At 70.8% G+C, this 55,918-nt stretch carries 55 protein-coding genes and 1 tRNA gene (2 of these 56 cut by a window edge); 23 read left to right on the top strand and 33 right to left on the bottom strand.

Annotation, left to right across the window (positions count from 1 at the left end; translation table 11 throughout):
* The 5 genes from ASG29_RS01180 to ASG29_RS01160 form a co-directional block, all read right to left on the bottom strand.
* A protein-coding gene (locus tag ASG29_RS01180; protein WP_055978990.1) for a DMT family transporter crosses the window boundary here: on the bottom strand, positions 1-111 show its 5' portion. Its footprint begins 723 nt before the window's first position; only the first 111 of its 834 coding nucleotides appear in the window; it begins with the start codon at positions 109-111; its stop codon lies beyond the left edge, outside the window.
* Between the two features lie 96 nt (positions 112-207).
* Entirely contained in the window at positions 208-1,809 is a 1,602-nt protein-coding gene (locus ASG29_RS01175) for a cisplatin damage response ATP-dependent DNA ligase (protein WP_055978987.1), read from the bottom strand.
* A 170-nt stretch (positions 1,810-1,979) separates the two neighbouring features.
* Positions 1,980-2,450 (bottom strand): RidA family protein, encoded by a 471-nt coding sequence (locus ASG29_RS01170; protein ID WP_055978984.1) that lies wholly within the window; start codon positions 2,448-2,450, stop codon positions 1,980-1,982.
* A 1,023-nt stretch (positions 2,451-3,473) separates the two neighbouring features.
* The gene (locus ASG29_RS01165; protein WP_055978981.1) at positions 3,474-4,100 is read right to left on the bottom strand and encodes a hypothetical protein; all 627 of its coding nucleotides are present in this window, start codon (positions 4,098-4,100) and stop codon (positions 3,474-3,476) included.
* The gene (locus ASG29_RS01160; protein ID WP_055978979.1) at positions 4,097-4,375 is read right to left on the bottom strand and encodes a DUF3572 domain-containing protein; all 279 of its coding nucleotides are present in this window, start codon (positions 4,373-4,375) and stop codon (positions 4,097-4,099) included. Before ASG29_RS01160 ends, ASG29_RS01165 begins: the two co-directional genes overlap by 4 nt.
* 39 nt (positions 4,376-4,414) lie before the next feature.
* Between ASG29_RS01160 and ASG29_RS01155 the strand changes: the two genes are divergently transcribed.
* A complete protein-coding gene (locus ASG29_RS01155; RefSeq protein ID WP_055978976.1) occupies positions 4,415-4,777 on the top strand; it encodes a response regulator in 363 nt (120 codons plus the stop codon).
* Positions 4,778-5,128: 351 nt separating this feature from the next.
* On the opposite strand, the gene rpmG is transcribed toward ASG29_RS01155, so the two are convergent.
* Positions 5,129-5,296, bottom strand: coding sequence for a 50S ribosomal protein L33 (gene rpmG, locus ASG29_RS01150; RefSeq protein WP_055978973.1), 168 nt, complete (start codon positions 5,294-5,296; stop codon positions 5,129-5,131).
* Positions 5,297-5,445: 149 nt separating this feature from the next.
* Here rpmG and ASG29_RS01145 point away from each other — a divergent pair, with 149 nt between their 5' ends.
* From ASG29_RS01145 to ASG29_RS01130, 4 genes are all read left to right on the top strand, one after another.
* On the top strand, positions 5,446-5,748 hold the full coding sequence (locus tag ASG29_RS01145; RefSeq protein ID WP_055978970.1) for a hypothetical protein: 303 nt from the start codon (positions 5,446-5,448) through the stop codon (positions 5,746-5,748).
* 16 nt (positions 5,749-5,764) lie between these two features.
* Positions 5,765-6,316 (top strand): TMEM165/GDT1 family protein, encoded by a 552-nt coding sequence (locus ASG29_RS01140; RefSeq protein ID WP_235532722.1) that lies wholly within the window; start codon positions 5,765-5,767, stop codon positions 6,314-6,316.
* A gap of 90 nt (positions 6,317-6,406) precedes the next feature.
* Positions 6,407-6,904, top strand: coding sequence for a Dps family protein (locus tag ASG29_RS01135; RefSeq protein WP_414883929.1), 498 nt, complete (start codon positions 6,407-6,409; stop codon positions 6,902-6,904).
* Positions 6,905-6,936: 32 nt separating this feature from the next.
* Positions 6,937-8,073, top strand: coding sequence for a GNAT family N-acetyltransferase (locus ASG29_RS01130; RefSeq protein ID WP_055978961.1), 1,137 nt, complete (start codon positions 6,937-6,939; stop codon positions 8,071-8,073).
* Here the strand turns inward: ASG29_RS01130 and ASG29_RS01125 are convergent.
* Genes ASG29_RS01125 through ASG29_RS01115 form a run of 3 tightly spaced genes read right to left on the bottom strand, consistent with a single transcriptional unit; the run spans position 8,063 to position 13,122 of the window.
* A complete protein-coding gene (locus ASG29_RS01125) occupies positions 8,063-9,739 on the bottom strand; it encodes a hypothetical protein (RefSeq protein WP_055980653.1) in 1,677 nt (558 codons plus the stop codon). The two genes, ASG29_RS01130 and ASG29_RS01125, sit on opposite strands and share 11 nt — an antisense overlap.
* A gap of 9 nt (positions 9,740-9,748) precedes the next feature.
* Entirely contained in the window at positions 9,749-11,605 is a 1,857-nt protein-coding gene (locus ASG29_RS01120) for a hypothetical protein (protein WP_156457826.1), read from the bottom strand.
* 17 nt (positions 11,606-11,622) lie between these two features.
* Positions 11,623-13,122, bottom strand: coding sequence for an NAD(P)/FAD-dependent oxidoreductase (locus tag ASG29_RS01115; RefSeq protein WP_055978953.1), 1,500 nt, complete (start codon positions 13,120-13,122; stop codon positions 11,623-11,625).
* 212 nt (positions 13,123-13,334) lie between these two features.
* Between ASG29_RS01115 and ASG29_RS01110 the strand changes: the two genes are divergently transcribed.
* From ASG29_RS01110 to ASG29_RS01100, 3 genes are all read left to right on the top strand, one after another.
* Positions 13,335-15,728, top strand: coding sequence for a hypothetical protein (locus tag ASG29_RS01110; RefSeq protein WP_055978950.1), 2,394 nt, complete (start codon positions 13,335-13,337; stop codon positions 15,726-15,728).
* A gap of 154 nt (positions 15,729-15,882) precedes the next feature.
* The gene (locus ASG29_RS01105; RefSeq protein ID WP_055978947.1) at positions 15,883-16,464 is read left to right on the top strand and encodes a TIGR00730 family Rossman fold protein; all 582 of its coding nucleotides are present in this window, start codon (positions 15,883-15,885) and stop codon (positions 16,462-16,464) included.
* A 247-nt stretch (positions 16,465-16,711) separates the two neighbouring features.
* Positions 16,712-17,647 carry a phytoene/squalene synthase family protein gene (locus ASG29_RS01100; protein ID WP_055978944.1) on the top strand — a complete coding sequence of 312 codons (936 nt, stop codon included), beginning with the start codon at positions 16,712-16,714 and terminating at the stop codon, positions 17,645-17,647.
* A 58-nt stretch (positions 17,648-17,705) separates the two neighbouring features.
* Here ASG29_RS01100 and ASG29_RS01095 read toward each other — a convergent pair whose 3' ends face one another.
* The gene (locus tag ASG29_RS01095) at positions 17,706-18,692 is read right to left on the bottom strand and encodes an NAD(P)H-dependent flavin oxidoreductase (protein ID WP_055980650.1); all 987 of its coding nucleotides are present in this window, start codon (positions 18,690-18,692) and stop codon (positions 17,706-17,708) included.
* Positions 18,693-18,760: 68 nt separating this feature from the next.
* On the opposite strand from ASG29_RS01095, the gene ASG29_RS01090 reads away from it, so the two are divergent.
* Positions 18,761-19,177, top strand: coding sequence for a secondary thiamine-phosphate synthase enzyme YjbQ (locus ASG29_RS01090; protein ID WP_055978941.1), 417 nt, complete (start codon positions 18,761-18,763; stop codon positions 19,175-19,177).
* 40 nt (positions 19,178-19,217) lie between these two features.
* On the opposite strand, the gene ASG29_RS01085 is transcribed toward ASG29_RS01090, so the two are convergent.
* Genes ASG29_RS01085 through ASG29_RS01075 form a run of 3 tightly spaced genes read right to left on the bottom strand, consistent with a single transcriptional unit; the run spans position 19,218 to position 21,400 of the window.
* Positions 19,218-19,808, bottom strand: coding sequence for a Fic family protein (locus ASG29_RS01085; protein WP_082515541.1), 591 nt, complete (start codon positions 19,806-19,808; stop codon positions 19,218-19,220).
* Between the two features lie 9 nt (positions 19,809-19,817).
* Complete coding sequence (locus ASG29_RS01080) at positions 19,818-20,096, bottom strand: hypothetical protein (protein ID WP_156457825.1); 279 nt, start codon at positions 20,094-20,096, stop codon at positions 19,818-19,820.
* Positions 20,097-20,116: 20 nt separating this feature from the next.
* Entirely contained in the window at positions 20,117-21,400 is a 1,284-nt protein-coding gene (locus ASG29_RS01075; protein WP_055978933.1) for an aspartate kinase, read from the bottom strand.
* A gap of 54 nt (positions 21,401-21,454) precedes the next feature.
* On the opposite strand from ASG29_RS01075, the gene ubiG reads away from it, so the two are divergent.
* Complete coding sequence (gene ubiG / locus ASG29_RS01070) at positions 21,455-22,213, top strand: bifunctional 2-polyprenyl-6-hydroxyphenol methylase/3-demethylubiquinol 3-O-methyltransferase UbiG (RefSeq protein WP_055978930.1); 759 nt, start codon at positions 21,455-21,457, stop codon at positions 22,211-22,213.
* A 21-nt stretch (positions 22,214-22,234) separates the two neighbouring features.
* Here the strand turns inward: ubiG and ASG29_RS01065 are convergent, their stop codons facing one another.
* A complete protein-coding gene (locus tag ASG29_RS01065; protein ID WP_055978928.1) occupies positions 22,235-22,462 on the bottom strand; it encodes a hypothetical protein in 228 nt (75 codons plus the stop codon).
* Between the two features lie 120 nt (positions 22,463-22,582).
* Between ASG29_RS01065 and ASG29_RS01060 the strand changes: the two genes are divergently transcribed.
* Positions 22,583-24,607, top strand: a complete 2,025-nt coding sequence (locus tag ASG29_RS01060) for an alpha/beta hydrolase family protein (RefSeq protein ID WP_055978927.1) — start codon at positions 22,583-22,585, stop codon at positions 24,605-24,607.
* A gap of 53 nt (positions 24,608-24,660) precedes the next feature.
* On the opposite strand, the gene ASG29_RS01055 is transcribed toward ASG29_RS01060, so the two are convergent.
* Positions 24,661-24,735, bottom strand: a tRNA-Thr gene (locus tag ASG29_RS01055).
* Positions 24,736-24,815: 80 nt separating this feature from the next.
* Here ASG29_RS01055 and ASG29_RS17125 point away from each other — a divergent pair.
* The gene (locus ASG29_RS17125) at positions 24,816-24,959 is read left to right on the top strand and encodes a hypothetical protein (RefSeq protein WP_200932333.1); all 144 of its coding nucleotides are present in this window, start codon (positions 24,816-24,818) and stop codon (positions 24,957-24,959) included.
* On the opposite strand, the gene ASG29_RS01050 is transcribed toward ASG29_RS17125, so the two are convergent.
* Complete coding sequence (locus ASG29_RS01050) at positions 24,956-26,752, bottom strand: aminopeptidase P family protein (protein WP_055978924.1); 1,797 nt, start codon at positions 26,750-26,752, stop codon at positions 24,956-24,958. The two genes, ASG29_RS17125 and ASG29_RS01050, sit on opposite strands and share 4 nt — an antisense overlap.
* A gap of 279 nt (positions 26,753-27,031) precedes the next feature.
* Here ASG29_RS01050 and ASG29_RS01045 point away from each other — a divergent pair, with 279 nt between their 5' ends.
* From ASG29_RS01045 to ppc, 3 genes are all read left to right on the top strand, one after another.
* Positions 27,032-27,598 carry an HNH endonuclease gene (locus ASG29_RS01045; protein ID WP_055980647.1) on the top strand — a complete coding sequence of 189 codons (567 nt, stop codon included), beginning with the start codon at positions 27,032-27,034 and terminating at the stop codon, positions 27,596-27,598.
* A gap of 14 nt (positions 27,599-27,612) precedes the next feature.
* Entirely contained in the window at positions 27,613-28,050 is a 438-nt protein-coding gene (locus tag ASG29_RS01040; protein ID WP_055978921.1) for a hypothetical protein, read from the top strand.
* Positions 28,051-28,306: 256 nt separating this feature from the next.
* Positions 28,307-30,991 (top strand): phosphoenolpyruvate carboxylase, encoded by a 2,685-nt coding sequence (gene ppc / locus ASG29_RS01035; protein ID WP_055978917.1) that lies wholly within the window; start codon positions 28,307-28,309, stop codon positions 30,989-30,991.
* A 2-nt stretch (positions 30,992-30,993) separates the two neighbouring features.
* Here ppc and ASG29_RS01030 read toward each other — a convergent pair whose 3' ends face one another.
* The 5 genes from ASG29_RS01030 to rpiB all read right to left on the bottom strand — a co-directional run bounded on the left by ASG29_RS01030 (position 30,994) and on the right by rpiB (position 34,638).
* Complete coding sequence (locus ASG29_RS01030; protein WP_082515540.1) at positions 30,994-32,109, bottom strand: TrmH family RNA methyltransferase; 1,116 nt, start codon at positions 32,107-32,109, stop codon at positions 30,994-30,996.
* A gap of 115 nt (positions 32,110-32,224) precedes the next feature.
* A complete protein-coding gene (gene nrdR, locus ASG29_RS01025) occupies positions 32,225-32,686 on the bottom strand; it encodes a transcriptional regulator NrdR (protein ID WP_055978914.1) in 462 nt (153 codons plus the stop codon).
* Positions 32,686-32,877 carry a hypothetical protein gene (locus tag ASG29_RS01020; protein WP_055978911.1) on the bottom strand — a complete coding sequence of 64 codons (192 nt, stop codon included), beginning with the start codon at positions 32,875-32,877 and terminating at the stop codon, positions 32,686-32,688. The genes nrdR and ASG29_RS01020 overlap by 1 nt, the downstream gene beginning before the upstream one ends.
* Before the next feature lie 10 nt (positions 32,878-32,887).
* Positions 32,888-34,195, bottom strand: a complete 1,308-nt coding sequence (gene glyA, locus ASG29_RS01015) for a serine hydroxymethyltransferase (RefSeq protein ID WP_055978908.1) — start codon at positions 34,193-34,195, stop codon at positions 32,888-32,890.
* Positions 34,192-34,638 (bottom strand): ribose 5-phosphate isomerase B, encoded by a 447-nt coding sequence (gene rpiB, locus ASG29_RS01010; RefSeq protein WP_055978905.1) that lies wholly within the window; start codon positions 34,636-34,638, stop codon positions 34,192-34,194. The genes glyA and rpiB overlap by 4 nt, the downstream gene beginning before the upstream one ends.
* 100 nt (positions 34,639-34,738) lie before the next feature.
* Between rpiB and ASG29_RS01005 the strand changes: the two genes are divergently transcribed.
* Positions 34,739-35,188 (top strand): hypothetical protein, encoded by a 450-nt coding sequence (locus ASG29_RS01005; RefSeq protein ID WP_055978902.1) that lies wholly within the window; start codon positions 34,739-34,741, stop codon positions 35,186-35,188.
* Here ASG29_RS01005 and ASG29_RS01000 read toward each other — a convergent pair.
* The 9 genes from ASG29_RS01000 to ASG29_RS00960 form a co-directional block, all read right to left on the bottom strand.
* Positions 35,173-36,036: an HpcH/HpaI aldolase/citrate lyase family protein gene (locus ASG29_RS01000; protein ID WP_055978900.1), complete on the bottom strand. Its 864-nt coding sequence runs from the start codon at positions 36,034-36,036 to the stop codon at positions 35,173-35,175. The genes ASG29_RS01005 and ASG29_RS01000 overlap by 16 nt on opposite strands.
* Positions 36,037-36,143: 107 nt before the next feature.
* Positions 36,144-37,655 carry an acetyl-CoA acetyltransferase gene (locus ASG29_RS00995; protein ID WP_055978897.1) on the bottom strand — a complete coding sequence of 504 codons (1,512 nt, stop codon included), beginning with the start codon at positions 37,653-37,655 and terminating at the stop codon, positions 36,144-36,146.
* Entirely contained in the window at positions 37,652-38,455 is an 804-nt protein-coding gene (locus ASG29_RS00990; protein ID WP_055978894.1) for a crotonase/enoyl-CoA hydratase family protein, read from the bottom strand. Before ASG29_RS00990 ends, ASG29_RS00995 begins: the two co-directional genes overlap by 4 nt.
* A 10-nt stretch (positions 38,456-38,465) precedes the next feature.
* A complete protein-coding gene (locus ASG29_RS00985; protein WP_235532720.1) occupies positions 38,466-40,808 on the bottom strand; it encodes a CaiB/BaiF CoA transferase family protein in 2,343 nt (780 codons plus the stop codon).
* Positions 40,805-41,170, bottom strand: coding sequence for a hypothetical protein (locus tag ASG29_RS00980; protein ID WP_156457824.1), 366 nt, complete (start codon positions 41,168-41,170; stop codon positions 40,805-40,807). Before ASG29_RS00980 ends, ASG29_RS00985 begins: the two co-directional genes overlap by 4 nt.
* Positions 41,167-42,180 (bottom strand): phosphotransferase family protein, encoded by a 1,014-nt coding sequence (locus tag ASG29_RS00975; protein ID WP_055978885.1) that lies wholly within the window; start codon positions 42,178-42,180, stop codon positions 41,167-41,169. The genes ASG29_RS00980 and ASG29_RS00975 overlap by 4 nt, the downstream gene beginning before the upstream one ends.
* Positions 42,177-43,286, bottom strand: coding sequence for a hypothetical protein (locus ASG29_RS00970; RefSeq protein ID WP_055978882.1), 1,110 nt, complete (start codon positions 43,284-43,286; stop codon positions 42,177-42,179). Before ASG29_RS00970 ends, ASG29_RS00975 begins: the two co-directional genes overlap by 4 nt.
* A gap of 87 nt (positions 43,287-43,373) precedes the next feature.
* Complete coding sequence (locus ASG29_RS00965) at positions 43,374-45,125, bottom strand: N-acyl-D-amino-acid deacylase family protein (RefSeq protein WP_055978879.1); 1,752 nt, start codon at positions 45,123-45,125, stop codon at positions 43,374-43,376.
* Positions 45,126-45,181: 56 nt separating this feature from the next.
* Entirely contained in the window at positions 45,182-45,769 is a 588-nt protein-coding gene (locus tag ASG29_RS00960) for an NADPH-dependent FMN reductase (RefSeq protein ID WP_055978877.1), read from the bottom strand.
* 70 nt (positions 45,770-45,839) lie between these two features.
* On the opposite strand from ASG29_RS00960, the gene ASG29_RS00955 reads away from it, so the two are divergent.
* Entirely contained in the window at positions 45,840-47,999 is a 2,160-nt protein-coding gene (locus ASG29_RS00955) for a transglycosylase domain-containing protein (RefSeq protein WP_055978874.1), read from the top strand.
* A 34-nt stretch (positions 48,000-48,033) separates the two neighbouring features.
* Here ASG29_RS00955 and ASG29_RS00950 read toward each other — a convergent pair whose 3' ends face one another.
* Positions 48,034-49,392, bottom strand: a complete 1,359-nt coding sequence (locus tag ASG29_RS00950; protein ID WP_055978870.1) for an NAD-dependent succinate-semialdehyde dehydrogenase — start codon at positions 49,390-49,392, stop codon at positions 48,034-48,036.
* Positions 49,393-49,481: 89 nt separating this feature from the next.
* Between ASG29_RS00950 and ASG29_RS00945 the strand changes: the two genes are divergently transcribed.
* From ASG29_RS00945 to ASG29_RS00920, 6 genes are all read left to right on the top strand, one after another.
* A complete protein-coding gene (locus ASG29_RS00945) occupies positions 49,482-49,748 on the top strand; it encodes an exodeoxyribonuclease VII small subunit (protein ID WP_055978867.1) in 267 nt (88 codons plus the stop codon).
* On the top strand, positions 49,745-50,653 hold the full coding sequence (locus tag ASG29_RS00940) for a polyprenyl synthetase family protein (RefSeq protein ID WP_055978864.1): 909 nt from the start codon (positions 49,745-49,747) through the stop codon (positions 50,651-50,653). Before ASG29_RS00945 ends, ASG29_RS00940 begins: the two co-directional genes overlap by 4 nt.
* Before the next feature lie 4 nt (positions 50,654-50,657).
* A complete protein-coding gene (gene coaD, locus ASG29_RS00935; protein WP_055978861.1) occupies positions 50,658-51,161 on the top strand; it encodes a pantetheine-phosphate adenylyltransferase in 504 nt (167 codons plus the stop codon).
* A gap of 75 nt (positions 51,162-51,236) precedes the next feature.
* On the top strand, positions 51,237-51,998 hold the full coding sequence (locus ASG29_RS00930; protein ID WP_055978858.1) for a peptidylprolyl isomerase: 762 nt from the start codon (positions 51,237-51,239) through the stop codon (positions 51,996-51,998).
* Between the two features lie 10 nt (positions 51,999-52,008).
* A complete protein-coding gene (queA, locus tag ASG29_RS00925) occupies positions 52,009-53,034 on the top strand; it encodes a tRNA preQ1(34) S-adenosylmethionine ribosyltransferase-isomerase QueA (RefSeq protein ID WP_055978853.1) in 1,026 nt (341 codons plus the stop codon).
* Between the two features lie 319 nt (positions 53,035-53,353).
* A complete protein-coding gene (locus tag ASG29_RS00920; protein ID WP_235532719.1) occupies positions 53,354-54,217 on the top strand; it encodes a right-handed parallel beta-helix repeat-containing protein in 864 nt (287 codons plus the stop codon).
* 37 nt (positions 54,218-54,254) lie between these two features.
* Here ASG29_RS00920 and ASG29_RS00915 read toward each other — a convergent pair whose 3' ends face one another.
* Positions 54,255-55,319, bottom strand: a complete 1,065-nt coding sequence (locus tag ASG29_RS00915; protein ID WP_055978847.1) for a sensor domain-containing diguanylate cyclase — start codon at positions 55,317-55,319, stop codon at positions 54,255-54,257.
* Positions 55,316-55,918 carry the end of an HD-GYP domain-containing protein gene (locus ASG29_RS00910; protein ID WP_055978845.1) on the bottom strand. Its footprint extends 678 nt past the window's final position, so 603 of the gene's 1,281 nt are visible here — the last part of the coding sequence; its start codon lies off the right edge, out of view — the gene reads right to left on this strand; the stop codon is at positions 55,316-55,318. Before ASG29_RS00910 ends, ASG29_RS00915 begins: the two co-directional genes overlap by 4 nt.

The following is a 55,918-nucleotide window of genomic DNA, read 5'->3' as shown; positions in this document are numbered from 1 at the left end:
CGCGGCGCGGGCCGCCATCTTGCTGCGCCCGCTCTTGACGATGCCGTTGACGATGGCGTGGATCGATCCCGACGCGATCATCAGGCCGGCGGCGAGGGTCCAGTCGCTCATCCCCGCCGCATTATACGGCGTGCGGAACGCCCACCAGCGCGGCGCTGGCGGGGCGGGTAGGCGGCATCGTTCCGGCGGCGCCGCCCAGTCGACGCCTCATGTCATCAACGCCCGCAGCGCCGCTAGGGTGTCCGCCTCCACCGCGGGCTTGTCGGTCCGGATCCGCACGATCCGGGGGAAGCGCATCGCGAGGCCGGATTTGTGGCGTTTCGATTCGTGGATCGAATCGAACGCGATCTCCAGCACCAGCGCCTTTTCCACCTCGCGCACCGGACCGAAGCGGTTCAGCGTGTTCTGGCGTACGAATTTGTCGAGCTGCGCGATCTCCTGATCGCTGATCCCCTGATACGCCTTGCCGACGGGGAGCAGTTCGCCCCCCTCTTCCGGCGCGTCGGTCCAGCAGCCGAAGGTATAGTCGCTGTACCAGCTTGACCGCCGGCCGCTGCCGCGCTGCGCGTACATCATCACGCAATCGGCGGTCAGCGGGTCGCGCTTCCATTTGTACCACAGCCCAGTGCGGCGCCCGGCGACATAGGGGCTGTCGCGGCGTTTCAGCATCATCCCCTCGATCGCGGCGTCGCGGGCGCCGGCGCGGATCCCCTCCAGCGCGGTGAAGTCGGGTGCCTCGACCAAGGCGCTGACGTCGAAGCGATCGGGGTCGAGGCGCGGGGCGAACGCCTCCAGCCGGGCGCGGCGGTCGCTCCAGGGCAGGGCGCGCAGATCATCCGTGCCGTCGAACAATATGTCGTACAGGCGGACGAAGGCGGGGGCTTCGGCCAGCATCTTCGCCGACACGACCTTGCGCCCCAGCCGTTGCTGGAGCGCGTTGAAGCTGGCGGCTTCTCCGCCCTGCACATCGCCCTTCACCATCAGTTCGCCGTCGAGCACGCCGGGGGTCGAGAAGGCGGCGGCGACGTCGGGGAAGGCGCGGGTGACGTCGTCGCCGGTGCGGCTGTAGAGGCGGGTCTCGCCAATTCCTTCGGCGTTCACGACGTGGACGATCTGGACGCGGATGCCGTCCCATTTCCATTCCGCGACGTAATCGGCGAGGTCGACGCGCAGGTCGTCCAGCGGATGCGCCAGCATGAAGGGGCGGAAGACGGGGACGTCGGCGGGCGTGGGCTGCTCCCCCGTCCCCTCCGCCCAGGCGAAGAGGGTGGGATAGGGCGCGTCGAGGCCGTGCCACACCTCCTCCACCGCGTCGACATCGAGGCCGAAGGCGTCGGCCAGTGCCTGTTTCGCCAGCCGCGCCGACACGCCGACGCGCAACGCGCCGGTCGCCATCTTGAGCAGCGCGAACCGCTCCTCCGCGTCCGAGGCGTCGAGCATTCCCGCCAGCACCGCGGGGGCGTCGGCGCGGGACAGGTGCATCAGCCGGTCCACCACGGCCGCGACGGTCAGCGGCGGGGTCGTCACCGGCACTTCGGGCTCGGGCCAGAGCAGCGACACCGTTTCCGCGGTGTCGCCGACGTAATCGCGGCTCATGCGGAAGAGCACGGGGTCGGTCCGCTCCTCGATCAGCGTGCGGATCAGCGCGGGCTTGATCGCGGGCAGGTCCAGGTCGCCGGTCAGCGCCGCCATCGCCCAGCCGCGATCGGGATCGGGTGTGGCGCGGAGGTAATCGCCGATCAGCTTCAGCTTCGCATTGCGCGACCGCGTGTAGATGAGGGCATCGAGGAGCGCGGCGAAGGCGTGCATGACGGGCGAACGCGCGAGGGCGGGTGGGGGTGCCGTGTCTCCGATCCCCGGCGCCTTGTGTTCCCGCGCAGGCGGGAACCCAGGGTTGTGGAAGGACAACGGCGCACGGTTCGCGCGGCTCTGGGCTCCCGCTTTCGCGGGAGCCCAATTATTGCCGCGGCCGTCAGCCCCTACAGCGCCGCGCCGACCTCCACGATCGCGTCGACCTCCACCGCGGCGCCGAGCGGCAGCGCAGCGACGCCGACTGCGGCGCGGGCGTGCTTGCCCGCGTCGCCGAACAGCGCGACCATCAGGTCCGACGCGCCGTTCGCCACCTTCGGCTGGTCGGTGAAGTCGGCGGTGGAATTCACGAACACGCCCAGCTTCACGACGCGCACCACGCGGCCGAGATTGCCCAGATGCGCCTTGATCTGCGCCACGACCATCAGCGCGCACAGCTTCGCCGCTTCCTGCCCGTCCTCAAGGCTGGTGCCGTCGCCGAGGCGGCCGGTGACGACCTTTCCGTCGCGGAACGGCAGCTGTCCGGACACGTGGAGCAGGCCGCCGGCCTCCACCACGGGGACGTAGGAGGCGACGGGGGCCGCGGCCTGCGGGAGGGCGAGGCCGAGGTCGGCGAGCGTGCGGTCGATGCGGTCGGTCATGCGGGCCTCCTGCTGGCGCGCGGCGCGGGGGTCAAGGGCACGGCCGGGCGCGAATGTTGCGAATGTTGAGTCGATACGCACCTATTGCGGTCGGTCCGTCTGTCTTGCGCGCGGTGCGGGGCGGAATCGATTCGCGCGACGGCGAAGAAGGTCGGGTTCGCGCGGAGGCGCGGAGGCGCTGCGGTTGCGGGAATGATATCGTACCGATCCCGGTGTCGCGTTGTGGGCAACGGCGCGACGGGCGGGACGCCTCCGCGTCCTCTGCGCCTCTGCGCGCATCAACCACTCTTCGCGTCTTTGCGTCTTCGCGCGAACCTTGTCGTGACACTGACGGCACGCGCGGAAGTTCACAAAGTTCACGCCACACCCGCGTCGCAGATTCCTCGGCGGCGTCCGCCGTGAAGGTTGCGTGGCGACGGGCGGTTCGATGGGGGCGTTGATTCTCGCGAAGGCGCGAAGGCGCGAAGGAAGAAGATCGGTTCGCGCGGAGGCGCGGAGGCGCGGAGGGGGTGCGCTTGCGGGGGGCGTCGCATTCCCGAGCCGGTCGTGGTCGTTCGGGCCATGTCGCGACAGGCGGGACGCCTTCGCGTCTTCGCGCGAATCATGGTGCGGTGCCTCCGGGCACGGGCGGGACGTGCGGAAGTTGACGAAGTTCACGCCACGTCGGTGGTGCGGACTCCCCGCCGACCTAGTCCGTGACGAATATGCGGCGACGGGGCGGGTCGGGGCGGGGGCGGGCATGGGGCGATTGTACGCTCCGCGCGCGATGTAGGACAGCGCGGCGCCTCGGTCGGGGGGAGGGGGGCGTCGTGGTGCCTTGATTTTCGACGGCGCGAAGGTCCGATGAAGATCGGGTTTGCGTAGAGGCGCAGAAGGGTGCGCGCGTGCGGGAACCGGTCCGTTCCCGATCCCGCCGTGGTGGTTCGCCACGGCGCCGCAGGCGTGATGCCTTTGAACCTCCGCGTCCCGGCGCGAACCGATCATCCTTCGCGTCTTCGCGTGGACCCCGTCACCGCGCCGGCGTCAGGCGGCGGCGCGGCCCGCCTCGAAGCGCGTCGCGATCCAGTCCGCCGCATCGGCCCAGTCGTCGATCCGCGCATGGGCGGCGGGCGAGGTCGGGACGCCGGGGGACAGTTGCGGCTCGCTGACCATGTGCAGCCGCCATACGCCCGGCGCATGCTCCGCCACCGATTGATGATGATGCGGCAGGTCGTCGACGAACACCGTCACCGACGGCGCGAACTCCGCCACCAGCCGCGCCACCGGCGCGCCCTTTCCGCCCTGGTTGCATTCGACGCGATGGTCGATCCCGAAGGCGGCGAGCTGGTCGATGCGGTGGGTGCGGCAATGATCCTCCAGGTTGGTCAGGATCACGATGTCCGCGACCTCCGCCAGCCGCGCGAGCGCTTCCTTCGCGCCGGGCACCAGCGTCTGCCGCGCCATTTCCGCGGGGAAGAAGCCGCCGAGGAAGCCGAACATCTCCTCGCGGGACAGCGGCGCGCCGTCGCCGCGACGCTTCATCGATTGTGCCAGTTCCCACGTGCCGATGGTGAAATCGACCTCGTGCGCCTCGCCCAGCCAGTCGGCGAAATGGCGCACCATGTGCAGCAGCACCTCGTCGCAGTCGGAGATGAGCAGCGGGCGGGTCATGACGATCCTTCCAGCGCGGCGCGGGCGCGGACGAGGGTTTCCGGGGACGTTTCCAGCGCGGCGGCGCAGGCGAGCAGATCGGGCTCGTGCGATTCCAGGAACGCCAGCACCGCGGCCAGGACCGTGCGGTCGCCCAGCCCGTCGCGCAGCGCGTCGGCGTCGAGCCCGGTCAGCGCGAGCAGGCGCCCCGCCCGGTCGTCGTCGCCGATGATCCAGGCGACCGCCCGTAAGCCCGTGGTTTCGGCGGCTTCTTCGTTTGTGCTGGCGGTTCGCATGGCGTATTCATCTTCGCACGGCAACGGGAGCACAGGCGGGTGGCAAAAAGGGTGCTCGTTGTCGAGGACAACGAACTGAACCTGAAGCTTTTCTGCGACCTGCTCCGCGCGCACGACTTTTCCGCCGAGCCGGTCCGGGACGGGCGCGAGGCGGTGGCGCGCGCGCGGGCGTTGCAACCCGACCTGATCGTGATGGACATCCAGATGCCGCACGTCACCGGCTACGAACTGATCCTGGAGATCAAGGCGGACGAGAGCCTGCGCCGGATCCCGATCATGGCTGTGACCGCCTATGCCGGCCGCGAGGACGAGGACCGCATCCGCGCCGCGGGGGCGGACGCCTATGTGTCCAAGCCGATCAGCCTGGCGCGATTCATCCAAGCGGTGGGGGCGCTGGTATAGGGTTGGGGCTGTCCGTTCGTGGCGGACGGGAGCGAGCCAACGGGCCGCCCTCACCCTTCCCACCGCCTTCGGCGGCGGGCCCCTTCCCTCTCCCGTTGGGAGAGGGAGGGAGCGGCGAAGCCGCGGAAGGGTGAGGGCAGGGCGTCGGATCGAAACGGCAAAAGCCGCGAGGCGTTGCCGCCCGCGGCTCTCGATCCCGGCCTTCGCCGGGATGACCCGACGGTCGCTACGCGCCCTTGAATCCTGGATCCCGGCCTTCGCTGGGATGATCCAACGGTCGCTACGCGCCCTTGAATTCTGGATCCCGGCCTTCGCCGGGATGATCCAACGGTCGCTACGCGACTCGTTGGATCACTTGATCTTCGCTTCCTTGAACTCGACGTGCTTGCGCACGACGGGATCGTACTTGCTGAAGCTCAGCTTCTCGGTCTTCGTCCGCGGGTTCTTCTTCGTGACGTAGAAGAAGCCGGTGTCCGCGGAGCTGACGAGCTTGATCTTTACCGTGGTCGGCTTTGCCATGACCAATTCCTGACAGGTGAAAACGAAAGGGCGACGAGGGTTTCCCCGCCGCCACACAGGGCCGGGCGCATGGCGTACGCGTCGCCGCGAGTCAAGCTTTACCCCGCCTTTACCCGCCGCGGCGCAGGGTCACGGCAGGAGGATGCGCCATGATCGGTACGACGGAGGTGAAGGCGGACCTGGTGCGGCGGATCGGCGCGATCGAGTGGCGCGGGGGCCCGCGCGGCGTCGCGGTGGAGGTCGATCGCATCCGCGCGATCGCGTCGGCGCACCGGATGCTGCCCGCGGTGAAGGTCGCGCACATGCTGGAAGGCGCGCTGGCGCGGGGCGAGCATGGCGCGCTGGTCCACGGCTGGCTGGCGATGTTGCAGGAGGCGGTGGCGTGCGAACGGCAGGACGAGGCCGCGTCCGCCGCCTTCGCCGCGGCCTGTTCGGTGCGGTTCGCCGCCTGACATCATGGACGCGCTGATGGCCGCGCTGGTGCTCGGCGCGATCACGCAGGCGTCGGACCGGACGCCGTGGCTCGCCGCGATCCTGGCCGATCGGCTGGGGCGGGCGACGACGATCGTGGCGCTGGTCCTCGCGCTCGCGGCCAATTACGCGATCGGGGTGGTCGCGGGGCTGACGGTCGCCGCGTTCCTGACGCCGGAGGCGAAACTGCTGCTGCTGGCGCTTGCGCTGGTATTGGCGGGGCTGGGTACCGGATGGCGCGTCGCGCGGCCCGAGACGCTGGCGCGGTGGCGGTTGCCGGGGCCGGTCACCGCGTTCCTGGGCCTGTTCATCATGGCGTTCGGCGACCGGATGCAGTTCGTCGTCGCCGCGCTGGCGGCGCGGACGGACCTGCCATGGGCGGCGGCGGTGGGAGCGACGCTGGGCGCGGCGCTGGTCGGCGCGGCGGCGGCCACGATGGGGGAGCGTGCGTGGCTGGCGCTGCCGCTGCGTGGAGTCCGGATCGGCGCGGGAATCGTGCTGACGCTGGCGGGCGTCGTCATGGGCCTGTCGGCGGTACGGCTGATCTGATCCGGCGCGGCCGGAGCGGGAGCGATGGGGCGGGAGCGATTCCGTGCGGGGATCGTTATGCGGCCGTTATCATTCGACGGAGCCGAACCCGTGGCCGACATCAATCCCGCGCTGAAGACCCCGACCGATCTCGCCCGCAACGACACGCGCAGCGTCGCCGACGCGCTGAACGCTTCGCTGGCGGACTGTTTCGCGCTGTACCTGAAGACGAAGAATTTCCACTGGCACGTGTCCGGGCCGCATTTCCGCGACTATCACCTGTTGATGGACGACCAGGCGGCGCAGATCCTGGGCGTGACCGATGCCATCGCGGAGCGGGTGCGCAAGACCGGCAACACCACGCTGCGCTCGATCGGCGACATCACGCGGCGCCAGTCGATCGTCGACAACGACCGCGACTTCGTCTCGCCCGAGGACATGCTGTCCGAACTGCGCGACGACAACCTGAAGCTGGTGGAGCGGTTCCGCGAGGTGAAGGACGCCGCGGACGAGGCGAAGGACAATGCCACCAGCGGCATCGTCGACGAATGGACCGACCAGGCGGAGGAACGCGCGTGGTTCCTGTTCGAGGCCAGCCGCAAGGGCTGACGCATGGGCGCGCGCATCCTACATAAGGCGCGATGACACCACTCACCGCGCGTATCGCCGATGGCGTCGCCAGCATCCCCGCCGCCGACTGGGACGCCTGCGCCGGGGCGGGCAACCCGTTCGTCGGGCACGCCTTCCTGTCGGCGCTGGAGGCGTCGGGGGGCGTCGGGGGGCGGAGCGGGTGGCAGCCGGTGCCCGTCGTGGTCGACGGCGCGGACGGCAGGCCCGCGGCGGTCGCCCCCGCCTATGCCAAGTCGCACAGCCAGGGCGAATATGTGTTCGACCACGGCTGGGCCGATGCGTGGGAGCGGGCGGGGGGTGCCTATTATCCCAAGTTGCAGATCGCGGCGCCCTTCACCCCCGTTCCCGGCCCGCGGCTGCTGCTGCGCGATCCCGCCGCCGCGCCGTCGCTGCTCGCCGCGCTGGAAGCGGTGGTGGAGCGGCACGGCCTGTCGAGCGCGCATGCGACCTTCGTGGAGGAGGCGCAGCTGCCCGCGTTCGAGGCGGCGGGGTGGCTGGTGCGCGAGGGGACGCAGTTCCACTGGGCCAATCGCGGCTATGCCGGGTTCGAGGATTTCCTGGCCGACCTGTCGAGCCGCAAGCGCAAGGCGATCCGCAAGGAGCGCGCCGCGGCGGTCGAGGGCCTGACGATCCGGCACCTGGCGGGGGCTGAGATCGGCGCGCGCGAATGGGCGGCGTTCTGGGCATTCTATCAGGATACCGGGGCGCGCAAATGGGGGCAGCCGTACCTGACGCGCGCGTTCTTCCCGATGCTGGGCGAGGCGCTGGGGGATCGCGTGCTGCTGATCCTTGCCGAGCGCGACGGGCGGCCGGTGGCGGGCGCGCTGAACCTGATCGGGGGCGACGCGCTGTACGGGCGCTACTGGGGCTGTACCGAGGAGGTGCCGTTCCTGCATTTCGAGCTGTGCTATTACCAGGCGATCGACGCCGCGATCGCGCGCGGTCTGGCGCGGGTGGAGGCGGGGGCGCAGGGGGAGCACAAATTGGCGCGCGGCTATGCCCCGGTGCCGACATGGTCGGCGCATTTCATCCCCGACCCCAATTTCCGCCGCGCGGTGGCGGGGTTCCTCCAGCGCGAGCGCGAGGCGGTGGAGCAGGATCAGGCGGTGCTGGCGCAGATGACGCCGTTCAGGAGGGTCAGTTCGTGATGACGCCCGCGCGGATCAGTGCCTCGCGGCGGCGGCGGATGAATTCGACGATATAGGCGGGGATGCCCAGTTCCTCGTCGGTCGCCTCCACCGGCGGGATCGAGCGGTCGACGCGGTACAGGACGGAGTTGCTGTCGGGAGACCGCCACACCGGCTTCAGGTCGGGGATGAAGCGCTCCTGGTACGTCGGCGGGCGGATCAGCCACACATAGTCGAACGCCGCGCGCGGGAAGCGGGCCAGCGCGTAATCGACGGGCCGCCACCATTCGCCGCGGCACCGCTGCGCCGTCACCAATTGCGTCGGATCGTGCGAGAAGCCGCCCGCGGCCGCATAGCGCGTGGTCATCAGCTGCCCGCCCGCCATCGACCATTGATCGTCGGTGTAGGCCAGCCGCCGTTCCAGCGCGAGCGCGGGCAGATGTTCCAGCCGCGACATGCGCCAGTCGTTGCGGCAATTGTGCCCGACGAAGCTGATGAGCCGCGCGCCGACGGGGACGTGGTCCAGCGCCGCCAGTTCCTGCCGGTAATCGTCGGCGAAGCGCGCGTAGCTGACGGTCTGCGCGCCGATGCGCACGAGGAAGAAGGCCAGGCCCAGCATCGCCCATATCGCGGCGTGGCGGATCGTCGCCCCCGGCTGCGGCCGGATCGCGATGATCGCGAACGCCAGCAGGTAGGGCGCCAGCCGCATGTCGGCATAGGCCGAGCCGAACACGATGCGCGGCAACAGGATGTAGACCGCCAGGATGAACAGCGCGGACAGGCCCAGGTGGCGCGAATAGCCGAGCCGGGGATCGCGCACCGCCTTGAACAGGACGAGGTACAGGACCGCCATTCCGGCGACGTCGAACCACAGCCAGCGGTCCCGCAGGCTCATCAACAGCCACGCGATCTTCGTCCGCCAGTAGAAGAAGTCCGCGGTCTGCCCGGTCACGTCGGCGCCCGAGCGCCACGCGACCATCAGCACCATGGGCAGGGCCAGCGGGACGCAGCCCAGGCCGGCGCGTACCCAGCTTTCGATCCAGTGCCCGCTCGCCTTCGTACCGCGCAGGTCGTGCTGGCGGATCATCTCGCTCGAAAAGGCCAGGACGCCCAGCACGCCCCAGCCGAACGTGTGGCACACCCACAGCAGGCACGACAGCGGCACGAACAGGGCGGCGCGCAGCGCCAGCCGCCCGCGCCGCGCCAGGTTCAGCCACAGCGCGAACAGGCACAGCGCCAAGGCCATCGACAGCGCGAAGTTCACGAACCCGAACTGGAACGGATAGCCGTAGGCGAGCGGGAGCGCGAACAGGGCGGTGGGGGGGATGCGGCCGTGCACCTCCCGCGCGATCAGCAGCAGGCCCGCGACGGTCAGCGCGGGGATCGCCATCACGATCAGCTTAACCGCGGGTTCCAGCCCGATCAGCGGCGCCAGCGGCTCGATCAGCAGGTCGACGCCGAGGTTGCCGATCAGCGACCAGTCGAAATCATACCATTCCGCCAGCCACGGATGCGCGCCGCGATCCAGCTGGACGCGGTAGCGCCCCATGTGGCCGGGCAAATCGACGATCGGCGCGATGTCGGGCAGCAGGAGGGGCACGCACGCCAGCAGCGTCGCCGCGATCACGAACCAGCGCGTCTGCCACCAATGGAGCGGCGCGGTATCCGGCTCGCGTCGTGCCTGCATGGCCACGCCCTACGGCGGGGGAGGCCCTTCCCGCAAGGGGATGACGCGCGCCGCGCGATCGGGAACGATGCGCCACGCCAGGACGGGGCCGGGCATCGGCACCTGGCGCAGCCACGCGATCCGCTCCCCGCGTTCGAGCCGCGACCACAGGCCGTCGGGCGCGGCCTGGCGGTACAGATCGGTTTCGTTCAGTCCCGGACAGGCGACGACGTGGCTGGCCCCCGTCGCGGCGATCGCGACCTTCGCCGCGTCGGGCGCAGCGGTGAACCCCTCCATCACGCGTGCCATCGCGGCGGCATTGCGGTGATAGCCGCCCGCGATCGCATGAAGCGGGGTGGTGGCGACGATGTCGGGGGAGATGTCGATCGGCGCGAAGACGGTCGTCGCGCCGAGCCGCGCCAGTACGCGCGCATCGGTGAAGTCGGCGCACGGGCGGCGATGCCAGTCGTTGACGCGCGCGGCGCGGCCTTCCGGCGAATCGACCGTGTTGGCGAGCGTCAGGAGGATCGCGCCCGCCTGCCCCGGCGAGGCGGCGAGCAGGGCGCCGGCGGTCGCCAGCGTCCGGGGGACCGCGCGCGGCACCGCGCGGGCGCGCGCCAGCAGGCGCTGGAGCAGGACCGCCGCGCCCGGAACGGCGAGCGCATTGGCGGTCGCGCCCGCGCGATTGACCAGCAACGCCAGCAGCGTGGCGGCGAGCAGGAGCGTGAGCAGGATCGCCCAGCGCGTCCGGCGGGCGCCGCGCCGCTCGCGCAGCGCGCCGATCGTCCCGACCAGCCCCGCCAGCGGCAGTCCGATCGTCATCACCGCCCAGGCGGGCATCTGTTCCCACAACGGGCGGCCCTCGCGCACGCACAGATACCATAATCGATACACGATCGTCGGCAGGGTCGCGAACGGCCCCGACAGGCAATCGGGCGCGAGCGCGACGAGCCCGGCGGCGCTCGCCCCGCCGACCAGAGCCAGCGAGGCCAGCCGCAGGGCGACGGTGCGGTACGCGACAGCGGTGGCCGCCGCGACGCCGATGCCCGCGATCGCCAGCGCGGCGAGCCAGGCGGGCGCGACCGCGTCGCAGGCGGGCGTCGCCCAGCCGGGACCGCGGGTCGCGAGGTGGAGCAGCGCCGCCGCCCCGGCCAGCGTCGCCCCCAGGGCGGCGAGGAAGCCGCCGCGCCGCGGATCGAGCGCCCAGGCGAGCGCGGCGACACCCGCGATCGCGGCGGCGATCGGCAATCCTTCCAGCGACACGGTCAGCAGCGTCGCGAGCGCGAGGCCCGCCAGCGCGCCGCGCCGCGGCGTGGGCCGCCCCAGCAGCGCCAGCACCGCGACGAGCGCCAGCACGATCTGCCACCCGTGGTGGTCGATCCGCATCGGCCGCGCCTGATAGATGATCGGCACCGACAGCGGGACAAACAGGACCGCCAGGCGCGCGGGCGCCGCGCCCGCGACGCGGCGCGTGATCGCGGCGGCGAGCGCCATGATCGCGAGCAGGGTGACGAGCGGCACCACCGTCATCGCGATGCGCGTCGAGGCGTCCCGCCCGACCAACGGATCGAACGCCAGCACGACGCCCGCGACGGGCAGGTCGACCAGCCGCGACCAGTGCATCGCGAAGCGTCCGCCGTCGAGCCGGTGCTGCCCCACGTCCCACCAGCTTTGCCCCGCCAGCCAGTCGCGCACCTGCATCAGGCGCATCGCGTCGTCGGGATCGGGGAAACGCAGCGCCGCGATGGCGCCGGCGCTCGTGGCGAGCAGGACGAGGGCGGCGAGGAACCAGCCGGCGAGGATCGTCGGGGCCAGGGAGCGGGGCGTGCGGGTGACGGAGCCCGGCCCCTCCCCTTCGGGGGAGGGGTTTGGGTGGGGTCTTTCCACGGCGTCGGCGATCCGCCTCAGGCGGCCTTCAGCCGCGACGGCACCTGGCGCACGCTGGCGAGCGCGGCCTGTTCGCCCTCGTTGCCGCTTTCGTGATATTCGGCGTCCTCGTTCACCGCCCACACGTCGTACACGCGCGCGCCGGCCTGGATGTTGCGGACCGTCAGCATCGCGGTCATCATCGCGTGGTCCTGGTTGTTGTAGCGGTGCATCCCGTTGCGCCCGACGCAGTGGAGCGTGGGCCAGCGCGCCTCGATCTCGCGCCGGACCATGTCGACGTTGGCGGCGTAATCCTCGTCGTACACCGGATAGGCCTTCTCCTGCCGCACCACGGTGCCGCCGACGACATGGTCGGGGGAGCACAGGCCCAGCGCGGCCATCTCCTTCGTCGCCAGCGCGACGAGGTCGTCGTCCGCGGCGGACCACAGGCCGTCGCCTTCGAAGCAGAAATATTCCAGGCCGACGCACGCGATGTCGGGATCGGGCACCATTTCGGGCGACCAGCTGCGGAAGTTCTGGATCCGCCCCACCTTCACCTTGTCGTCGTGGATGTAGATCCAATTGTCGGGGAACAGGTCGGGCGAGCGGACCATCAATGCGACGGTCAGGAAATCGCGATACTTCAGCTCCGCCGCCTGCGGCAGCGCGGCGGGAAGCGGGTGGAGCCGCGTCGCCAGCTCGCGCAACGGCGCCGAGGAGATGACGTGCGCGGCGTTCAGCGTCGCCTCGCCCGCGGACACGGTCCAGCGCTGCGTCGCGTCGTTGAACGACAATTGCTTCAGCGCCTGCCCCATCAGCACGCGTCCGCCGCGTTCCACGATACGGTCGCGCGCGGCGTCCCACATCATGCCCGGACCGAGGCGCGGGTATCGGAAGCTTTCCAGCAGCGTTTTGGTCTGCATCCCGTCGTTGGGGCGTTTGTTCAGGCCGAGCGAGCGCTTCAGCCCGTCGGTGACCGCGCCCCACAGGCTGAGCCCCTTGATCCGCTGCGCCGCCCAGTCCGCGCTCATCTGGTCGCAGGGCATGCCCCACACCTTTTCCGTGTAGGTCTTGAAGAAGATCGAATACAGTTTCCTTCCGAAGGCGTTGACGGTCCAGTCCTCGAAGCTCTTCACGTCGCGGTTCGGGAACAGCTTCGCCTTCGCGAAGCTCGTCATGCACAAGGTCGAGCGCCAGACGCCCAGGTTCCCCAGCGCCTCGAACGCGCGCAGCGGGTAGCTGTAGAACTTGCCCTGGTAATAGATGCGGCTCATCCGCGGGCGTTCGATGAAATCGTCGGGAAGGAGCTCGTTCCAGAGGTCGACGACCTCCTTCGAGCGCGAGAAGAAGCGGTGCCCGCCGATGTCGAAGCGGAAGCCCTCGTGGCTGGCGGTGCGGCTGATCCCGCCGACGTGGTGCGGGTCCTTTTCCACCAGCGCGACCGAATAGCCCGCCTTCGCCAACAGATAGCCCGCGGTCAGGCCCGCCGGGCCCGCACCGATGATCGCCACGTCCACCGCATCGCCCGTCTGGGCCATCCTTCATCCCCCACAAATCAGGTGACCGGGAAATGACGCAGGATGGTTGAGGACGCGTTAACGAGCGCAGTCGAAGCACGTGCGCGTGGCCTTCGACTTCGCTCAGGCCGAACGGAGGGGAGGGGCGGGGCGGAGGGTGGGGGGAGCGGATCGTGCGATTTGCAGGAACGGCGGTGGCATCGTTCGAGCCCGCCGTTCTATACCCGCCCGCGATGCGTGCCTTCCTGCTGTTCCTTCTCGCCGCCCTCGTCCTCCACGCCGCCCCGGCGCGGGCGCAGGGGACGTTCGACCTGCCCGGCCCCGCGCTGACCATCACGGTCGCGCGCGGCGACGCCGCGCTGCCGATCGCGCAGGTGCCCGCGCTGGCGGCGGGGGACCGGCTGAGCGTGGCGGCGGACCTGCCCGCGGACCAGTCCGCGCGCTACCTGCTGGTCGTCGCGTTCCTGCGCGGCGCGACCAATCCGCCGCCCAAGACCTGGTTCGCGGTGGCGGAGACGTGGAAGCCGAAGAAGGCGCGGCTGACCATCGTGGTGCCCGCGGGCGCGGAACAGGCGATCGCGTTCCTCGCGCCCGATACCGGCGGCGGGCGGAGCGCGGTGATCGACGCGGTGCGGGGGAAGCCCGGCGCGTTCGTCCGCGCGGCGCAGGACCTGTACCAGGCGTCGCTGGACCGCGCGCGGCTGGAGGCGTTCGTGGCGGGCGTGGCGCGGGTGGAGGAGGCGACGCCGGAGCGACTGGCCGCGGTGTCGCCGAAACTGGCGGGCGCGCTGGCGATCCGGTTGAACGCCGAATGCCTGGCGCGGCCGCGCGCGTTGCAGGCGGCGTGCCTGACGCAGAATCGCGACGGGCTGGTGCTCCAGACCGGGCGCACGAGCACGCTGGCCGATGCGCTGACCGGCACGCCGACCGAGGTCGCCTATTCCATTGCCGCCACGCGCGAGGGCGGGGCGGGATATTACAGCCCGTACATCGGGCTGGCGCGCGACGTGGCGCGACTGTTCGGCGCGTTCCGGACCGCCAATTACCAGTATATCCCCGCGCTGGGCGTGGGGGCGGGCGACCGGCTGACGCTGCAACTGAACACCGCGCCATCGTTCCAGAACCCGAAATCGGTGCTGGTCGTGCCGCTGCCCCCGATCGGCGGGGAGCGCGGCCCGGCGATGCGTGCGAAGGCGGACCTGGCGTGCCTGACGCGCCCGGACATCGTCCTTCCGGTCGAGGATGCGCCGTTGCTGTTCGCGACCGATTATGCGCGCGACCTGCGCCTGCATGTCGTCACCGCCGACGGCAGGACGGTGGACGTGCCGGTGACGGCGGATGCGGAGCGCGGCGGCCTGATCCTGGCGGGCAGCCCCGCGGCGGCGATCGGCACCGCCGCGATCAGGGAGGCGGTGCTGACCGGCGCCTGGGGCTTCGACCGGTTCACCGGACCCGCGTTCGCGGTGCAGAACGGCGCCGCCGGCGCCTGGACCGCGCGCCCGGATACGACCGTCATCGTCGGGCGGGACCATCCGCTGACGCTGACCGGCGGCGCGTCGTCGTGCGTCGACCGCCTGGGCCTGCGCGATGCGGTGGGGGGCGTGAAGCCGGTGGCGTTCAAGGTCGCGGGCAGCGACGAGATCGTGGCGACCTTGCCGCTGGCCAAGGCGCGCGCGGGCGACATGGCGCTGGTGGTGACGCCGTTCGGCGGCGCGCCTGCGACCCTGCCGCTGGTGGCGCGGACCGAGGCGAGCCGGCTGGACGGGTTCACGCTGCACACGGGCGAGACCGCGGGCGAATTGACGGGCGCGCGGCTGGACCAGGTGACCGAGCTGACCGTCGCGGGGCTGACGTTCCTTCCCGGTGCGCTGACGCGACGCGACGATGCCGACCGGCTGACGATGACGATGACGGCGCGAGAGACGAAGCCGGGGGAGGCAACCGCGGCGCCGGAACCGGGCGCGGACCTGACCGGGCGGGTGCGGCTGCGCGACGGGCGCGGCGCCGCCGTCGCGGTCACGATCGCGCCGCCGCGGCCGAAGGTGGCATTGGTAAGCCGCAACGTCGACGCGCCCGCCGCGCCGGGGCGGCTGGCGCTGACCCTGCCGCAGGGCGTGGTGCCGATGGGGGGACGGATCGTGTTCTCGCTGCGCGCGGCCAACGCGCGGCTCGACGCCGCGGATCGGGTGGAGATCGCCGCGGTCGACGGCAGCGGGGCGGCGACGCTGACCGTCGCGGCGGGAACGTTGCAGATCGTGGGCGACGACATCGCGGTCGCGACGCTGGCGCCGAAGGACGCGCTGGGCGCGGGCGCGACGGGCGCGGTGCAGGCGCGGCTGGTGATCGACGGCGTGGCGGGCGAGTGGCTGCCGATCGCGCAGGTCGTGCGGCTGCCCGAGCTTGATGCGCTGTCGTGCGTGCGCAGGGCGACGTGCACCCTGTCGGGGCAGAAGATGTTCCTGATCGCCGCGGTCGCGCCCGCGGCGGACTTCGCGCACGCCAAGGCGGTGCCCGCGGGCTTCGTCGACGACAGGCTGGAGGTGCCGCATCCGGCGGGCGACGCCCTGTTCCTGAAGCTGCACGACGCACCCGATGCGGTGATCCGGGTGGCGACGGGGAAGAGGTGAGGTGAAGCCGGGGCGGGGCGCGCGCGCCTTTGTGTTCCCGCGAAGGCGGGAACCCAGCCTGGACTCCCGCCTTCGCGGGAGAACGGGGGAGGCGAACGAAGGGTCGTCCACGCCACTGCTTGTCCCGGCCCGCGCCATCGCCTAGCGGCGGGGCATGAAGCGTCTTGCGGTCTATTGCGGCTCCGCCACTCCCGCCGATCCGGCCTATCTCGACCTGGCGCGCGATGTCGGCGCGGGCCTGGCGCGGCGGGGGATCGGGGTCGTGTACGGCGGGGGGCGGCTGGGCCTGATGGGGGCGATCGCGGACAGCGCGCTGGCGGCGGGGGGCGAGGTGATCGGCGTCATCCCGCAGGCCCTGGTCGACGCGGAGGTCGCGCATCGCGGGCTGACCGAATTGCACGTCGTGCCGGGGATGCACGAGCGCAAGAAGGCGTTCACCGACCTTGCCGACGGTTTCGTCACGATCCCGGGCGGCACCGGCACGATGGACGAATTGTGGGAGGCGCTGAGCTGGGCGCAGCTGGGCTATCATGCCGATCCGGTGGGGTTGCTCAACGCGTTCGGTTATTACGACGACCTCGTCGCGTTCTGGCGCAAGATGGCGGCCGTGGGCTTCCTGCGCGCGCAGCATGTCGACCTGCTGATCGTCGGGGAGACGCTGGACGTCCTGCTCGACCGCATGGCGGCGCACGTGCCGACGCAGCCGATCGTGCGGATGAAGGCGGACGACCTTTGATTCCGTTTCACGCGGAGGCGCGGAGACGCGGAGAAGAAGGTTTTTTGCGCGCAGAGGCGCGGAGGCGCAGAGAAGGCCCGTTCGTGGAGGCCGTCTCGCGAGAGCGAGACCCTCATTCGTCGTTGCAACGTGAGCGATACTGGCCGCTGACGCGGCCGGGGAGTCGCAGACGCGGCATCTCTGCGCCTCTGCGCCTCTGCGCGAACCCCCTTCTTCTCCGCGTCTCCGCGCCTCCGCGTGAACCCCGATGACGCGCGCGGAACTCGTCACCGCCGCCAGAGAGTCGATCGCGAAAGGCTCCAAAAGCTTCGCCGCCGCGTCGCAGCTGTTCGCGCCCGCCACGCGTGAGCGGGCGTGGTTGCTGTATGCGTGGTGCCGCAGGTGCGACGACATGGTCGACGGGCAGGACCACGGCCATGGAATGCGCCGCGTCGACGATCCGATGGCGCGGGTGGACGAGGCGCGGGCGATGACCGCGATGGCGCTGGCGGGGAAGCCGACGGGCGATCCGGCGTTCGATGCGCTGGGCGTCGTCGCGGCGGAAACCGCGCTGCCGCACCGGTTCGCGTTCGACCTGATCGACGGGTTCCGGCTGGACGCGGAGGAATGGCAGCCGCGCGGCGAGGACGATCTGTACCGCTATTGCTATCATGTCGCGGGCGCGGTGGGGTGCATGATGGCGGTCGTGATGGGCGTGCCCGCGGACGACGACGCGATACTGGACCGCGCGTGCGACCTGGGGCTGGCGTTCCAGCTGGCCAATATCGCGCGCGACGTGGAGGAGGACGACCGCGTCGGGCGCTGCTACCTGCCGCAGGAATGGCTGGCGGAGATGGACGTGCCGCCGGGGCAGCACATGAAGCCGCCGTTCCGCGACCGGCTGGTCGTGCTGTCGCGCCGCCTGGCGACGCGCGCGGCGTTGCACGAGGACAGCGCGCGCGTGGGGGCGAAGCGGCTGGACCGGCGGTCCGCCTGGGCGGTGCTGGCGGCGGCGGGGATCTACGGCGACATCGCGCGCGAGGTGGCGCGGCGCGGGCCGGCGGCGTGGGACCATCGCGTGTCGACGGGCAAGGCGGCGAAGCTGGCGTGGATCGCGAAGGCGGGCGTGCAGGCGGCGCGGCGCGGCGCGATCCCCGACATGCCGCGCGATCCGGCGTTGTGGACGCGGCCGCGGGATCGTTAGGGGTCAGGGTGGGGCGCTTTCGATAGCGCGCTACCCCGCCACCACCCCTGCCGTCGCGTCAGGCGGCGCGGCGGGCGAGGGCGGCGGCGGCTTCCGCCATCAGCGTATCGACGATGGCGGCGCAGGGTTCCTCCTTCGTCACCATGCCGACCGACTGGCCCGCCATGACGCTGCCGTGCTCGATATCGCCGTCGATCACCGCGCGGCGCAGCGCGCCGGCCCAGTAATGTTCGATCTGCAACTGCGCCTCGCCCATCGCGACGCGGCTTTCGTCCAGCGCCTGCGCGACCTCGCGCTGCTTGGCCGCGAACAATTCGCCCGCCGCGTTCTTCAGCGCGCGGACCGGGATGACGGGCAGGCGCGGGTCGATCTGCACGCTGGCGACCGCGTCGCGCGCGCTGGCGCGGATGAACGCCTTCTTGAAATTGGCGTGCGCGATCGATTCGGTGGCGCACACGAAGCGCGTGCCCAGCTGCACCCCCGCCGCGCCCATCTCCAGATAGCCCGCGATCGCCTCCCCGCGTCCGATCCCGCCCGCGACGAACACGGGCACCTGCTCGGCGATCTCGGGCAGCATTTCCTGCGCCAGCACGCTGGTGGAGACGGGGCCGATATGCCCGCCCGCCTCCATCCCCTCGATCACCAGTGCGTCGACGCCCGAGCGGATCAGCTTCTTCGCCAGCGCCAGCGTCGGCGCGAAGCAGATGACCTTCGCACCCGCCTCACGGATCGCCTCCAGCGACCCCTTGGGCGGCAGGCCGCCCGCCAGCACGACATGGCCGACGCCGTGGCGCGCGCACACGTCGATCAGCTCGGTCAGGTCGGGATGCATGGTGATGAGGTTGACGCCGAACGGCTTGTCGGTCCGCGCGGTCGTCGCGCCGATCTCCGCATCCAGCAGCGACGGCGTCATCGCGCCGCACGCGATCACGCCGAACCCGCCCGCGTCGCTGATCGCGGCGACCAGGTGACGCTCGCTCACCCACGACATCGCGCCGCCGAGGATCGCGACCTCGGACCCCAGGAACGCGGCGCCGCGTTGCATGAGCTTGGACAGGCGGGCGGTGCCGGCATCGTTCGTTTCGGTCATGGCGCGTGTCGTAGGGAGGCGGGATGAGACAGGCAACCGGGGAGCTTGTCGTCGCGACGCGACGGCAGGGGCTGCACGAGATCACGCGCGACGTGGCGGACTGGCTGGATGCGCAGGGGATCGCGACCGGGGTGCTGACGTTGTTCTGCCGCCACACCAGCGCGTCGCTGACCGTGAACGAGAATGCCGCGCCCGCGGTGCGCCGCGACCTGGAACGCTGGATCGCGCGCGTGGCGCCGGAAAGCCGCGACTACGAGCATGACGACGAGGGGCCGGACGACATGCCCGCGCACCTGCGCACCGCGATGACCGACGTGTCGCTGTCGATCCCCATCGTCGCGGGCGCGATGGCGCTGGGGACGTGGCAGGGGGTGTACCTGTTCGAACACCGCACCGCGCCCCATCGGCGGCGGGTGGTGATGCATGTGATGGGGGAGTGACGCAGAGGGATAGCAGCGGTCTACGACAGCCAGCCGATCATCATTCCGCCAGTTGCTGCCTGACAAGCTCGGTTAGGTAATCGCGCAATTCGCTGACATCGAAATGTCCCGCGGCCCAAGCCTGATCGGCTGCCTTGAGGGCCGCGTAATAGGCCGGTCGGTTCTCGCGTATGCGTTCCGGCACCGTTTTTACGCCCGGCAGTAAATCTCCATATCGCAGGCAAAGGAGGTAATAGCATGCTGCGCGTGCCGTCCGGCCGTTCCCTTCCACGAAGGGATGGATCCAGTTCATCCGCCACAGGACGAATGCAGGAAGCGTCACCGGATCGCCGACCGTCGACCAGTTCTCGTGCACGACCGAGATGCACCGGTCCATAAGGTCGGCGACCCGATCGAAATGCGGGGGTATATGGTCGCCGACGTAGATCGGCTCTTCGCGGTAACGGCCCCCGAATTGGGCGATGTTCGAAACCGCTGCGGCGTTCAGCGCCCACAGGGTATAGTTGTCGAAGGCCTCGACGCCCTTGCTCAGCCCGATCTCGACGCAATTCGACAGGAGGTCGTACTGCCGCAACAGGTTCTGTTCCTGGACCCTGTCGAACAGCGGCTTATCGTCCTCCTCTCGAACCATGATCGATCCCTAATCGCGGATGCGGACGCTCCGCGATGCCGCCAGAACGCTGTCCTTCGTGATGGCGTCGCGCATCGCGTTGCCAAACGCATAGCTTACCCGCTGCTCGCGCAATTCGGCCTCAGTCGCTGGGCGCTGCTTCCGAGCGTCGAACAGGTCGAGGATCGACGTATCCACGTCCCCGACACCCAGGAATTGCTTTCTTGCCGTCATCATCGTCACCCCGTCGTCGCGCAATGATAGTGAGTCACACATCGCCCGAAGCCGTGCAAACCAATTGCGGTACATCGAAGCGGATAACAGTCGCGCTACGCCACCTCCTCCGCATCCAGCCCGTAGGCCGTGTGCAGCACGCGGACGGCCAGTTCGGTTTCGTCCTCGTGGATCAGCACTGATACCTTGATCTCGCTGGTCGAGATCGCCTGGATGTTGATCCCGCGGGCGCCCAGGGTCGTGAACATGGTCGAGGCCACGCCCGCGTGGCTGCGCATGCCGACGCCGACGACGCTGATCTTCGCCACGCGCACGTCGTGGATGAGGTCGCCGAAGCCGATCGCGGCGCGGCCCTGGTTCAGCGCCTCGATCGAGCGGGCGAGGTCGGCGGCGGGGACGGTGAAGGTCACGTCGGTGGAGGCCGATCCGTGCGCGATGTTCTGGATAATCATGTCGACGTTGATGTTCGCCGCCGCCAGCGGCTCGAAGATCGCGGCGACGGAGCCGGGGCGGTCGGGGACCGCGGTCAGCGTGATCTTCGCCTCGTTCTTGTCGTGCGCGATGCCGGTGATGTGCTGGCGTTCCACGTCGTTCCTCTCCTGAATCTCGTCCTCGCCCACGATCATCGTGCCGGGCAGGGTATCCGCCATCGGCGCGTCGGGGCCGGTGAAGGACGACAGGACCTGCACGCGCACGCCCATCTTCATCGCCAGCCCGACGGAGCGGGTCTGCAACACCTTCGCCCCGACCGACGCCAGTTCCAGCATCTCCTCGTACGTCACCTTCGCCAGCTTGCGCGCGCGCGGCACGATGCGCGGGTCGGTGGTGTAGACGCCGTCGACGTCGGTGTAGATGTCGCAGCGGTCCGCCTTCATCGCCGCGGCGACCGCGACCGCCGACGTATCCGATCCGCCGCGGCCAAGGGTAGTGACGCGGCCCCCCTGTCCATCCTTGGCGTCGCTGACCCCCTGGAAACCCGGAATGACCGCGACGACCCCCTCGGCCAGGCTGGCGTCGAGCGCGGCGGTCTCGACCGTGCCGATCCGCGCCTTGGCATGGGCGTCGTCGCTGTGGATCGGCAATTGCCAGCCCAGCCACGACCGCGCGGGCACGCCCGCGGCCTGCAACGCGATCGCCAGCAGCCCGCTGGTGATCTGCTCCCCCGCGGCGACGACGACGTCATATTCCTTCGGGTCGTACAATGGCGACGCCTCGCGACAGAAGCCGACGAGCCGGTCGGTTTCCCCCGCCATCGCGGACACGACGACCGCGACCTGGTTTCCCGCCTCCACCTCGCGCTTCACGCGGGCGGCGACGCTGCGGATGCGTTCGATGCCCGCCATCGACGTGCCGCCGAACTTCATCACGATGCGCGCCACGGGATCGGCCTTTCACGGCTTGGGGGGAAACGGGCGTCCTGATAGGGTCGCCCCATGACGCACGCAACCGTAACGACCGATACCGTCTCCCCCACGCCCGCCGCTTCCGTCCTGCCGCACGAGGCCGCGCATTTCGGGAAGCTGGCGGCGGCATGGTGGGACCCGACGGGATCGTCGGCGATGCTCCATCGGCTGAACCCCGTAAGGCTGGCCTATATCCGCGCGGCGGTGGACCGACAGTGGGACCTGGACGACGCGGGCTTCGCCCCGCTGGCCGGGAAAGGCGCGCTGGACATGGGGTGCGGCGCGGGATTGCTGGCGGAGCCGCTGGCGCGGCTGGGCGCGACGGTGACCGCGGTGGACGCGGCGGCGGAGAGCGTCGCGGTGGCGCGGGCGCATGCCGCGCGGCGCGGGCTGTCGATCGACTATCGCGCCGGCGGCGTGGAGGCGATCGCGGGAGAGGCGTTCGACCTCGTCTGTTCAATGGAGGTGGTGGAACATGTCGCGGACCCGGGGGCGTTCGTCCGCGCGCTGGCGACCGCGGTCGCGCCGGGCGGGCTGCTGGTGATGTCGACGCCCAACCGGACCTGGCTGTCGCGCGTCGCACTGGTCGAGGGGGCGGAGCGGGTCGGCGCGATCCCCGCGGGGACGCATGACTGGGACCGGTTCCTGACGCCGGACGAACTGTCCGCGATGCTGGTCGATGCCGGGATGCGGGTCGTCGACGTCACGGGGCTGACGTTGGGGACGACGGGGTTCGCGCTGGGCGCGTCGACCGCGCTGGATTATTTCGTGACGGCGGTGCGGGCGTAATCCTTGTGGTCCCGCTACGGCCTATCCCGCGCGGCGATCGTCGCGCGCCGCCATGCGGACGCTGCTGCCGCGGCACGCGGCGCTGATGACGGGATAGGACAAATCGGTGCTGCGGCCGAGCGCGGCGGGCATCGCGGCCTGGCATTGCCGGATCGTGGCGTAGCGGGCGGGTTCGACCCGCGCCTCCGCGCATTGTCCGGATCCGTCGCCGCAGCCCATGATCGCCAGCACGAAAAAGACCGGTTCCATCACCGTCTCCCTTCATCGAACAAAACCGACAGGTGCCTGGCAATGTTCCGTCTTTTCCGATTGGGACGGTGTCCCGCCGGTGCTATAGGTAACTAACACGCGAAGAGGGGCCATTCCGATATGACGAGCATCCTGACCACCGCCGCCGCACTGGCGCTGACCGCCGCGACCGGGGTCGCCGCGGCGCAGGACGTGCCGCTGATCGAGCGCACGAAGCTGTTCGGCAATCCCACGCGCACCGGCGGGCAGCTGTCGCCCGACGGCAAGTGGGTCAGCTTCATCGCGCCGCGCGACGGCGTCATGAACGTGTGGGTGGCGCCGGTCGGCGACCCCGCCGCCGCGAAGCCGCTGACCGCGGAGAAGCAGCGCCCGATCCGGCAGACCTTCTGGGCGCCGGATTCGCGGCAGGTCCTGTTCGTGCAGGACAAGGGCGGGGACGAGAATTTCCTGCTGTACGGCGTCGATATCGCAACCGCGCAGCAAAAGTCGCTGACCCCGTTCGAGAAGACGCGCGCGATGCCGATCGGGACCAGCCACACGATCAAGGACCGGATGCTGGTGGGCGTGAACAATCGCGACCCGCGCTGGCACGACGTGTACGACCTGAACCTGACCACGGGGCAGTTGACGAAGGTGTTCCAGAACGACGGTTATGCCGGGTTCGTCGCGGACGACCAGTTGAAGGTGCGCATCGCGGAAAAGACGCGCGCCGACGGGGGCACCGATTATTTCCGCGTGAACGGCACCACGGTCGAGGCCACGCCGTTCGCGACCGTGACGTACGAGGATGCGGGCAATACCACGCCGCTGGGCTTCACCAACGACGGCAGGACGCTGTACTGGGCCGATGCGCGCGGGCGCGACACCGCCGCGCTGGTGGCGCAGGACGTCGCGAGCGGCAAGACGACGGTCGTCGGGCAGGATGCGAAGGCGGACATCACCGGCGGCCTGTTCAACCCCGCGACCGGGCAGGTCGAAGCCTATGGCGTCTATTACCTGCGCAACGAATACAAGCCGGTGGGCACTGCGGTCGCGGCGGACCTCGATTTCCTGAAGGCGCAGGGCAAGGGCCAGTTCTACGTCGGGTCGCGCACCGATGCGGACGACAAGTGGCTGGTGACCTATGACGGCGTGACCAGCCCGTCGGCGACATACCTGTACGATCGCACGGCGAAGAAGCTGACCGAGCTGTACGTCACCCGCCCCGAGCTGGTCGGCGCGCCGCTGGTCGCGATGCACCCGGTCGAGATCGCGACGCGCGACGGTTTGACGATGCCGAGCTACCTGACGCTGCCCAAGGGCGCGGACGCGAACGGCGACGGGAAGGCGGACAAGCCGGTGCCGATGATCCTGTGGGTGCACGGCGGGCCGTGGGCGCGCGACGGGTACGGCTACAACAGCTACCACCAGTGGTTCGCCAACCGCGGCTATGCCGTCCTCAGCGTCAATTATCGCGGATCGACCGGGTTCGGGAAGAAGTTCGTCTCCGCCGCCGACCTGCAATGGGGGCGCAAGATGCACGACGACCTGCTCGATGCGGTCGACTGGGCGGTGAAGCAGGGCGTGACGCGCAAGGACACGGTCGCGATCGGCGGAGGCAGCTACGGCGGCTACGCCACGCTGGCAGGGCTGACGATGACGCCCGACGCGTTCGCGTGCGGCGTCGACATCGTCGGGCCGTCGAACCTCAACACGCTGCTGGCGACGATCCCGCCCTATTGGGAGGCGGGCAAGCAGCAGATGTACCGGCGCATGGGCGATCCCACCACCGACGCGGGCAAGGCGTTGCTGAAGGAGCGCAGCCCGCTGACCTACGCCACCGCGATTCGGAAGCCGCTGCTGATCGGGCAGGGCGCGAACGATCCGCGCGTAAACGTGGCGGAAAGCGACCAGATCGTCGCCGCGATGGAGGCGAAGGACATTCCCGTGACGTACGTGGTGTTCCCCGACGAAGGCCACGGCTTCGCCCGGCCGGTCAACAACATCGCGTTCAACGCGGTGGCGGAGAATTTCCTGGCGGGATGCCTGGGCGGGCGCGCCGAGCCGATCGGGACCGCGTTGCAGGGATCGACCGCGCAGGTGCGCAAGGGCGCGACGCATGTGAAGGGCCTGGACGCGACGGCCGCACCGGCGGCGGCGAGGTAACCGGTCCGCCGCCTGCGGATCGTCCGCGGGCGGCGGGATCTATCGTCGAAAAATGGTGCTGCCGGTGAGGATTGAACTCACGACCTCAGCCTTACCAAGGATGCGCTCTACCACTGAGCTACGGCAGCACTCGTCCGCGGACGGAAGGGGGCTAAGAGACGAGGCGGGGCGGATTGTCAAGGCGCCTTGCCGCGGGTAGCGCCGGGGGATGGCGACGGGCGAGGACGCGAAGGACCAGCGGGCGGCGCGGCTGGCGAAGGCGCTGCGGGAGAACCTGCGGCGGCGCAAGGCGCAGGCGCGGGGCGAGGAGGCCCCGGCGCCCGACGTCCCGGCACCGGACCGGACCCCCTAGCCCAGCGGCGCGCACCGGCCGTCGAGCCACGCGGCGTCGTCGGCGGGCAGCAGCGGGCGCAGCGCCGCCGCCACGCGCGCGTGATAGGCGTCGACCCACGCCCGTTCCGCGTCGTTCAGCAATTCCGGCTCGATCAGGTCGCGGTCGATCGGCGCCAGCGTCAGCGTCTCGAACGCCAGCATCGTCGCTTCGCCGCCGGGCAGGTCGCGTTCGACGACCAGCAGCAGGTTCTCGATCCGGATGCCGTATTCGCCCGCCTTGTAATAGCCCGGTTCGTTGGAAAGGATCATGCCCGCGCGCAGCGGCTCCTGCGGGCCGCCGCCGGGATAGCCGGGCTTGGCGATGCGCGCGGGCCCTTCGTGGACCGACAGATAGGCGCCGACGCCGTGGCCGGTGCCGTGCGCGAAATCGAGCCCGGCCTGCCACAGCGGCAGGCGGGCGAGCGCGTCCAGCTGCTGCCCGGTGGTGCCGTGCGGGAAGGCGGCGGTCGCGAGCGCGATATGGCCCCTCAACACGCGGGTGAAGCGGTCGCGCATCTCCGCCGTCGGCGCGCCGATGGGCACGACGCGGGTGACGTCGGTCGTCCCGTCCTCGTACTGGCCGCCCGAATCGATCAGGTACAGGTGGCCCGGTTCGATCGCCAGGTCGCTGTCCGGGGTCGCGTGATAATGCGGGATCGCGCCGTGCGCGCCGGTGGCGGAGATGGCGTCGAACGACAGGTCGCGCAGCATGCCCGTCTCGCCACGGAAGGATTCCAGTCGCGCCGCGGCGGACATCTCGGTCTGGCCGCCCTTCGGCGCCTCGGCCGCGATCCAGCGCAGGAAGCGGGTCAGCGCGGCGCCGTCGCGCAGCGAGGCGGCGCGGTGACCGTCCACCTCCGCGGCGTTCTTCGTCGCCTTCGCCACGATCGTCGGGTCGCGCAGCGCCAGCGTGGTGCCGCCGCCCGCCTCCACCGCGTCGAAGATCGCGGCCACCGCCATCGCGGGATCGATCGCGACGCGCCGGCCCGCGAAGCCGCCCAGCGCGCGCGCGAAGTCGGCGCGGTCGCGGACGCGCACGGCATTGCCCAAATGCTGCGCGACGGCGTCGTCCACCTTGCCCGGCGCGACGAACAGGTCCGCGGTACCGTCGGCATGGACGACGGCGTAGGACAGCGCCACGGGCGTGCGCGCGACGTCGCTGCCGCGCACGTTCAGGAGCCAGGCGATCGAATCGAGCGCGGGGATCACGACGGCGTCGGCGCCGATCCCCGCGAGCCAGTCCGCCACGTCGCCACGCTTGGCCGCCGACGTGCGCCCGGCGGCGGCGTCGGCCTGGACGCGTAACATCGCATCGGACGGGGCGGGACGGTCGGGCCAGATCGCGTCGACCGGATTGGCGTCCACGGCCACCAGTTCGCCCCCGACGGCGGCCATCGCGCGGCGCGCCTCCTCCACCCAGGCGCGGGTGTGCAGCCACGGGTCGTAGCCGATCCGCGCGCCGCCCGGCGCATGCGTGCCCAGCCACGCGGCGACGCTGGTGTCGGGAACCGCGACATACTGCCAGTCGTCGGCCGACACCTGTTCGCGGACCTGCAAGGTGTAGCGGCCGTCGGTGAAGATCGCCGCCGCCTCGGGCAGCACCGCGGCGGTTCCGGCCGAGCCCTGGAACCCCGTCAGCCACGCCAGCCGTTGTGCATAGGCGCCGACATATTCGCTCATATGCTCGTCGGTCAAAGGCACGACGAAGCCGTCCAGCCGGTTGCGGGTCAATTGGTCGCGCAAGGCGGCGAGGCGGGCGTGATGGGTCGACATGGCGGTCCTGATCGGTCGGCCGTCCGTCCCGAGAGGCCGGGCGAGGCCGCAATCCGTCTCGAAAGGTGCGCGCACCCGCAGGTCGAGACGGCATTCCGGCGTCGCTCGATGCCGTCCCGGCACGAGCGGGGGGAGGGCGAACGGCGGATTACTGCCAGAACTGCGCCGCGGGCGCAAAGGGTGAGGCGCGGGAGGACTTGACCACGCGATTCCCCGTCTGTCATCATGGCGTCACGCCCGCGCGCCACGGCGGCGGGGAAGGCAACAGGGGGCGCGCGCGTGTTCCATCCCGACCTGATCCGGCATCCGGAAAGCTGTCCGACGCTGGTGCTGAATGCCGACTACACGCCGCTGAGCTATTATCCGCTGTCGATCTGGCCGTGGCAGACCGCGGTGAAGGCGGTGTTCCTCGACCGCGTGGACATCGTCGCGCATTACGAGCGCGAGGTGCACAGCCCGACGCACACGATCAAGCTGCCCTCCGTCATCGCGCTGAAACAGTTCGTCCGCCCGTCGCAATTCCCCGCCTTCACGCGCTTCAACCTGTTCCTGCGCGACCGGTTCGCGTGCCAATATTGCGGCCATCCGCGCGACCTGACCTTCGATCACGTCGTGCCGCGGGCGCAGGGGGGGCGCACGACGTGGGAGAACGTCGTCACCGCCTGTGCGCCGTGCAACCTGAAGAAGGGTGGGCGCACGCCCCGGCAGGCGCGGATGCCGCTGCTCGTCGAGCCGATCCGGCCGACCAGCTGGCACCTTCAGGAACACGGCCGCCGGTTCCCGCCCAATTACCTGCACGAAACGTGGCACGATTGGCTCTATTGGGACGTTGAGCTGGAAGCGTAGAAGGGGAATCGTTCGTGGCGAAGACGGGTGGAACGGCGATCGTCGCCGCGTTGTTGGTCGCCGCATGCGGTCCCTCGCCCGAGGAGAAGGCGGAGACGAACGCCGCGATCCAGAATTTCACCCCGCCCTTCGTGATGTCGCGGCTCGACTTCGGCGGGGTGGTCGAGCGCCGCTTCCGCCGGCTGGACCGCAACGAGGACGACCGGATCGACCGCAGCGAGATCAGCCCGCGGCTGGCCCCGCGCTTCGCGAAGATCGACACGAACGGCGACGGCGGCATCTCGAACGAGGAATGGAGCGCGTGGATGATCGCGCGGTTCGACAAGCAGGACGAGAACAGGGACGGCACCGTCACGAGCCAGGAGCGGGAGAAGGCCCGCGCGCAGCAGGAGATCGACCTGCCGACGCCCGCGGAGGAGCCCGCGACGAACGGGACGGGGGTAAGGAAGTAGGCGTAGCCAATCGGTCGAAGGCTTACCTGCACCTCCTTGTGTCCCCGCGAAGGCGGGGACACAGTCTTGGCTCCCGCCGTCGCGGGAGAACAATTGCTCAACGGTTCGAAACGCTGACCTACATCACGGCAGCGTGCCATGTCATGTCCCCGCCACCACCTCCCACCCGCGCAGTAAACCGCTGCATTGCCCTCACCCTCGTCCAACTTACCGTCCCTCGGTTGACCTCGCCCCTGCCGCAGCGCAGCATGACGGCATGAGCAATCTCCCCTCGGTCGCCAACAATCCCGATGTCCGCTACCTCGGCCGCGTGCTCGGGGACGTGATCCGCGCTTATGGCGGGGAACGGTTGTACGAGCGGACCGAGGCGATCCGGTCCGCCTCGGTCGAGCGGCATCGCGGCAACGATGCCTCGCCGGACGCCGAGCTGGGGCAGATGGATCTGGACGAGACGCTGGATTTCGTTCGCGGCTTCATGCTGTTCTCGATGCTCGCCAACCTGGCCGAGGACCGGCAGGGCATCGCGGCGGAGGAGGGCGCGGACCTGGCCGCCGCGCTGGCGCGGCTGGAGGGGGAGGGGGTTTCGCGCGATGCGGTGCTGGCGCTGCTCGACCACGCCCTGATCGCGCCGGTGCTGACCGCGCACCCGACCGAGGTGCGGCGCAAGTCGATGATCGACCATCGCAACCGGATCGCGCAATTGATGGCGCTGCGCGATACGGGCGCGACGACGACGCCCGACGGCGACCTGGTGGACGAGGCGATCGTGCGGCAGGTCGCGCTGCTGTGGCAGACGCGCGTGCTGCGGCGCGAGCGATTGTACGTGGTGGACGAGGTGGAGACCGCGCTCAGCTATCTGCGCGACGTGTTCCTGCCGGTCATCCCCGCGCTCTATCAACGCTGGGACCGGGCGCTGGGGCAGCGCACGCCGCCGTTCCTGCGCCCGGGCAGCTGGATCGGCGGCGACCGCGACGGCAATCCCTTCGTCACCGCCGATAGCCTGCGCACCGCCCTGGCGAAGGCGGCGCAGGCGGCGCTGGGATTCTACCTCGACCAGTTGCACGCGATGGGGGCGGAACTATCGATCTCCGCCGATCATGCGCATGTCGACGATGCGGTGACCGCGCTGGCGGCGGCGAGCGGCGATACCGCGGAAAGCCGCAGCGACGAGCCGTATCGTCGTGCGCTGTCGGGCATCTACGCGCGGACGGCGGCGACCTATGCGACGCTGACGGGTCATGCCGCGCCGCGTCCCGGCGCGCTGACGGGGGAGCCCTATCCCGATCCCGCCGCGTTGCGCGCGGACCTCGTCACGCTGGCGCGGCCGTTGTCGCAGGAGGGGCATGGCCTGCTGGGTTCCGGCGGGGCGATCGGGCGGTTGATCCGCGCGGTCGAGGTGTTCGGCTTCCACCTCGCCACGCTCGACCTGCGGCAGAACAGCGCGGTGCACGAACGCATCGTGGCGGAGATGCTGAAGGTGGCGGGCGTCGCGGACGATTACGCCGCATTGGACGAGGGGCAGCGCGTGATGCTGTTGCGGCAGGAACTGGCGACGCCGCGCCCGCTTACCAGCCGCTTCGCCGATTATTCGGACGAGACCCGCGGCGAACTGGCCATCGTGGCAGCGGCGGCGGATGCGCATGCCACCTACGGCCCCGGATGCATCCGGCAGTATATCGTCAGCATGTGCCAGTCGGTCAGCGACCTGCTGGAGGTGCAGTTGCTGCTGAAGGAAGTCGGGCTGTACCGGCCGGGCGACACGCCGACGGCGGCGGTGATGGCGGTCCCGCTGTTCGAGACGATCGGCGATCTGGAGGCCGCGCCGGGGATCATGACCGAATGGTTCGCGATCCCCGAGATCCGCGCGATCGCGCGGGCGCGCGGGCATCAGGAAGTGATGATCGGCTATTCCGATTCGAACAAGGACGGCGGCTACCTGACCTCGACATGGCAATTGTCGAAGGCGTCGACCGCGCTGAAGCCGGTGTTCGACGCCGCGGGCGTGGGGATGCAATTGTTCCACGGGCGCGGCGGCGCGGTGGGGCGCGGGGGCGGGTCCGCCTTCGCCGCGATCCGTGCGCAGCCGCGGGGCACCGTGCAGGGCCGCATCCGCATCACCGAACAGGGCGAGGTGATCGCGGGCAAATACGGCACGCGGGAAAGCGCGACCACGAACCTGGAGGCGATGGCGTCGGCGACCCTGCTCGCCTCGCTGGAACCGGAGCAACGCTCCAACGGCGAGAGCGCGGCGTTCGAGGGCGCGATGGACCGTCTGTCCGCGGATGCCTTCGCCGCGTATCGCGACCTCGTCTACGGCCCGGCGGATGGGGGCGACGGCGGCTTCCGCACCTTCTTCCGCGAGATGACGCCGATCGCGGAGATCAGCGGACTGAAGATCGGCAGCCGCCCCGCCAGCCGCAAGAAATCCGACGCGATCGAGGATCTGCGCGCCATCCCCTGGGTGTTCAGCTGGGCGCAGGCGCGCGTGATGCTGCCGGGCTGGTACGGCGTGGGTCAGGCGATGGCGGCGTTCGGGGACAAGGGCCTGTTGCGCGAGATGGCGCAGGGGTGGCCGTTGTTCGCCGCTACGCTCGCCAATATGGAGATGGTGCTGGCGAAATCCGACATGGGGATCGCCGCGCGCTATGCCGGGCTGGTCCGGGACGACGGGCTGCGCACGCGTTTCTTCGGTCGCATCCGCGACGGCTGGCGCCAGACGCACGACGCGCTGCTGGACGCGACGGGACAGGCGCACCTGCTGGAGAAGCACCCCGCGCTCGACGCGTCGATCCGGTTGCGGCTGCCCTATATCGAGCCGCTGAACCTGTTGCAGATCGAACTGATGAAGCGCCATCGCGCGGGCGAGGACGATGCGCGGGTGGGCGAGGGGATCCTGCTGTCGATCAACGCGATCGCGACCGCGCTGCGCAATTCAGGCTGATATCACCGCGGCCGTTTCGCGCCGCCCAGCGCGGACAACACGCCGCGCATCGTGCGGACCTCCTGCTCCGACCAGGCGGGCTTCGTCAGCAGCGTGCGCAGCGTCCGCCGGATCGTGGGGATGCGGTCGGGCGGGTGGAAGAAATTGGCGTCGACCAGCAGGGCGTCGAGCTGCCCGATCATCCCCTCCAGATCCTCCTGCCGCGCGGGCGGGTCCATCGCGACCTCGGGCGGGGAGGCCAGCGCCTCCCCCTTCGACCATTCATAGGCGACGAGGATCACCGCCTGCGCCAGGTTCAGGCTGCCGAACTCCGGGTTGATCGGCACCGTCACGATCGTGCGCGCGAGCGCGACGTCGTCGGTTTCCAGCCCCGACCGTTCGGGGCCGAAGAGGATCGCGGACCGCGCCGTGGCGCCGCGGATCGCCGTCGCCGCGGCCTCGGGCGTGACGACGGGCTTGGTCACCCCGCGCTTGCGCACCGTGGTGGCGTAGACATGCGCGCAGTCGGCGACCGCGTCGGCGACGCTTTCGAACACCTGCGCGTTCTGGAGCACGATATCGGCGCCCGAGGCGGCGGGGCCAGCGGCGGGATTGGGCCAGCCGTCGCGCGGGGCGACGAGGCGCATCTCGGTCAGGCCGAAGTTCAGCATGGCGCGCGCGGCCTTGCCGATGTTCTCGCCCAGTTGGGGGCGGACGAGGACGATGACGGGGGGTGGGGCTGGCGTCGTGCTTGTGCTTCGAGACGGGGCTTCGGCTGCGCTCAGCCCCTCCTCAGCACGAACGGTGGTGTTCCGTTCGTCCTGAGGAGCCGCTGAGCCTGTCGAAGCGGCGTCTCGAAGGGTCGCCCGCCTTGCCAGTTCGCGGATCCGTTCCCAATCCCCCGCGATCAGCGCTTCCTTCTTCCGCCGCCCCCAGCCCTTGATCTGCCGCTCCGCTGCCAGGGCTTCGTCCCGCGAGGGGAATTCCTGCGACCAGACATGCTCGATGGGCAATCGTGTCTGCGTATAGTCCGGAAGCAGCCCGCTCGCGTGCGCGGCGATGCGCGCGTCGAGATCGTCGGTGTGGCCCGTGTAATAGCTGCCATCAGCGCAGCGCAGGATATAGGCGAAGAAACTCACGACGAACCTAGTTCGGGCTGAGCGAAGTCGAAGCCTGTGCGCTGCGCATGCCCTTCGACTTCGCTCAGGACGAACGGAGGTTGAAGAGCGGCCGATGAGAGCAGGATAGCCAATCTCACCCGCGCCCGGCCTCTTCCACCGAGCCGGCGAATTCCTCGAAATCGCGGGCCTCGCCGAATTCGCGATAGACGCTGGCGAAGCGGATGTAGGCGACCGAATCGAGGCCCTTCAGCCCCTCCATCACCATCTCGCCGATCCGCTTCGACGGCACGTCGGCCTCGCCCGCGGTTTCCAGCTGGCGCTGGATTCCGCTGACCAGCTTTTCCAGCGCCACCGCATCGACGGGACGCTTACGCGCGGCGATCGTGATCGAGCGGAGCAGCTTCTCGCGCTCGAACGGTTCGCGGCGTCCCTCGCTCTTCACGACGGTGAGGTCGCGCAGCTGGATCCGTTCGAACGTCGTGAAGCGGGCGGCACAACCCTCGCACTGGCGACGGCGCCGGATCGCGGCGCCGTCGTCGGTGGGTCGGCTGTCCTTTACCTGGCTCGCCTCATGGCCGCAGAACGGACACCGCATCAGCCGTTCTTGGTGCCCTTGTGATAGGCATAGGCCGCGCCCGCGATCGCGCCGAAGATCGGGCCGACGATCGGCACCGGGATCGCGACGACCGCGCCCAGCGCGCTCCACTTGGCCATGCTCTTGCCCAGCCCCGGCTGCTGCTTCACGTTGGTCTGCACCTCGGCGATCTTGTCGTCGAACTTGGCCATGTCGGCTCCTTTACTGATAGATCGGGAAGCGCGCGCACAGGGCGCGCACGCGGGTCCGAACGTCCGCCTCGACCGCAGGGTCCCCGCTCTCGCCCTTTTTCGCCAGGCCGTCGAGGACGTCGGCGACCATGTTGCCGATCTCGCGGAATTCCGCCGTGCCGAACCCGCGCGTCGTGCCCGCGGGCGAACCGACGCGGATGCCGCTGGTCTTCACCGGGGGCAGGGGATCGTTGGGGATGCCGTTCTTGTTGCAGGTGATGCCCGCGCGCTCCAGCGCCTCGTCCGCGTCCTTGCCCGTGACGCCCAGCGGCGTGAGGTCGACCAGCGCGAGATGCGTGTCGGTGCCGCCGGACACCAGGTCCGCGCCGCGCTCCTTCAGCGTCGCGGCCAGCACCTTGGCATTGTCCACCACGGCGCGGCTGTAGTTCCTGAATTCGGGGCGCAGCGCCTCGCCGAACGCCACCGCCTTGGCGGCGATCACGTGCATCAGCGGCCCGCCCTGGAGCCCGGGGAAGACCGCGGAATTGATCTTCTTCGCGATGCCCTCGTCATCGGTCATGACCATGCCGCCGCGCGGGCCGCGCAGCGTCTTGTGCGTCGTGGTCGTCACGACGTGCGCGTGGCCGAAGGGCGTCGGGTGGACGCCGCCCGCGACCAGCCCGGCGAAATGCGCCATGTCGACCATGAAATAGGCGCCGACCTTGTCCGCGATGGCGCGGAAGGCGGCGAAGTCGATCTGGCGCGGATAGGCGCTGCCGCCCGCGATCAGCAGCTTCGGCTTCTTCTCCATCGCCAGCCGCTCGACCGCGTCATAGTCGATCAGGTGCGTGTCGGGGGTGACGCCGTACTGGACCGCGTCGAACCACTTCCCGCTCATCGCCGCGCGCGCGCCATGGGTCAGGTGGCCGCCGGCGTCGAGGCTGAGCCCCATGATCGTCTCGCCCGGCTTCACCAGCGCGAGCATGACCGCGCCGTTCGCCTGCGCGCCCGAATGCGGCTGCACGTTGACGAAGCCGCAGCCGAACAATTGCTTCGCGCGGTCGATCGCCAGTTGCTCGACCTCGTCGGACGGGTGGCAGCCTTGATAATAGCGCTTGCCCGGATAGCCCTCGGCATATTTGTTCGTGAAGACCGATCCCTGCGCCTCCAGCACCGCCCGCGACACGATGTTCTCGCTCGCGATCAGTTCGATCTGCGTCTGTTCGCGGTCCAGCTCGTGCGCGATGCCCGCGGCGATGGCGGGGTCGGCGTCGGCCAGGGTGCGGGTGAAGAAGCCGTCCGGCTGCACGTCGGACAGGAGTTGCGGATTGGTGCTCATGCCGGGTCCTTCAGCTTGTCGACACGGGCGGCATGGCGACCGCCCAGGAAATCGGTGGACAGGAATGCCGCAACGCAGGCGTGCGCCATCTCGGGGCCGATCAGGCGCGCGCCCATCGCGATGGCGTTGGCGTCGTTGTGGCTGCGCGCCAGTCGCGCGGACAGCGGTTCGGCCACCAGCGCGCAGCGCACCGCGGGATTGCGGTTGGCCGCGATCATGATGCCGATGCCCGACCCGCACAGCGCGATGCCGCGATCGGCCGACCCGTCGGCCAGCGCACGGCCCAGCGCGGCGCCGTAATCGGGATAGTCGACGCTGGCGTCGTCGTGGGTGCCCAGGTCGAGCACCGCATACCCATCCTCGCGCAGCCGGTCGGCCAGGTCGCGCTTGAGCGAAACGGCGGCGTGATCGGACGCGATGGCGATGCGCGGAAGCGGTGTCACGGCGGGGGTCCTGTATGGGATCGGGGACGTGCGCGCCTTACGCGCCGTGCCGCGCGAACGCCACCCGGAACGTCGCCCCGCGTGCGATCGTTACGCACGCATGATGAACCGTCTCGCTCCCGTCGCGCTCGTGATCGCGCTCTCCGCCTGCTCCTCGCCCGCGCCGGTCGGCAACGATGCCGCGATGACGGGGACGGGCGACTATACCGGCGTCCGCAACCAGGACGCACCCGCACCCGCATCCGCGCCGGAACCCGCGGCCACCGCGAAGACGGAGGCCGACTATATCGGCAAGTGGACAGGCGTGGAGGGCATGTTCCTGACCGTGACGAAGCGCGACGGCGGCGGCGTGACGATGGACATGCAGTGGGACCTGGACAATCGCGGCACCTTCCCCGGTTCGGTGACCGCGGAGGGCCTGCGGTTCATGCGCGACGGGAAGGACGAGATCGCGGTTCCCGGGGACGGCGACGCCACCGGCCTGAAGTGGCTGGCGGGGAAGAAGGATTGCCTGATCGTGAAGCCCGCCGAGGGTTATTGCCGCGATTGATCCGATATCGCGCGATGGATCGCCAGCGTCCGTCGCGCCTCCTCCAGGTGCAGTCGTTCGACCATCTGCCCTTCGACCCGGATCGCGCCCTTCGCCGCGGCATCGGGATGGTTGAACGAGGCGACGACTGCGGCGGCCCAGCGCACCGCGTCCGCGTCGGGCGCGAACACGCGATTGGCGGGCGCGATCTGCGACGGGTGGATCAGCGTCTTTCCATCGAAGCCCAGCGTCAGACCCTGGCGGCATTCCGCCGCGACCGCCTCCTCGTCGTCCAGCACGTTGCTGACCCCGTCGAACGCCACCAGCCCCGCGGCGCGCGCGGCGACGACGATCTGGACCAGCACGGGGATCAGCGGCGCGCGGTCGACGCCGGGGCGGCAGCGGATTTCCTTGGCCAGATCATTGGTGCCCGCGACTAGCGCGGCCAGGCCGGTGTCCCTCGCCGCGCCGACGATCGCGGCGAGGTCCAGGATCGCGCGCGGGGTTTCGATCATCGCCCACAGGGCGGGGCCGTCGCCGAGCACGGCGCGGGCGTGGCGCAGCGTCGCGGCCGAATCGACCTTGGGCAGCAGCACCGCATCCACGCCGCTGCCCTTCAGCGCGCGCAGGTCGTCGTCGGCGCCCTGCGCCCCCATAGCATTGGCGCGGACGACCAGTTCGCGATGCCCGAACCCGCCCGCGCGGACCGCCGCCACTGCCGCATCGCGCGCCTCCCCCTTGCGATCGGGCGCGACCGCGTCCTCCAGGTCCAGGATGACGACGTCGGCGGCGAGCGTGCGCGCCTTCTCGATCGCCCGCGCGTTCGACGCGGGAAGGAACAGCGCGGAGCGGCGGGGGCGGTGGGTCATGGGCGGCCTCCTACACATCCGTTCGCCCTGCGCGAAGTCGAAGGGCATGCGCACAGGCTTCGACTTCGCTCAGCCCGAACGGAGGGTGGTGAAGGGTGTGAAAGTCGTCACGCCACCGCGCGGCGCCACACCATGTCCTCGCCCGCGACCTCGACCACGCCCGCCGTCCCGACCGGCTCGATCGCGCCGTCGGTCAGGAAGGCGATAAGGTCGGCGTCGTCGCCCGCGACCTTCGCCAGCGTCCGCTCCCCGGCCGGGGTCCGCGCGACGACCACGCCCTTCGTCGGGGACCCGTCGCGGGCGTAGAAGAGAGTGTAGCTTTCGATCGTCGCGGGACCGGCATAATCCTTCACCAGCGGGGGGACCGGCCCGCGCGCCGCGTCGGCATCGGCCTGCACGTCGAAATCGTGCGCCTCGCCCGCGCCGGGCAGGGGATGCGTCGACAGGACGATGGCGTGGTTGTGGGTCGCAAAGCCGCCGTTGGCGAACAGCAACCCCGTCTCGCCCTCCCCGCCGCGCAGCGAATCCACCATCTCCGCCACCGCATGGCTCATGTAGTTGCCGATCGGTCCGCCCCCGAAGGTCAGCCCGCCGAACACCGTCGCGGGCTTTTCCACCGGCCAGCCGATCACCCGCCGCGCCATCTTGGGCACGCAGGGGAAGCAGGAATAGAGTTCGGCCAGGTCGAGGTCCGCGCCCGTCAGGTCGTTCCATTCCAGCGTGCGGCGCAGGCACGTCTCCATGCTGGGCGACGCATCGTAGCGGTCGCGGGCGAGGAAATCGTCGCTCTCGTGCGCCGCCGCGCCGCGCCCGACGTACACGATCCGCTCCTCCGGCACGCCGCGCCGGCGCGCCTCCGCCAGGCTGGTGACCAGGAACCCTGCGCCCTGGTTGACGCTGGAATTGGCGACCATCAGCTTCGTGTAGGGGAAGGCGATGGGACGGTTGTCCGCGGTGGGTTCGACCACCTGCGCGACCGTGCGCGGGGCGTGGATCCAGGCGGCGGGGGTCTGCGCGGCGATGTCGCTGAAGCGCGACCATATCTCGCCCGATTCGCGCTGTCCCTCCGCCAGCGTCTGGCCGTAGGCGGCGCGGCCCGCATTCTCGTACAGGGGATAGACGTCGACCGGGGCGGACAGGCCGTAGCGCTGGCGATAGCCGGGCGCCGCGCCCTTCTGGAGGTTGCGGATCGGGTTCTGCGCCGCGACGTCGGTCTTCGCCCGCGCCGCCGCACGCTGGCTGGCGGTGCGCAGCGCCTCCGCGCCCACGACCGCGCACACCGTCGCCTGCCCGCGCGCGATGCGGTTCGCGGCCTCGTTCAGCAGCAGGATCGGGCTGTCGCCGTTGGGGCCGACCGATTCGTAGGCGAGCGACGGCGTCGCGCCGATCGCGGCGGCGACCTTCTCCGCCAGCGGATTGTGCTGGCGGAAGCTGATCTGCTGCACGACCGCGACGGTGTCGACCGCGGACAGCCAGCCGCCGCCCGCATCGGCATCCGCCGCCTCCAGCGCGGCGCGCATCAGGTCGAGCGGCTCCATGCCCTGCATCGGGTCGGCGGGGCGGTCGTTGACCTGCCCCACCCCGACGATGACCGCGATGCGCGCGGGATCGGCGCTCATTTCGCCTGCCACACCGGCGCGCGCTTCTCCGCGAACGCCTTCGGCCCCTCGCGCGAATCGGCGCTGGTGAAGACGATGCGCGATTCGGCGCGGTTCTGCGCCCAGGCGCCGTCCTCGCGCGCGACCTTCCCGTCCGCGATCCCCTGCGCCATCCGCTTCGACGCCTGCACCGACAAGGGCGCGTTGACCGCGATCCGTTCGGCCAGCGCGACCGCCGCGTCGACGACCCCGCCCGCGGGCGCCAGCGCGTTGACGAGGCCGAGTTCCAGCGCGCGCTGCGCGGTGATCGGGTCGCCGGTCAGGATCATCTCCATCGCGATCTTCTTCGGCAATTGCTCCGGCAGGCGGAACACGCCCCCGGCGGCGGCGAACAGCCCGCGCTTGGGTTCGGGCAGGCCGAAGTGCGCGGTCTCCACCGCGACGGCCAGGTCGCAGGCCAGCGTGATCTCCAGCCCGCCGCCCAGCGCGTGGCCGTTGACCGCGGCGATGACGGGCTTGGAGATGGCGTGGCTGACGATGCCGGCGAATCCCCACGCCTGCTTCGTCGCGTCGTCGGGCGCCAGGCTCTCGCCCCGAGACAGCGCGACCAGGTCGGCGCCGGCGCAGAAGGACTTGTCGCCCGCCCCGGTGACGACGACCGCGCGCACCTCCGGATCGGTGTCCGCCGCGGCCAGCGCGTCGCCGACGCCCTCGTGGACGTGGCGGTTGACCGCGTTGCGCGCCTCCGGCCGGTTGATCGTCACGATCATCACATGCCCGCGCCGCTCCACGGTCACGGCGTCGTTGCCGAGTTGCGTCATTCCATTCTCCTCACACGGTTTCGATGATGCGGTCCGCCAGCAGGCGGTCGACCTGCGCATCGGTCAGTTCCAGCCAGTCCGCGACGACCGCGGCGGAATCCTCGCCCAGCCGCGGGGCGGGGCGCTGGTCGGGCAGGGGCAGGCGGCTGCGCGCGGGCGCGCCCTCCACCGCGAAACGGACGTCGATCAACGGGTGCGCCGCCTCGCGGAAGGTGCCCAGCGCGACATGCTGCGGCGCGGCGGGCAGTTCGACGACGCGCAGCATCTCGCCCGCAGGCACGCCCGCCGCCTGGAGGATCGCGGCGGCCTGCCCCGCCGGGCGCGCGGCGGTCCAGCGGGCCAGCGCGTCGTCGATCCGGGCGCGTTCGGCATCGCGGCCCTGCGCGTCCGCCAGCAGCGGGTCGACCAGCCATTCCTCATGCCCCGTCGCCTCGGCCAGCGCGCGCCAGTCCGCCGCGTCGCGCGCGGTCACGACCACCCATTCGTCGTCCCCTGCCGCCGGATACAGGCCCGACGGCGTGGCCATCGGCGGGGTGTCGACGCGGTGGCCCGCCGCGGCGGCACCCAGCGCGGCGATATCGGTCGCCATATGGCCCAGCATCACCTCCGCCTGGCTGACGCTCGCGCTGCCGCCCAGCCCGGTCCGCATCCGGCGGATCAGGAGCGCCAGGACGCCCACGATCCCCACGCGCGCGGCGACGTGGTCGGGATAGACGGTGACGCCGTCGGAAAAGCTGTCGGGCTCGCCCGGATAGGTCCAGCGCTTCGCCAGCCCCGCCGACGCGCGCACCAGCGGGCCATAGCCCAGCCGCCGGCTCCATGGGCCGGTGGGGCCGAAGGCGGCGCTGTCGACCGTCACCAGTCGCGGGTTCAGTTCACGCAGCCGTTCGGGCGTGAAGCCGAGCCCGGCGAGCGTCCCCGGCTTGAAATTCGAACACAGCACGTCCGCGCGTTCCACCAATCGCGCGAACAGCGCCTTTCCGGCGTCCGATTTCAGGTCGATCGACAGGCCGCGCTTGTTGCGATGGCCCGCGGCGAAGGTGATCGACACGGGCGCATCGTCGCGCGACTGGCGCTGGCCGTCCGGGAAGGCGCCGTTCTCCACCTTCACCACATCCGCGCCCAGATCGGCCAGGAACCGCCCCGTCTCCGCCCCGACGACGATCACGCCCATGTCGAGCACCTTCAGGCCCGCGAGCGGCAGGTCCGCCGCGGGCGGTGCGTGCCAGTCGGGGATCGGGCCGTCGAAGCGCGCATCGGACAGGTCGGGCGCCGGGCCGCGGATGCCCGCGCGCGCGCCGTCGATCTCGATCGTGCCGTTGGGGAAGGGGGCGGATACGCCCGGGGCCACCGCCATCTTCGCCACCGCGCCGCGCGCCACCATCTGCGGCGTCGCCACCGCCTCGCCCAGGTCCAGCAGGGCGGCGGCGGGGACGCCGTGCGCCTCCGCCTCGCGCTCGATCTGCGCGCGCGTCCTGTCCGCGAAGAAGCGCGCCATGGCGGGGATGAGCGTCGTGGAGCGGAAGCGCGTCTGCAACTTCTCCCATTCCGGCCCGGCGAATTCGTCCGGTCGACCCATCCATTCGAACATGCCGCGCCACTGCCGCGGCGCCAGGACGCACAGCCGGACGTGCCCGTCGGCGCAGGCGAAGATGGGGTAGCGGAAACGTTCGTCGACGCGGCCGCGCGACATCTTCCACAACGGCACGCCCGATTGCGCGCTGCCCGCGACGCCGAAGCCGGGGTCGAGCGCGGCCATCCCCGCCTCCAGCAGCGACACGTCGACATGGTCGCCGCGTCCGTCGCGCAACCGCTGGATAAAGGACGCCAGCGCCAGCGCGGCGATCTGCACCCCCGCGGTCCGGATCGTCAGCTCGCCCGGCGGCAGCAGCGGCGCGCGGTCGGGCAGGCCGGATCGCGACAGGCCGCCGGTCACCGCATGGAGCACGCCGTCGGTCGCCTGCCACCGCGCCCACGGGCCCGACTGGCCGAAGCTGCTGATCGACATCACCACCAGCGCGGGATGCCGCGCGGCGATTCCCGCCGGATCGAGCCGCGCCTGCGCCGCGCTGCCCGGTGCGCTGTCCTCGATCAGGATATGCGCGTCGGCCAGCAGCGCGTCGAACGCGGGGTCGTCGTCCGCCGGCGCCACCGCGCGCTTGCCCAGATTGTCGGCGACGAAGGACAAAGCGACGCCCGCCACCGTCGGGCCGTGATCCCGGTCCGCGCCCCCGCCCGGCGCCTCGACCCGGATCACGTCGGCGCCCAGTTCGGCCAGCAGCCGCGCCGCCGTGGCGATGCCGCCCGACGTCCGGTCGACGACGCGCACGCCGGTCAGGGGAAGGTCGATCATGCCGGCCATGTCAGCTCCCGCCGCTCGGCGCTTTCGCGATAGAAAGCGAGGATGGCGGCATCGTCGCCCGCCAGCCCCGCATGATGCGCGATCAGGTCGCGCGACAGGTCCGCCCAAGTGGCGTCGAGCGCGGCCAGCGACAGGTCGTCGGCCTGCACGGGCCGCCCCAGCAGCGTGCGCATCGCGGCGATATCCGCGACTCGCCACGCCGCCGCCGTCTCCGCCTCCTGCGCGGACATCAGCGCCAGCACGCCCGCGACGGTCAGCATCGCGCCGCCGTAGGCGTCGTGCGCACCGATCGCGGCGCCCGTGCCCGCCGCCACCTGTCCGGCGCCGACCAGGATATCGCCCAGCGAGCTCATGCCCATGCCTCCAGTGCGCGCGCGATGATCGCATCCTGCCGTCGCGCGACGTACCAGCCCGACAGGCCCAGCACGGGATCGATCCGCCCGCCGTCGACGAATTCCCGGAATGACGACGTCCAGATCGCGCGGCCCTTCACCGAATTGAACAGCGACCACCAGCGCAAGGCGAGCGGATCGACGGTCATCCCGCTCGCCGCCTCCCAATGGCCGATCGCGCGATCGCGCGTCGTCATGCCCGCCACGGTGCCGGGCGCATGGTGGTTCCAGATCGGGTCGAGCGCCCAGCCCAGGTCCTCCAGCGGATCGCCGATATGCGCCATCTCCCAATCCAGCATCGCCAGCATCCCGCCCGCGCCGTCGTGCATGACGTTGCCGGTGCGGTAATCGCCGTGGACGATGCCGATCCGCCGGGCGGGCGGGGGCGGTTCGGCGCGCAGGCGGCGGATCGCGGCGCGCACGACGGGCATCGGCTCGATCTCGTCCTCGTCCAGCACGCCTTCCCAATAGTCGAGCTGCCCGGTCCATGCCGCGTCCGCCGCCGGCGTGGGCAGATGCTGCGCCAGCGGCGACGCGGTCGCATCGTGCGCCGCCAGCCGCCCCAGCGCGGTGAAGAACGCCGTGCCCAGCGCCTCGCCATGCGGGCCGTAGGCGTCGGCGGCGAAGGGCGAGGCAACCTCGCCGCCGTCGATCCGCTCCATGACGATGAAGGGGCGTTCCAGTTCGGCGCCGTCGCGTTCCAGCGCGATCGCGCGCGGGACGGGCAGGACTCCCCACGCGCTTTGATAGGCGCGGAATTCGGTTTCGCTTTCGGTATCGATCAGGCTGCCGCCCGGATCGCGGCGCAGGATCAGCCCGCGCGTCTCACCCTCGACCTCGGCATCGAACCGCCACGTCTCGCGGCTCGCCCCGCCGGGGATGCGCGCGAGGCCCGTGATCGCGACGGGCGCGTCCCACAGGCGGGAGAGATACGCCTCGACCTGGGGGGCGTGGAGCGGGGTGCCGGTCATGCCGGGTCGACCAGCCCGGTGAAGCCGGACGGCGCGTGCGGTCCGATCGCCAGCTGCTCCAGCACGCCGCGCCCGCGTCGCACCGACCCGTCGGGCGACGTCATCGTCACGTCCACCAGCGCCTGCACGTGCAGGTGATGCGGCAGCATCGCGGGCAGGTCCGCGACGACGAAATCCTCGCGCTCCACCGTCACCGCCTCGCCGTGATGACGGCCGTGGCTCCACGTCGGATGGCCGTAGCCCAGCCCCAGCATCATGAAGTTCGCGCCGATGTCGAAGGCGACATGCGTTTCGCCATCGGCATCCGTCAGCAGCAGCGACGCGTCCTGCGCGTGACGCGTACCGGGCGTCCAGTGGATCGTCGCCTCCGCGTCGTCCCAATGCCGTTCGTCATCCGCGCCCCCGCTCTCCGGCCGCCACGCGGCGCGGCGGTTCCAGAAGCGGCCGTGCGCGTCGTCGTTGGTATGGAAATACAGGTCGCCGCCCTCCATGACGCACGGGCTCCACAGCCAGAAGAATTGCGGGTCGATCGGCGGGCTGGCGGGCTGTTCGTCGCGCGCGCCGATCGGGCGGACGCCCCATGAGCGGTCGCGCGTGCCGACCCAGCCGGCGACGTCGGTGCGCGTTCCGTCGACCTCGATCCAGCCCTCGTACCGCCCGTTCTGCGTCAGGCGCGTCACGTCCATCAATACGCGCGGGCCGTTGCGGCGGGTGAAGCGTGGCTCCTCCAGCGGGAAGGCGCGACCGGTGAAGGTCAGGTCAGCACGGATGCCCTCCTCCGGCGCGTCGACCGTCACGCGCAGCGACTTCAGCGGTTCGACCACCGTCACCGCGATGCCGCCGACCTGCGTGTCCATCCGTTCCATGTTCAGCCCGCGGCCGGCGTGCAGGTTCACCTGCCGGCCGTCCTTCAGCCAGCAGAAGCTGGCGTCGATCACGTTCAGGTGCGGGTAGACGCCCATCGCCACCGCGAAGAAGCCGTCGTCGCCCGCGACGGAATAGCCGTTGAAGAAATAGCGGTCGTAGAAATTGCGGTCGGTGCCCGCATAGGCGACCGGTTCGGCCGTCTGGTGGATCGGATAATCGTCGCCCTTGGTCAGCACCATCGCGCTCTCCTGTCGCGCTCTCGCGGCGCCCGTGGGGAGGGGGGTGGACCAGCCGTGCCGCCGCTGTCAACGGCTGGATAACAAAAGTTACGCAGCCTGTCGCCGTGCCGCCGGTGCCCCCCGCGCCCCGCGCACCAGCCGTCCCGGCAGCGCGCCGGTAGGCTCGCCGTCGCGATAGGTGATCGCGCCCGCGCAGACCGTGGCGACATAGCCGCCGGCGCGCTGCATCAACCGCCGCCCGCCCGCGGGCAGGTCGTGCGCGATCGTCGGCGCGTGCAGCGTCAGCCGTGCATGATCGATGACGTTCAGGTCGGCGCGATAGCCGATCGCGATCCGGCCGCGATCGTGCAGCCCGACCAGCGCGGCGGTGGCGGCGCATTGCCGCTGGATCACGAACGGCACCGACAGTTTCGCCCCGCGCGTGCGGTCGCGCGTCCAGTGCGTCAGCAGCGAGGTGGGGAAGCTGCCGTCGCAGATCATGCCGACATGCGCGCCGCCGTCCGACAGGCCGGGAACGGTGTCGCGGTGCGTCAGCATCTCGTACGATGCCTCCAGCGAGCCGTAGCCGTAGCTGAGGAACGGCAGGTACAGGATGCCCGCGCCGTCGTTTGCGAGCAGATGGTCGAGCGCGACTTCCGGCGGCGTCCGTCCCTCGCGCGCCGCGATCGCGGCCAGGGTGCGGTCGGCGGCGGGCTCGTAATCCGGGCTGGTCGCGCCGAGCGGATACATGCCCGCCCAGTTCGACAGGCTGGCCGACGCGAAGGGGCCGCGCGGCGAGGGCGTTTCGGCCAGCAGCGCGGCGCGGAAACCGGGCGTCCGCATCGCCGCGACGCGTTCGGCCAGCGGCAGGTCCGCGACCGCGCGATAGGTGTCGTGCGCGCTGAACGGGTTGAGCGTCAGGTCGAGGCCGAACAACACGCCCACCGCGCGCGGCGACACCTGCGCCGCCATCGGCAGGCCCGCGTCGACCGCGTCGGTCAGCGCGTCGAGCAGCAGGCGGAAGCTGTCGGGGGCGGCGTGGTTCTGCGCCAGGCTGAACGACAGCGGCCGTCCGCTCGCCTCCACGATGCGGCGGAACATCGCGAATTCGGCGAGCGGATCGGGATGGAAGTCGCTGACGACCTGCAACACCCCCGCGTTCGCCTCCGCCAGCGCCATCGCGATGCCGGTCAGCTCGTCCTCCCCCGCGGTCAGCGTCGGCGTGGGCTCGCCCGCCTTCGTGCGGTGGTTCAGCGTCCGGCTGGTGGAGAAACCGAGCGCGCCCGCCTCCACCGCGCCCTTCGCCAGCCGCGCCATGGCGGCGATGTCGTCCCCCGTCGCCGGTTCGCGCGCCACGCCGCGTTCGCGCATGACATGGACCCGCAGCGCCGCGTGCGGGACCTGCGTGGCGACGTCGAGATCGAAGCGCCGCCGTTCCAGGCTGTCGAGATATTGCGGGAAGCTTTCCCAGTCCCACGGCAGGCCCGCGGTCAGGACGGGATAGGGCAGATCCTCCACCCCCTCCATCAGGTATACCAGCCGGTCGCGGTCCTCCGGCCGGCAGGGGGCGAAGCCGACGCCGCAATTGCCCTGCACGACCGTGGTGACGCCGTGCCACGAGGACGGCTGCATCCGTTCGTCCCACGTCGCCTGCCCGTCGTAATGCGTGTGGACGTCGACGAAGCCGGGGGTGACGAGCAGGCCGCGCGCGTCGATCTCCTCCGCGCCGCGGCCCGCGACGCGGCCGATCTCCACGATCACGCCGTGCGCGATGGCGACGTCGGCCGCGAACGGTTCACCGCCCGACCCGTCGACGATCGTCCCGCCGCGGATCACCAGATCGTATGCAGCCTGCGCCATTGCGTCTCTCCCGTGGCGCGGGAAGGTGCGCGGCGCGCACTCCTAAGTCAATCGTTTCAGGCGCTTTGTGCCAGCGGTGCGAAGCGCGCGACCTGCCGCCCGACGAGGCGCAACTGATCCAGTACCGCAGGATCGCTGGCGCCGCCGTCGGCGTCGAACCGGGTCAGCTGGGTATTGATCGCGGCGGCGAAGGGGGTCGGCCACCCGCGCAGCGCGTGGACGATCGAGCGCAGCGCCGCGATCGTCGATCCGGTCGCCTGCCAGCCATAGGCGGTGGCGATCAGCCCGACGGGCACGTCCGCCAGATACGGGCGCGCGTCCTTCGCCGTCTCCTCCAGCAGGTCCAGCGCGTTCTTCACCACGCCCGAGATGCTGCCGTGATAGCCGGGCGAGGCGATGATGACGGCGGAGGCGGAGCGGACGCAGGTGACGAACGCGCGCTCCTCCGCGGTCCGCGTCGTGGCGCGCGGATCGTACAGCGGGAGCATCGCCATGTCTGCGCCGCCGAACATGCGCGTGCGGAATCCCTGCGCCGCCGCCGCATCCAGCGCGATGCGCAACGCGCGCTCGGTCGACGAAACGCCGCCGATCGTGCCCCCGATGCCCACCACCAGCGGCGGCGCGTCTTTCGCTCGTTCTTCCATCGCGCTACGCTGTGGCACGTCGCCGCCGCTTGCGGCAACTGTCGTATTCCCGTAAAACACCGTCTGCGCCATGAACCCACCTTATGATTCCGGCCGCGTGCGGTACAACCACGGACCGGGCCAGCCCGCCGGCCAGCCCCCTGCGCCGCCGTCCGGCCCCCTGCCGTCGTTCGATCCGTGGACCGGCGCCGCGCCGGAGCCGCCGCGGTTCGATGCGCCGCCCGGCGGGGGGGAGCCCCCGCGCCGTCCGCGCAATATCGGCAAGTGGATCGTCCGCGGGTTGGCCGCGCTGCTGGTCCTGTTCTTCGCGCTGGTGGCGTGGCTGGCGATCACCGCGCCGCTGTCGCAATCGCTGAAGCCGCCGACGCCGCCGTCGATCACGCTGACCGACAATGCGGGCAAGCCGATCGCGCGGCGCGGCGCGGTCATCGGCGCGCCGGTCGACGCCGCCACGCTGCCGCCGCACGTGCGCGAGGCGTTCCTGGCGATCGAGGACCGGCGCTTCTATTCGCACTGGGGCATCGACCCGCGCGGCATCGCGCGCGCGGCATGGGCCAACGTCGGGTCGGGCGGGGTGCGGCAGGGCGGGTCGACGATCACGCAGCAGCTGGCGAAGAACGCCTTCCTCGATTCGGACCGCACCGCGGCGCGCAAGATCCGCGAGGTCATGATCGCGTTCTGGCTGGAGGCGTGGCTGACCAAGGACGAGATCCTGTCGCGCTACCTGTCCAACGTGTATTTCGGCGACAACGTCTACGGCATCCGCGCGGCGGCGAAGCATTATTTCGGGCGCACGCCCGAGCGGATGAACGTCGGGCAGGCGGCGATGCTGGCGGGCCTCGTCAAGGCGCCGTCGCGGCTGGCGCCGACCGGCAACCTGAAGGGTGCGCGCGCGCGGCAGGCGGTGGTCGTGGCCGCGATGGTCGATGCGGGTTTCCTGACGAAGCGCGAGGCGGATGCGGTGCAGCCGCAGCGGGTCCTGCCCGCGGTGGCCAAGACGGTGCCGTCGGGCACCTATTTCGCGGACTGGGTCCTGCCCGAGGCGCGCGACCAGGCCGGGGAGATCCAGGACGAGGCGACGGTCCGCACCACGCTGGACGCCGAATTGCAGGCGACGGCGGAGCGGATCGTGCGGCAGGCGGGGCTGCGCAAGGCGCAGGCCGCGATCGTCGCGATGAAGACCAACGGCGAGGTCGTCGCGATGGTCGGCGGGCGCGACTACAAGGCGTCGCCCTTCAACCGCGCGGTGCAGGCGAAGCGCCAGCCGGGCTCCACCTTCAAGCTGTTCGTCTACCTCGCCGCGATGCGCGCGGGCATGAACCCCGCCTCCACCGTCGACGATACGCCGGTCGAGATCGCGGGGTGGAAGCCGAAGAACGACGACGGCCGCTACCTGGGCGAGATCAGCCTCGCCCGCGCTTTCGCGCGGTCGTCGAACGTGGCCGCCGCGCGGCTGACGCAGCAGGTGGGCGTACGCAACGTCGTGCGGGCCGCCCGCGACCTGGGCATCACGACGCCGATCGCGAACGAGGCGACGATCGGGCTGGGCACGTCGGAGGTGTCGCTGCTGGAACTGACCGGCGCCTATGCCGCGATCGCCAACGGCAGCTATCCGGTCAAGCCGCGCGGCCTGACCGCGCAGCAGAAGGGCAATGCCTGGTTCCAGTCGCTGACCGGCGGGCAGACGCGGATGTCGGAAGAGGTGCGCACGAACATGCTGTCGCTGCTCAATTCCTCCATCCGGGGCACGGGGCGGGAGGCGAACCTGCCGATGATGGCCTATGGCAAGACGGGCACGTCGCAATCGGGTCGCGACGCGTGGTTCATCGGCTTCGCGGGCGAGCTGGTCGTCGGCGTCTGGGTCGGCAACGACGACAACAGTCCGAACCCTGGCCTGCACGGCGGCGGCATCCCCGCGCAGATGTGGCGCCAGTTCATGGCCAGCGCGCTCGACATCCGCGATCCCGAGCCGGAACCCGCGTTGATCGAGGAAGGCGGCGATCAGGACGCGGGCAACGCCACGCTGGAATTCGGCCTGCCCGACGGCGTGCTGGACCGCGCGGGCGTACCCGTCGATCGCATCAACGAGCAGCTGGAAGGGCTGGGCGTCGATGCGCGGATGAACCCCGACGGGTCGGTCGAGGTGGGCCCGTCGCGTCGAGCGCCACCGCGCGACCGCCGCGACGAACGCCGTCCCGAGGAGGAGCCGCCCGGGCCGGACGAATTCTGACCCGGCGCCGCGCCGGCCGCCGGGCGCGTGGGGATCAGCCCGATATCGTCTTCAGGTTCATGAACTCGTGCAGCCCGAACGCGCCCAGTTCGCGGCCGTGGCCCGATCGCTTGATGCCGCCGAACGGCGCCTCCGGCGAGGAGGCCAGCATGGAATTGACCGCGGTCATCCCGGCCTCGATCTCGCGTTCGAAGCGCGCGCGCTCCGCCGCGTCCTGCGTCCAGACCGAGGAGCCGAGGCCGAACGGCACGTCGTTCGCCAGCCGGATCGCGGCATCGATGTCGTCGACGCAGAAAACCATCGCGACCGGGCCGAACACCTCCTCCTGCGCGACCGGATCGTCGACCGGTACGTCCACCAGCACGCCGGGCGTCATCCACGCGCCGGGGCGATCCGGTTTCTCCGCGCCGAGCAACAGCCGTCCGCCCGCCTGCTGCACCTGCGCCACCTGCGCCAGCACGGCATCGCGCTGCTCCACGCTGGACAGCGGGCCCATGTCGGTGTCGGCGTGCATCGGGTCGCCGACCGTCACCGCCCGCATCGCCGCGGCGAACCGGTCGAGGAAGGCGTCGTAGACGTCGGTGTGGACGATCATCCGCTTCGCGCAGATGCACGACTGGCCCGCATTCTGGACCCGCGCCTTCGCCGCGGTCGTTGCGGCCCGGTCGAGGTCGGCGGAGGGCATGACGACGAACGGGTCGGACCCGCCGAGTTCGAGCACGACCTTCTTCAGGTGGCGTCCCGCCGCCTCCGCGACCTTAACGCCCGCGCCCTCGCTGCCGGTCAGCGTCACCGCGACGATGCGCGGGTCCGCGATCAGCGCGTCGACGCGCGACGACGGGATCGCGAGGCTCTGGAACACGCCCGCGGGCAGGCCCGCGGCGGTCGCGACCTCCTCGATCGCGGCGGCGCACCCCTGCGTCAGCGAGGCGTGCTTCAGCAGGCCGACGTTCCCGGCCAGCAGGGTGGGCGCCATGAAGCGGACGACCTGCCAGTACGGGAAGTTCCACGGCATCACCGCCAGCACGGGGCCGAGCGGGAGGAAGATCGTGCGCGCCGATCCGCCCGCGACCGGATGATCGACCGGTTCCAGCATGGCGGGACCGTTCTGCGCATAATGGCGGAAGCCCGCGGCGCATTTCTCCACCTCCGCGATCGCGCTGGCCAGCGTCTTGCCCATCTCGCGCACCGCGATCTCGGCCAGCCGGCGCTTGTCCGCCTCGAACGCGTCGCCGATCCGCTCCAGCAGCGCAGCCCGCGCCGCGAGCGGCACGTCGCGCCATGTCGCGAAGGCGGCGTGCGCGCGGGCGACGCGCTCCTCGATCTCGTCGGTCGTCAATGGGGCGAAGGTGGCGCCGGGCGTGCCGGTCGCGGGGTCGATACTCTGGAACATGGGCGACGCAACGCACCGGGGCGAGGCGATATCCGTGGCGGCGGCCTCCTTGACCGCGCGACGCGACGTGCCGCATAGCCCGTCGCCAGATGGATCATTCTCCCCCCGCACCGATCGAAAGCCTGTCGTTCGAGGCCGCGCTCAAGGAGCTCGAGCAGATCGTCGGGCGGCTGGAATCCGGCGACACCCCGCTCGACGACGCCATCGCGCTGTACGAACGCGGCAGCGCGCTGCGCGGCCATTGCGCGCAACGGCTGGACGCGGCGCAGGCGCGGATCGAATCGATCCGCCTGGGCAGCGACGGCGCGCCCGCGGGCACGAAGCCGTTCGACCCCGCGCCCACCGACGACAGATGAAGGACGCGCTGCTCCGTGATGCGCTTGCCGAGGTGCAGGCGGAGGTGGATCGTCGCTTCGACGCGCTGCTGCCCGTGCCCGACGATGCGCGCGCGCGTCTGTACGAGGCGATGCGCCACGCCGCGATCGGCGGGGGCAAGCGGTTGCGCCCGCTGCTGGTGCACGCCACCGCGCGCCTGTTCGACGTCTCGCGCGAGGCCGCGGGGCGGGTCGCGGTCGCGCTGGAGGCGATCCATGTCTATTCGCTGATCCACGACGATCTGCCCGCGATGGACGACGACGACCTGCGCCATGGCAAGGCGACGGTCCACACCGCCTATGACGAGGCGACCGCGATCCTGGCGGGCGATTGCCTGCACGCGCTGGCGTTCGAGGTGCTGGCCGATCCCGCGACGCATCCCGATCCGTTCGTGCGCGCCGAACTGGTCATGGACCTGGCGCGTGCATCCGGCCCTACGGGCATGGCGGGGGGGCAGGCGATGGACCTGGCCGCCGACGCCGCCCAGAAGGCGGGCGGCGCGTTCGACCTGGGCACCGTCACGCGGTTGCAGCAGATGAAGACCGGCGCGCTGATCGCCGCGGCGGTGGAGGCGGGCGCGATCCTGGGCCGCGTGGCGGACGAGGGGCGCGTCCACCTGCGCGGCTATGCCCACGACCTGGGCCTCGCGTTCCAGATCGTCGACGACCTGATGGACGTCGAGGGCGACGAGGCGCTGGCGGGCAAGAAACTGCGCAAGGACGGCGAGCAGGGGAAGGAGACGTTCGTCTCCCTGCTGGGCATCGATCGTGCGCGCGCGCAATCGCACCTGCTGGTCGCGCAGGCGATCGAGCATCTGCGCTCCTACGGCCACGAGGCCGACCTGCTGCGCGCCATCGCGCGATATGTGATCGAGAGGGATCGGTGACCATATGAACCGCATCGGCGTCTATCCCGGCACGTTCGACCCCATCACCCTGGGCCACATGGACATCATCCGCCGCGGCGCGAAGCTGGTCGACCAGCTCGTCGTCGGGGTGACGACGAACCCCAGCAAGTCGCCGATGTTCACGGTCGAGGAGCGCGTCGCGATCGTGGAGCGCGAGGTCGCGGGACTGGCGGGCGACATCCGCGTCGTGACGTTCGATTCGCTGCTGATGGACTTTGCGGAGCGCGAAGGCGCGACCATGATCGTGCGCGGGCTGCGCGCGGTCGCGGATTTCGAATACGAATATCAGATGGCGGGGATGAACCAGCAGCTGAATTCGCGCATCGAGACCGTGTTCCTGATGGCGGACGTGGGGTTGCAGCCGATCGCGTCGAAGCTGGTGAAGGAGATCGCGATCTACGGCGGGGAGATCGGGAAGTTCGTGACCCCGGCCGTCCGCGGCGAGGTGATGGCGCGGGTCGACGTCATCGGGCGGCGGGGCAGCTGAGCGCCATTCACGTTGGCGCAAGCGGCGATCTGGTCTAGAGCCGCGGCGCCCCATCCGATCCATCCGAAAGTCGCCATGCGTCCGTTCGCCTATATCGCCGCGTCGATCGCGCTGCTGCTCGCCGGTCCCGCCACCGCCCAGCCCCCCGGACAGGTGCCCGCGCCCCCGGCGCAGCCGTCCGTCGCCGCACAGGCACCGGCGGCAACCGCGGCTCCGGCCACGCCGGTTCCCGCGGTGTCCGCGGTGCCGACGCCTGCGTTCGACGATCCGGCGAACACCTGGCTGCTCGATCTGTCGACCGGCGGGCGGGTACGCATCTGGCTGCGGCCCGACGTCGCGCCGCAGACGGTGGAACGGATCAAGACGCTGACGCGCAGCCGCTTCTACGATGGCCTCGTCTTCCACCGCGTCATCGACGGCTTCATGGCGCAGGGCGGCGATCCGAAGGGCGACGGCACCGGTGGGTCGACGCTGCCGGACCTGAAGGCGGAGTTCAACACGCTGCCGCACGTTCGCGGCGCGGTCGCGGCGGCGCGCGCGCAGTCGGAGGACAGCGCGAACAGCCAGTTCTACATCGTCATGCAGCCGCGGTTGCAGCTGGACCGCAAATATACCGTGTTCGGCCGCGTCGTGGACGGGATGCAGTTCGTCGACGCGATCGAGCGCGGCGAACCGCCCGCGAACCCGACGCGCATCGTCCACGCCTATATCGCCGGCGACAATCCGCCCGCGTTCGTTCCGGCGGCGCTTCCCGCGCTGGCGGTCCCGACGCTGCCCGGCACGACGCCCGCCGCGTCGGCGAAGCCGCCGGCCAAGACCCCGCCCCGCCGCCGCTGAGGCCCGCGCCGTGGACGTCGACCTGTTCGACTTCGCGCTGCCGCCGGAGCGGATCGCGCTCCGCCCCGCGCAGCCGCGCGATGCGGCGCGGATGCTGGTCGTGGACGGCGACGGCATGGCGGACCGGCACGTGTCCGACCTGCCCGCGGCGTTGCGCGCGGGCGACATGCTGGTGTTCAACGACACGCGCGTGATCCCGGCGCAGCTGGACGGGCGGCGCGGCGACGCGCGCATCGGCGTGACGCTGCACAAGCGCGAGGGGCCGCGCCGCTGGCGCGCGTTCGTCCGCAACGCCCGGCGACTGCGCGACGGGGACGTCGTCGATTTCGGCCATGACGTCGCCGCGACGGTGGGCGACCGCGGCGCGGACGGCAGCGTGGCGTTCGACTTCCTGGGCGAGGAGCCGGTCGAACTGCTGCTGCAACGCGCGGGGCGGATGCCGCTGCCCCCCTATATCGCGGGCCGGCGCACGCCCGATGCGCGCGACGCCGACGATTACCAGACGATCTTCGCCAGCGAACCCGGCGCGGTGGCGGCACCGACGGCGGCGCTGCACTTCACCCCCGCGTTGATGGCGGCGCTACAGGCGGCGGGGGTGGGGCACGAGACGCTGACGCTCCATGTCGGGGCGGGCACGTTCCTGCCGGTGAAGGCGACGGATACGCGCGACCATGCGATGCACGCCGAATGGGGGAGGCTCGACGCCGCCACCGCCGATCGCCTGAACGCGGTGCGCGCACGGGGCGGCCGCGTGATCGCGGTCGGCACCACCAGCCTGCGCCTGATCGAGAGCGCCTGCGGGGAGGACGGCACGATCGCTCCGTTCGAGGGCGACACCGCGATCTTCATCACCCCCGGTTACCGCTTCCGCGGCATCGACGGCCTGGTGACGAACTTCCACCTGCCGCGGTCGACATTGTTCATGCTGGTATCGGCGCTGATGGGGCTCGATCGGATGCAGGCGGCGTACGCCCATGCCGTTGAGGAGGGCTACCGCTTCTATTCCTACGGAGATGCGTCGCTGCTTTTGCCGTGAAGGTGCTTTGGCTACTGCCCGGCAAGGGTATCGCGTGCGGAAGGATCGTATTCCAACCGGCACGGGTCGGCGAACGGTTCGCTTGAGCGCGGGCATTCAGCCATTTTAAGATGGGTAGCGGTAACGCCGATCGGGCCGTCGCGTTCCATTCGCATCGCGCGATTCCTTCGGTTCGACGCTCGTCCGCGCTGCCTCGTCGGATCGCGCTTGCCCTGTCCGCTTTCAGCGCCTTGGCGTCCGGGCAACGGGCCGGGGCGGTGACCAGCCTCCCGGACCCGCAAGAGGGCGGTCGCTGGTCTGGGAAACTATCGTGATATTGTTGACGCTTGCGCTCGCCACCGCGACTCCGGTGACGCTGCCCGCCGTGCTTGCCCAGGCGAATGACGGCGACACCATCCGGCTGGCGGCGGGGACCTATCGCGACGTCGTCATCGATCGCACCTTTGCGCGCGGGATCACGATCGATGCGGAAAAGGCGACGGTGCGCGGGTTGCGGATCGCGGGCGGCGGCATCCTCTGGCAATCGGGGATGGTGATGGCGCCGGACGGCCGCGACGGCTTCGCCTATCTGGGATACGGGGCGCTCGTGACGGGGACGAACGTCACCTTCACCGGCGTGACCTTCACCAACGCCAAGAAGGCGGTGGTGCTGGATCGTGCCAGCGGGATCACGATCATGGACAGCGTCTTCATCCGGCTGGGCGAGGACGGCGTGATCGCATCGCGCACCAGTCGGCTGGTCGTGCAGGGCAACCGGTTCACGCAGACGATCGGGAAGCCCACCACGTGCCTGACGCGCCGGGGCATCGTCTACGGCCTGGCGCGGCGCGATTGCATCGCGCGTTTCGGCCTGTGGGTCGACGGCTATCATGCCGATGCGGTGCAGATGCGCAACGCGGTGGTCGACGCCACGATCGCGAACAACGTCATCGACGGCAATACGCAAGGGGTGACGCAGATGGACACGGTCGGCGACGCGCCGTTGCGGCGCATCACGGTCGAGGACAATCATGTCGCGGCCAACGCGCACCAGATCACGCTGGGGAAGTGCGTGGATTGCGTCATCCGCGACAATACGGTCCGGCGCTGGCGGTGGAACGGCTATCGCGCGGTGATCCGCCGCGGCAGGGCGCGGCGCTGCGGGAACCAGGTCCAGGACGAGGCGAGCGACGGACGCTGCTGACCCGCGCCGGTCGGGGAGGGCCGACGATCCGGCGACGTCAGTCGGCGCGCGGCGCCACGACGACGCGGTTCTTCCCCGCGCGCTTCGCCGCGTACAGCGCCGTGTCCGCCAGCCGCAGGGCGTCGCGCGCATCGCCGACCACCGCCGCCACCCCGGCGGACAACGCCAGGCGTCCGATCGTGCGCCCGGTCTGCTGGTTGGCGAGCGAGCGGGACACCAGCCGCTCGCGCGCGCCGTCGACCAGTGCGACGGCCTGATCGACGTCGTAGCCCTCGAACAGGCAGACGAATTCCTCCCCGCCGTAGCGCGCGACCACCGCATGATCGCCCAGTTCGGAGCGCAGGAGGCGCGCGACGAATTTCAGCACGCGATCGCCGGTGCCGTGGCCGTGCTGGTCGTTGACGTTCTTGAAATCGTCGATGTCGCACAGCGCCACGACCGCAGGCCGGTCGCGCGGCACGGCGTTCAGCCGCATCTCGAAATGGCGGCGGTTCGGCAATCCGGTCAGATGGTCCCGGTCGGCGTCGCGTTGGGCGCGGCGCAGGTTGGTGCGCAGGCGTTCGGCCTCCTCGCGCGCGACCTCCAGCTGTTCCTCCATCGTCCGGGTGGCCTCCACCACGCCGTTGGTCAGGCGGATGAGGCGATCGAGCGCCCCCATCGGGTCGGCGGCAAAGCCCGTGACCTCCGCGCTCAACGCCGCGCGATATTCGATGCCGGACGATTGCGACGCGGCGATGATGCGGACGCATTCGGCCAGGTCGCGCGCCATCCGTTCCGCCATCTCCCCGACCAATTCGGGGCTGAGGCCGCGGTCGGCGGGGGTCGCCAGCCGGGCCAGCATCGCGTCGGTCAGATGGCCGTGTTCGCGCAACAGGCCCGCGACCTGCGCCGAGACGACGGGATCGCCCGCCAGATGCGCCCGCGCGATCGCGTAGTTCGCCTCCCCCAGGTCGAGGTGATGGCGCATCAGGAAGTCGCCGATATCGTCATATTGCGCCCGCAACGCGCGGACGCGATGATCCACCGCGCCGGTCGGCGCGTCGCCGCCGTGCGGCATCCGGCGCAGGAGCGAGGCGACCAGCGGATTGCGCAGCGCGCTCATGCCGCGCGCTCCGCGGCCGACGGCGCGATCACGCCGCGGCCGTCGACCGCGCGTCCCGCGTGCAGGTCCGCCACGATACCGGGCCAGGAATCGCCGAACCAGCCCTCCGCATGCTCGGCCCGGATGATCGGGTCGCCGCCTTCCCCGTTGTGCGTCGCCACGTCGCGGGCGGGCAGGAAGGACGACGTCATCACGTCGTAGAATATCCGCACGGGCGGGGCGGTGGGCCGGTCGTCGTCGGCGTGCAGGACGATGCCCAGCCGGTTGGAATGGAGCCGGACGAGCCCGTCGATCGGGAAGATGCCGATCCCCGCGACGAAGGCGGCGAGGATGCGGGGATCGAAATGCCCCTCCCACGACAGCATCTTTTGCAGCGCCATCGCGGGCGACCATGGTTGCTTGTACGGCCGGCAGGAGGTGATCGCGTCGTACACGTCGCAGATCGCGCCCATGCGCGCATGGATGCTCAGCTGATCGCCGGTCAGTCCGTCGGGATAGCCGCGCCCGTCCATCCGCTCGTGATGATGCAGGCAGACGTCGAGCGCGATCGCGCTGATGTCCGCGCTGTCGCTCAGCAGGCGGTAGCCCGCCGACGGATG

The organism is Sphingomonas sp. Leaf412 (assembly GCF_001425405.1).
Taxonomy (GTDB): Bacteria; Pseudomonadota; Alphaproteobacteria; order Sphingomonadales; family Sphingomonadaceae; genus Sphingomonas.
This window is presented reverse-complemented; position numbering and strand designations above follow the sequence as displayed.

Coding starts and splice junctions, on each gene's coding strand:
- ASG29_RS01175 (WP_055978987.1), bottom strand. CDS start 1,809: ATGCACGCCTTCGCCGCGCTCCTCGATGCCCTCATCTACACGCGGTCG.
- ASG29_RS01170 (WP_055978984.1), bottom strand. CDS start 2,450: ATGACCGACCGCATCGACCGCACGCTCGCCGACCTCGGCCTCGCCCTC.
- ASG29_RS01165 (WP_055978981.1), bottom strand. CDS start 4,100: ATGACCCGCCCGCTGCTCATCTCCGACTGCGACGAGGTGCTGCTGCAC.
- ASG29_RS01160 (WP_055978979.1), bottom strand. CDS start 4,375: ATGCGAACCGCCAGCACAAACGAAGAAGCCGCCGAAACCACGGGCTTA.
- rpmG (WP_055978973.1), bottom strand. CDS start 5,296: ATGGCAAAGCCGACCACGGTAAAGATCAAGCTCGTCAGCTCCGCGGAC.
- ASG29_RS01145 (WP_055978970.1), top strand. CDS start 5,446: ATGATCGGTACGACGGAGGTGAAGGCGGACCTGGTGCGGCGGATCGGC.
- ASG29_RS01140 (WP_235532722.1), top strand. CDS start 5,765: ATGGCCGCGCTGGTGCTCGGCGCGATCACGCAGGCGTCGGACCGGACG.
- ASG29_RS01130 (WP_055978961.1), top strand. CDS start 6,937: ATGACACCACTCACCGCGCGTATCGCCGATGGCGTCGCCAGCATCCCC.
- ASG29_RS01125 (WP_055980653.1), bottom strand. CDS start 9,739: ATGCAGGCACGACGCGAGCCGGATACCGCGCCGCTCCATTGGTGGCAG.
- ASG29_RS01115 (WP_055978953.1), bottom strand. CDS start 13,122: ATGGCCCAGACGGGCGATGCGGTGGACGTGGCGATCATCGGTGCGGGC.
- ASG29_RS01110 (WP_055978950.1), top strand. CDS start 13,335: ATGCGTGCCTTCCTGCTGTTCCTTCTCGCCGCCCTCGTCCTCCACGCC.
- ASG29_RS01105 (WP_055978947.1), top strand. CDS start 15,883: ATGAAGCGTCTTGCGGTCTATTGCGGCTCCGCCACTCCCGCCGATCCG.
- ASG29_RS01100 (WP_055978944.1), top strand. CDS start 16,712: ATGACGCGCGCGGAACTCGTCACCGCCGCCAGAGAGTCGATCGCGAAA.
- ASG29_RS01095 (WP_055980650.1), bottom strand. CDS start 18,692: ATGCAACGCGGCGCCGCGTTCCTGGGGTCCGAGGTCGCGATCCTCGGC.
- ASG29_RS01090 (WP_055978941.1), top strand. CDS start 18,761: ATGAGACAGGCAACCGGGGAGCTTGTCGTCGCGACGCGACGGCAGGGG.
- ASG29_RS01085 (WP_082515541.1), bottom strand. CDS start 19,808: ATGGTTCGAGAGGAGGACGATAAGCCGCTGTTCGACAGGGTCCAGGAA.
- ASG29_RS01080 (WP_156457825.1), bottom strand. CDS start 20,096: ATGTACCGCAATTGGTTTGCACGGCTTCGGGCGATGTGTGACTCACTA.
- ubiG (WP_055978930.1), top strand. CDS start 21,455: ATGACGCACGCAACCGTAACGACCGATACCGTCTCCCCCACGCCCGCC.
- ASG29_RS01065 (WP_055978928.1), bottom strand. CDS start 22,462: ATGGAACCGGTCTTTTTCGTGCTGGCGATCATGGGCTGCGGCGACGGA.
- ASG29_RS01060 (WP_055978927.1), top strand. CDS start 22,583: ATGACGAGCATCCTGACCACCGCCGCCGCACTGGCGCTGACCGCCGCG.
- ASG29_RS17125 (WP_200932333.1), top strand. CDS start 24,816: ATGGCGACGGGCGAGGACGCGAAGGACCAGCGGGCGGCGCGGCTGGCG.
- ASG29_RS01050 (WP_055978924.1), bottom strand. CDS start 26,752: ATGTCGACCCATCACGCCCGCCTCGCCGCCTTGCGCGACCAATTGACC.
- ppc (WP_055978917.1), top strand. CDS start 28,307: ATGAGCAATCTCCCCTCGGTCGCCAACAATCCCGATGTCCGCTACCTC.
- nrdR (WP_055978914.1), bottom strand. CDS start 32,686: ATGCGGTGTCCGTTCTGCGGCCATGAGGCGAGCCAGGTAAAGGACAGC.
- ASG29_RS01020 (WP_055978911.1), bottom strand. CDS start 32,877: ATGGCCAAGTTCGACGACAAGATCGCCGAGGTGCAGACCAACGTGAAG.
- glyA (WP_055978908.1), bottom strand. CDS start 34,195: ATGAGCACCAATCCGCAACTCCTGTCCGACGTGCAGCCGGACGGCTTC.
- ASG29_RS01005 (WP_055978902.1), top strand. CDS start 34,739: ATGATGAACCGTCTCGCTCCCGTCGCGCTCGTGATCGCGCTCTCCGCC.
- ASG29_RS01000 (WP_055978900.1), bottom strand. CDS start 36,036: ATGACCCACCGCCCCCGCCGCTCCGCGCTGTTCCTTCCCGCGTCGAAC.
- ASG29_RS00995 (WP_055978897.1), bottom strand. CDS start 37,655: ATGAGCGCCGATCCCGCGCGCATCGCGGTCATCGTCGGGGTGGGGCAG.
- ASG29_RS00990 (WP_055978894.1), bottom strand. CDS start 38,455: ATGACGCAACTCGGCAACGACGCCGTGACCGTGGAGCGGCGCGGGCAT.
- ASG29_RS00985 (WP_235532720.1), bottom strand. CDS start 40,808: ATGATCGACCTTCCCCTGACCGGCGTGCGCGTCGTCGACCGGACGTCG.
- ASG29_RS00980 (WP_156457824.1), bottom strand. CDS start 41,170: ATGAGCTCGCTGGGCGATATCCTGGTCGGCGCCGGACAGGTGGCGGCG.
- ASG29_RS00975 (WP_055978885.1), bottom strand. CDS start 42,180: ATGACCGGCACCCCGCTCCACGCCCCCCAGGTCGAGGCGTATCTCTCC.
- ASG29_RS00970 (WP_055978882.1), bottom strand. CDS start 43,286: ATGGTGCTGACCAAGGGCGACGATTATCCGATCCACCAGACGGCCGAA.
- ASG29_RS00965 (WP_055978879.1), bottom strand. CDS start 45,125: ATGGCGCAGGCTGCATACGATCTGGTGATCCGCGGCGGGACGATCGTC.
- ASG29_RS00960 (WP_055978877.1), bottom strand. CDS start 45,769: ATGGAAGAACGAGCGAAAGACGCGCCGCCGCTGGTGGTGGGCATCGGG.
- ASG29_RS00955 (WP_055978874.1), top strand. CDS start 45,840: ATGAACCCACCTTATGATTCCGGCCGCGTGCGGTACAACCACGGACCG.
- ASG29_RS00950 (WP_055978870.1), bottom strand. CDS start 49,392: ATGTTCCAGAGTATCGACCCCGCGACCGGCACGCCCGGCGCCACCTTC.
- ASG29_RS00945 (WP_055978867.1), top strand. CDS start 49,482: ATGGATCATTCTCCCCCCGCACCGATCGAAAGCCTGTCGTTCGAGGCC.
- ASG29_RS00940 (WP_055978864.1), top strand. CDS start 49,745: ATGAAGGACGCGCTGCTCCGTGATGCGCTTGCCGAGGTGCAGGCGGAG.
- coaD (WP_055978861.1), top strand. CDS start 50,658: ATGAACCGCATCGGCGTCTATCCCGGCACGTTCGACCCCATCACCCTG.
- ASG29_RS00930 (WP_055978858.1), top strand. CDS start 51,237: ATGCGTCCGTTCGCCTATATCGCCGCGTCGATCGCGCTGCTGCTCGCC.
- ASG29_RS00915 (WP_055978847.1), bottom strand. CDS start 55,319: ATGAGCGCGCTGCGCAATCCGCTGGTCGCCTCGCTCCTGCGCCGGATG.